We start from the raw sequence: 51,673 nt of genomic DNA, 5'->3' as shown, positions 1-51,673 counted from the left end.
TATATTCTTTTGGAAGAATATTTTTTTCGTCTAAATAAATATAAAAACAATCTTTTTTTGTTTGTAAATCCCCTAATTCTTTGAAATCAACAATGTCAAAATGAGATAATAATCCCTCAGGTAAAAAGGAAGAAAATATTGAAAAATCCATTTGTTTTTTATTCAAATTTAAGACTTCTCCCCATATTTTTTACGTGAGCCGATAAAAGCTAGCTACCGAAGTAGCGCGGATAGCCTGACAGCATAAAAATAAGGGGCTGTATGGGCGGTTTCAAAATTTAGCCCCTTTTTTTTATGGTGGCTCGCCCTAATTATTTTTTTAAATTGGGATGTTAAAAGTAATTCGTGTTCCTTCGTTTGGAATTGAATTAAAGAAAACGCGACCATTGATGTACTGAATTCTTTCTTTCATGAAGAGTAAGCCCATGCCGGATTCGCTGTTTCGTTTTTTCTCCACTGCGTTTACATCAAACCCTTTTCCGTTATCGTCAATTATAATACTTAAAAGTGTAGCACTATGCGAAAGTTGTACAATGATATGTGAAGAATCGGCGTATTTGATGGCGTTGTTGATGGCTTCTTGTGTGAGTCGATAAATGTTTATCTCGATTAAGGAGTCCAATCTACTGTTGAAATCGGTTTTGTTGTAAAAAAGGATATTTTTTCCGGTAAGTTTAGAAAGTTCTGAAGTTAATTTGGCAAGAGCCGAATTGATTCCGTGATCGCTCAATTCCGGTGGCATTAAGTTGAAAGTAGCGGTGCGAACGCCTTTTATAATGTCGAGTGACAGCTTCTTTAAGTAATCAATTTTTATGGCAGCTTTTTCTTTGTCGTCTAGATTGATGCTTTCGAGACTGAATTTCAGACCAGTAAGCATTTGTCCGATTCCATCGTGAATTTCTCGGGCAATTCGGTTTTGTTCGTTTTCTTGGTTTTCGACAATTTTACTAGAAATTACTTTTTGTTGGTTCAGTTTGTCTGAAATATTAGCTGCATTCAAACGCTCCACTTCTTGCACTGCCTTTTTGCGTTCGGTAATGTCAAAACAGATAATTAAAAGTTCGGACTCGTCTTTTTTAATAGTTACAGGTACCATCGATAAATCCAGCCAAAGTGTTTGATCGTTACGTGTAGTAATATTTAGTTCGCCTTGCCAACCTCTACGGTGGTTTTCAAGAACGATTTGATCGATACTAATTTGTTCTTTTTCGATTGGCGTCAATACTTGTCCAAATTTTTTATCCGAAAGGAATGGGTTGTATTGCAATAGTTTGGAAAATTTTTCTCCTATATGTATTATGGTTCCGTCTGTTGCAATTCGGCAATAGAGTAGGGTATTCTCCATTGCATAATTGAGGGATTTCAATTCTTTTACGGAGTTTTCTTTTGCTTCACTAATAATTTCAGTGTCTTGCGCTAACTTTAATGCTTTCCTTTCGGATGACAAAAGGTTGTGAATGAGTAATTCTATCTTTTTATTCGTGGGTTTAAAAATGAATAAAAATTCAAGCAATAAAACCAATAGGGTGAAAGCAAGAATGGCATATTCAGTATTTCGTTGCAGGGTTACCTTTTCAAACGCTTCTTTTTCATATTCGTTTACAATTTGGTTCATTTTCGAAAGGAAAATAGCTTCGTTTTCGAGTATAGTTTGAACTAATTTTTGATTTTCCTGCTCGTTTTGATTTTGTTTTTTGTTCTCCAAAAAAGAATGGGTAGTCTTAATTATAATGTCAAAATTGGGCTTTAAATTTTCAAAATATTTGGTGAGAATCTGGTTTTTTTCTTTTGGGAACCCCAAACTGGCATTTCCGTTTACCAATGAATAATGATTGGATTCCCATTGAGAAATGGTTTTAAAGATGGTATTTATTTGCTTCTTTTTTTGAAGAGAATCAGTAATGAAATTGAGAATTAAGACTTCTTTTGTCAATTTTTGACTGAGCATTCTTTGCTTTCCTGAGGTGTTGATTATTCTGGAATCGCTAAGCTGCTTGTTGAGATTGTATTGAATAAGCAACTGACTCAAAAGTACGGTTACGGCAATAGTAATTAAGGCGAATAGGTACATTCGCCTTAATTTTATAAAAGAAAGTTTATCAAAAGATACTTTGGATTTTTTTTTCATAAGAAGACCGTAACTTTTTTTGCCACAAATTGCACAAATTTTCACAAATTAGTTTTAAGGAATTAATGTTAATTCGTGTAATCTGTGTTTGTTTTTTGCCACAGATTGAAATGATTAAAAGGATTTTTTTAAGAAATCTGTGAAAATCTGTGCAATCTGTGGCTTTTTTAATTTAGCTGAATTACAATCCCAAAGCGTCTTTTATCAACTGAAGATTTTCTGGTGTGAAGTTTATTTTCAATGCTTCCTGATGCCCTTTGTCGGACATTTTATTCCAAGTATTTTGAATAATGTTTTTCATTTTCTCGGTGTCGTGTTTATGAGCAAAAGCGTCAAAATAAAATTCTAAAAATACTAAACAAATAACATCTTCCAAAAGTTGTGTTTCTTCGTCTTTTTTGAGTAATTTTTTTTCAATCAAGAAGGAAACGCGGTCTATGAAGCTGTCTTCATAACCTGCTTTTGTTAGAATTTCAGCAGTAGTTTTGGCGTGGAATTTTTTTAAATCTTCTCGCCATTTTAAATATCCAACTCGATCCATAGAGTAGGTTTCTCTTGGCATTTTCCAACGGCAAATGTGTTGTGCTTTGGCAGCTATTTGAACGGCCTCCGAAGCAGAAGGGTGAAAGATCATTAGTCTTTCGTACATTCTATCCGAATATAATAATTCTTTGGGATAGGTGATTTCTTGGTATATTTCGTTGTTTGGATCGGCTTCGTTTTCGGCATCAATCCACGCGCTGGCGTTTAAGAATGGGATAGTTTTCATTTAAAATAGTATATATTCAAATATACGTAGATTATTCTAAAAAGCCAACGAATACTTCATCTCCTTCAATTTTTACAGGATAAGTTGCAATTTTATAGTCTTCACCGTTTAGATTGGATCCGTCGACCAATGAAAATGTTTTTTTGTGCATTGGACAAGCAATTTTTGGTACTCCATCTGCAGAACCGGTCATTCCTCTTGACAAAACCATTTCCATTTTGTGCGGACAGGCATTCTGACAAGCGTACCATTCGTTTCTTCTCTCGAAGTTGAATATAGCAATTTGCTTGTTTTTGTATTTGATGCAACCGCCTCTATTGCTTGGGAAATCTTTTATGGTTCCGGCTTTGAACCAAATTTTTACTGCGCTTGCGTTTACGGTTTCGTATTGATTTAAGAGTTCTTCCATGGGATTTTATTTTAATAAATTTTTTTAAAATTGCTATTTCACAGAGATTCACAGAGGAGGCGCAAAGAAACACAGAGATAATAATTAGTAGTTGCTGTCTGTTGTATTTTTCTAAAAAAAAATCTTAGCGAATCTCTGTGTGTACTTCGTGAATCTTTGTGAAATTCATTTTTTACCAAGGTCTCGGCATTTTTTGTTCTCTTAACGGAACAAATGCAATGTTATCATCTTTTTCATCAGTGTTGACAAAGTGGCTGAAACGTTTTAATAATCTAGGTTTTTCCAATACCTGTTTCCATTCGCATTCAAAAGTGCCAACAAGCGATTCCATTTCGGTTTCCAGTGTTTCGCAGATTCCCAATCGATCAAAAATGATGACTTCTTTTAGGTAATCCATTCCGCCTTCGAGTTTGTCCAACCAAGTGGCTGTTCGAACCAATGGCCCTGCAGTACGGATGTAGTACATTAAGAAACGGTCTAAATATTTAATAACAGTGGCTTTGTCAATTTGCTCGGCCAATAAAACAGCGTGTTTTGGATTGGCACCACCGTTTCCGCAGATGTAAAGATTCCAGCCGCCTTCTACGGCGATTAAACCAAAATCTTTTCCTCTAGCTTCGGCACATTCACGAATGCAGGCCGAAACTCCGCCTTTAATTTTGTGAGGGGCACGAATCCCTTTGTAACGATCTTCGAGTTCGATGGCAAAACCGGCGCTATCGTCCATTCCGTAACGGCACCAGGCATTACCCACACAGCTTTTAACAGCTCTTAAAGATTTTCCGTAGGCGTGACCGCTTTCAAAACCATTTTCGATTAATATTTTCCAAATTTTTGGTAAGTCATCTAAGTGAGCACCAAATAAATCCACACGTTGCGCTCCGGTAATTTTAGTGTACAAATCAAATTGTTTTGCTACTTCACCAATTGCGATAAGTTTTTCAGCTGTTATTTCGCCACCAGCAACTCTAGGTACTACAGAATACGTTCCGTTTCTTTGAATATTGGCTAAGAATCGGTCATTGGTATCTTGAGTGGTAACGTGTTTGTTGGCTGTGTCGTTGTAGATACTCGAGAAAATAGAAGCTACAATTGGTTTGCACACTTCACAACCATCACCGTTTCCGTGATGATCGATTACTTCGTAATAATTGGTGTATTTATTGATTTTTACAATATCAAATAATTCTTGTCTAGTGTAATGAAAGTGTTCACAAATAGTGTCTTTAATTTCTTTACCAAGTGATTTTTGAGTGGCTTTTACAATGTCTACCACCATTGGTTTACAACCGCCACAACCCGAAGTTGCTTTGGTTAATTTTACTACATCGGCAAAAGTACTTGCTGTTCCGTCAATAAGTGAACAACAAAGAGCGCCTTTGGTTACGTTTTCACAAGAACAGATTACAGCTGTATCAGGCAAGTCGGCTGCGCTTCCGAGTGTAGATGCTTCGCCACCACGAGAACCTAGAATTAAGTCTTCTGGATTTGCTGGTAAAGCCAGCGCGTTGGCATAAATTTGGAATAATCCATTGTAATCGGATGAATCACCTACAAGTATTCCTCCCAAGAGTGTTTTTCCGTCTTTGGTGACATTGATTCTTTTGTAAATACCGCTGAATTTGTTTTCGTAAACAATGGCAGTAACATTTTCATTTTCGATAAAAGGATCACCAAAACTTGCCACTTCAACTCCAATCAATTTCAATTGAGTAGACATATCGATGGTATCTCTCATTGTTTTGTCTCCATTAAGGATTTGTTCGGCGGCTACATCGGCCATTTCGTAGCCAGGAGCCACAAGCCCGTAAATCATTCCCGTGTATAGTGCTACTTCGCCTATGGCATAGATGTAAGGGTCTGATGTTAGCATTTGATTGTTTACAACAACACCACCACGTTCTCCGACAACTAATCCAGAAACTCTTGCGAGTTCGTCACGCGGTTTAATTCCTGCCGATATAACCAACATATCAACTTTTAACAAATCATCGTTGGCAAACATCATTCCCTTTATGCTTTCTTCACCATCAATATATTGTGTCGCTTTGTTCAGATGGATTCCGATATTTAATTCTTCTATTTTGGATTGCAACATATCGCTCGCACTTTGATCCAATTGTCTTGGCATCAAGCGAGGCGCAAATTCTACTACGTGAGCATTAAGACCCAAGTCACGAACAGCTTTTGCCGCTTCAAGCCCTAATAAACCGCCACCAAGTACAGCAGCTTCGGTAGCTCCATTAGCTCTAATTTTTTTTGCATAACCCATAATTGCATCCAAATCCTCTATGGTTCGGTACACAAAAACACCTTCTTTTTCGACTCCCTTGATTGGAGGGACAAAAGCAGATGATCCCGTAGCCAAAACTAAGTAATCATACGCATGCGTTTTGTCTAAATGCGTAGTTATGGTTTTGTTTGCTGTGTCAATTTTTAAAACTAATTCAGCTGTGTTAAGAATGATATTGTTCTCCTCGTACCAAGCTGTTGTTGATAATGATAAGTCATCCGCGGTCTTTCCTGCAAAGTATTCACTCAAGTGAACGCGATCATACGCACGTCTTGGTTCTTCTCCAAATACTGTAATTTGATACTTTTCTTGCCCAGATTTCGAAATGAATTTCTCGCAAAATTTATAACCTACCATGCCGTTTCCGACTACTATTACATTAATCATAATCTATTAATTAAGTATTACTACGCAAACATACGTATAAATACTTAATTTGTATACTTAATTTTTTATTTTTTTATAAAATAGAATGATTTTTAATAAACAGTAATTCGATTCTGAATAAATAGAGTTGGATTTACTTCGTCAGTTCGCTATTGCTTGTGTGGGCGTGCCCTCGTTGCACAGCATCTTTTGTTTAGCAAGATCAGTAATGTTGCAACGAGGTCAGGCTGTCCGCTATATTCCCGATTAACAAAAACTACGGCAAAAAGGCCTTATTTTTCTAAATCGGGAGATGCTGCTTCCATCCTTCACGCGAGTGACTGCATTTTAACCTAAATTCCGCATTAGAAATCTACTACACCTGAATTCTTCTTAAAAACCAAGAAAGTACTCCTATTTTCAAATTCAAAATACAAAAGTATTACATCTTCAAAAATAGTCCGTGAGCTCTTGCTTTTATTGAATAATTCAGCTTCGTAACGAAGTCTAATGCGGAATTTGGGTTTAAGGGATTTTTGTAGTTTGAAATGTAAGTATTTAAAGAGAAGTTTAGTAGTACGTATTAAGTATACACACTGTATAAGTTATGTTTTAAAGAAAATTGAAATTGCTTATCGTTGGGGAAACTTCTAAGGAAGGAAAAACAATTGACCAAATCAGGAATAGCTTTTGTAAATTCGGTTTTTTGTTCCTAATAAATTTTGATTTCTTGTTGCCAATTTATGGCGTTAAAGTAAAAATATTTAAGTCAGGGTTTTCAAAATCCGTTTCATTTGATTTTACAAAATTTAATTTTGTCAAAAATTTGGTTGAATTCTGATTGTCATAATGAGTAACAGCAAGTATTTTTTGAAACTTCAAAGTCTGAAAAGCATAGTCAATAACTATTTGTGCCGCTTCTTTCATTATTCCTTGTTTTTGAAATTTTGTCATAAGTTCAAACCCGATTTCACCACAATTTTTTATTGAAAAGTCAAATAGGCAAATTGTACCAACAAGAGTTTTGCTGTTTGTTAATGTTATTGCCCAATAAATCGATTCGTTTTTTTTAATAGCATCATTAATCATGTTGATGAAGTTTATGGCGTCTTCAATTGTTTTACACGCTTGTCTGTTAAGATATTTGTTTATTTCTGTATCCGAACGCAAAGTAAAAATAGCTTGTCTGTCTTCGCTAGATAATTGTCTAAGAGTTAGCCTTTCGGTTGTCAAAACTGGGAAAGGTTTGAAGCTTATATTTACCATTTTGTCTTAGTTAAATTTTTCAATATTGTGGGGTATAATAGTCTAACTGCAAAAGTTCTATTGTATAGCTGTTGAGCGATAGTGTTTTTATTTAAGTCCACTAATACACGATTCATAAAGACTATTTAATTTCCTAAAGTTATCATTAGTGGCAATTCCATTCAAACATTGAAAGTACTCATAGTCAATTCTAACTTTTTTTAGGTAATCTATTCCTTGTGCAAATTGTTTTTCTTCCACAGCAATTGTTGCTAATAAAATATATGGGTTTTTATCCATGTCATTCCATTCGTTTTTGCTTTCTTCAATGATTTTATTTAAACTTTTTTTGCTTTCATCAAATCTTTGTGCGTTGAATTCAATATTTGCTTTTTGATAGATATAATCAAAATATCTTTTTGAATTTGGATAATTAGAAATTAATAATTGAAAATTTTCGTATGCTTTTATTATAGAATATTCCCTAATTTCATTAGAATTTTTCATTATTTCACGTTCTTGCGAACTTGGTAATTCAAAACGATTATTATTTTCCCAAGCAATTAAATATGCATTTGCTTTTTTATATATTTCGTTTTCAAAATAATTCTCATTTTGTCCAAAAGAAACAATTGAAAACAAAAACAGAATTGAAAAAAATATTCTTTTCATAGCTTTTGATTTTGTAATTCTAACTAACGTTTTTTAGACTTTTTATACCCCCGATCTTTGATTTCGAAAGCTTTGTAATACGACTTCGTGCTTTTTTTTAACATTCTTGTAATATTTAAAACCGAATAAAAATTCCCCTACTTTTTGAGAGAACTTATTTTACAAGTACAAAACCAACTTTAAATTAAGTCAAAAGTCTATATATTGCCAAACGACAGTTAGCCACTGTTTTTTATTTTTCAGTCGATTTTGGTTTCTTTTTAAATGTTAGATAAAGTACTGCCATAAAGGTAATTAGGTAAATAATGCCCAACGCGGTGTTTTTAAATGTAAATGTTTCAAAATCAAATTCCTTTAACAAAGCCAATCCAATCGGAAATGAAAGTATTGCAAAAAAAAAGTTGAAGCCAATTTTATTTTTCATATCAATTAATGTTTATTTATTAAATCTATTATTGTTCCAATAAGAATAGGAATAATCCAAAAAGTAATCATTCCTAAAATGTATGCAGATAATGCTTTTAAGTAACTCTTTATTTTTTTCTTGTCATAAAATTGTCCGATTGCCCAGACACAATATCCAACTCCTATGATACCAGCAATTGTCATCATCTTAAAGTGTGTCAATCCCTCTATGATTACAAATACAGAAAAAATCAACATTCCCATTCCCATAACAAAACAAAGCATTATCAGAATTTCATAAAAATTGTAGTTGTATTTTCTAAAAAATAGTTTCAACCAAAAAGCGATAAAGATTCCCATCATAATATTTGCATAGCCGTAATGGTCTTGCACCCATTTTACTATAGAAGTAACAGAACTTGAGTTTTCTCCATTAGCTTCGTGATATTTTACATAGCCGTCTTCGATATGAAAAAAGTGGTTTAAAATTGAATAAATCAAAGAAGTTATGATAATGAATAGGATAGGTTTTACTAGTCTGGTTCTGTTTTCCGAAAGATATTTTTGTGTGTTTTGTCCTGGATTTGTTGAGAGTTCACGTATTGTGTATAAAATACCACGTTCAAAATGCAGAACATGTTCAACTTCGTGAACAATGTAATGTCTGTCTATTCGTTTTAGTTGTTTTGGTTGCCCGCAGTTTGGGCAGTAATTTAAATTTAATTCGGTATTGCAGTTTTTACAGTTCATATATTTTATTAAATAGTATTCATTTTGATGTTTGCAGTCTGTTTTGTTAAAATAATCAATAACGTTCTGGTATTATAGCGGTTTTTGGATTAAATTAAAGCCTAATATCGGATTTGCTACCCGAGTGATAGCGAACAGGCGAAGCAAATCATCCAAATACAAAACCAATTTTAAATTAAGCCTAAAACCCAAATTGCTTGTAGCGAGTGTTGTCAGATGTATTTATTTTCCATTTTCAATGAATTGTAAAGCGCGATCTAAAACCTCGTCTTTCCCTTGCTGAATACCAAGTATAGTTGGTTTTACTTCAATATCAGGAATGATTCCGATTCTTTGTGTTTGACGTTTGTCAGGATAGTATACTCCAATTCCTGAAAATTGTGTAAAAAAGGCTTTAATAATATCAAAACGACTTACATTTCCATCTGCGCCACCGGTTTGACTACCAATAACAGTTGTATCATCAGCGGTTTGAAAGCTCATTGTCATTTCTTCTGATTGGCTTACAGATTCCCCATCAACCAATACAACGACCTTACCTTTGTAGTTATTTTTATTTTCATAACCGCAAGGTCGTGGCCCTATCCATTTGAATCTTCCGATGTAAGTAGAATCTGGTTTTGTAAACAAAATATCTTTTCTTTCTTTAGAATTCAAAAAATTAGATATATCTTGACCTGTTCCATTTGGATAATTTCTAATATCAAAAACAATTGCTTTAGCAACATTGAGTTTTTCGATCATAACAGGAATATCTTTAATTTCTAGAGTACCCATATTGACATAACCAATATTGTTTTCTAGCATTTTGAATTTTTCCTCTTGCTTTACTTTTTTATCCTCGTTTTTGTTTACAGTTTGATAATCATACCTATTTACAGTTCTTATGATGGTTTTTCCTTCCTTAAGAAATTCTAATTTAACGGTGTCTGAATATCCATAAAGACCAAATCTCATCAAAATACTAAGATATGAAGCTTCATTCGACCCATTAATTAAATTCCTATTTTCTGCAATAAAATCTTTAATTGTTTTATCGTCGAATTTTGTAATGACGTCCCCAACTTTTATATCATCTACTTTTGCAAGTTCATCTGATTTAATTTCAGTAACAATCATTTTTTCATCAATTATTTTACATTTAAAAGGGAAGAAATACTTTTGTTTCCCACCATATTTATAAAATACAGCATGACTATCATTAAGTTTAACCGTTAATTTCTGGAATGCTGTATAGAAAGCGTCTTCATCTTTGGCTTCGATGAAAGCGGGTAATATCTCGTCTAAAGTTTTATCCCATTTTTGATCCATCAGATATTTGTCGGGAAAGAAGTATTCTATCACATTCCAATATGTAAATAAGGCTAGAATTCTTGAATTTTTTTCATTATAATTAAGTTTGTAAAAATTCTCATTTTTCAATATAACATTTCCACCTCTGCCAAATGTCACGTAATGTTGCTCTCCTTGGAATCTGTTATTTTCTATAAATTTTAACTTCTTCGAAAGAACTGTAGAAAACAATTTATCGTTGTTAATCCAAGATAAATCGAAGTTTTTATCGAAATATTCTACGTCTTTTGGCAGAGCGATTGGTGCAATATCCTTTACTTCACCCAGAGAATCAACCCAGTTTTGTAGAACTAATGAAAATTCTTCTTTGGTATTTGCCTGTTCAACTTTAGGCAAAACATCAAAAAGCTGTTCATTCCAGTCAAATTTACCGCTGGCAACTTGGGAATGATAATATTTTAAATACCCCCAGACTTTGCAGGTTGCAGAAAGTTTATGGGTTTCAGAAAGTTTGTTTTGTGCAAAGATGGCTTGCGAAAGAATTAAAAGGAACAGTAATGTAATTTTTTTCATTTATATTTTAATTATGTTAGTTTCTGACTTTTTGTGGCAATATATCTGCCAAGGTCCCCGTGCTAAAAGCTGTTTATTGCTAAATTAAGTCCAATTTTCGTATTAACCAAATTCTCACAAATACAAACTATTTTTCAAATTAAACCAAATGCCCAAATCTTTTTGGAGCATGTGTTAGCGGTACATTGTTCTTTTCGTTCATTAGGAATTAATTTTTTTTAAAATAAATTTAAATTTAGATAATGTCTTTGAACCCCAAAGGAAAATCACAATAATAGCCATAATCGCAATTACAGAATAATGAATATATGGATAGTCAACCAATGGGTTGTGTATTTCATCTTTCGGAAACATAGGTCTTCCTAAATTCATCATAGTATGAAACATTATACAGGCGAATAAGCTATTTTGTGTGTTATTAAAAATCCAAACTATCAAAACTCTAACTGCAACTGTGCCTAGCGTTGCCCAGAATATCCAATAAAAATTATGTCCTTGTTGAATTATAGACGGGTAATGCCATACAGCCCAAGGGATGCCTATCAAAATACTTGCCCCTAATGCACCAAACTTTTTTTGCATGGGTTCAATAGCATAACCCATGTAGCCAGATTCTTCACAAACAGCACCAATAAAAAATAAAACAAAAAGAAAAGGTATGGATTTATAAGGAATTTGTAAATTATTTGCAAGAGGTAGTCCGAACAGGTAAATACTTGAGTAAATTAAAAAATAAATTAATAGTGGGAGAAAAATTATAGGTAGATACCAACTCTTTTTTGTAATTCTTTCAAAATCAAAAATTCGTTTAAACAATTTATAGACACCACTTTTACCTTCCTCTTTCATAATAAGAGTACAGGCTACAATTAATGGTATGAAAGTGGTTATAATATCAACTATAGAAAAATTTAACGATGATGAGCGTTTTGAATCAATCTCTAAATCAATAATCCAAAATGGAATTGAAAGTCCAAAAACGAGTGAGAAAAATACAAGAGGTGATTTTTCTTTCAATAAGAGTTTGGCATTGTAATCTTTTAAGTGTCTCAAGGGTAAAAATTGTTTATTGTTTAATTTTTGTTGAGTATTACTATACAATGAGCGTTAACTAAGTCCTGCTTGTAGTCGATGGTCTGTGGTGAAAACCCTTAATATTTCGGTTTATCACTTTATTTCCAAATACAAAACAAACATGCCATTATACCTAATGCCATATTATTGCTTACTGGCCAATACCAGTAGTATTTTATTTCCATTCAGTTTCTGTTCCTATTTTGGTTAATTTTGAATATAGAGCACTTAATCCATAAGTACCGCTTAATCCGTAATCTTTAATTTTTTTAATTGAACCATCTTCATAAAAAATGTCAAGAGTTGCTGTAGAAGCATCAGTGTAATTAACTTCGTAGTAATCGTTTAATTTCTTAATTTCGATGTAATTTAGCAAGTCAAATATTTCGCCAACACATTTTAGATCCAACTGCTTTATTGATTTTCCGTTAAATTTAGTAAACCCAATTCCATCAAACTCAGCTAGACCATTTTTGTCTATTATAAGTTTAAAGACAGGACAAGTTCCAAAGCAGTAATCTGTTTTAATCTCTATTGATTTAATTTTATTATCAATGATTACTTTGTCGTTAAGTTCAATAAAAGAATCAAACTTGTATGTTAAAGTGTCTATTTTGATATATTTTTCAATATCATCATCAAAATCAAATGGCAAATTCACTTTTCGAATTCGTAATTCATTTTTATCTTGAACTTTTATTGGTTTAATATATTCGCATTCATCAAATTTAATGATGTTTCTAATTATTTTGAATTCATTTTTTCCTTTATCAATTATTACATTTTGTGTGTAACCATAAAAGTGAGAAATGAATATCAAATCTGTTAGTCCGTCATTGTTAATGTCAATTTTTTGCCAATTTGTAATTTCATCTATTTTGAATATTTCTTTACATTTTAATTGACTATGAATAGAGTCTGTAGAATTAATGTCAAATATTCCATATTTAAAGTCTTTATCTCTTATAATTCCATATTCTGGATAAACAGTTTTTACAAACTCAATAACATCTTTTGTTGTTTTAAGATTGTCAATTTTATTTCCAAAAATTATATTTGAAAATATAAAAGTTAATATAATAGTGAGTTTTCTCATAATATTGCTGGTAAAGTCCCGCTATTTCTGTGGGTTGGGCACTAAATAAATCATTCTTCGGATTTGCCAAATCTTCCAAATACAAAACCAATTTTAAATTAAGCCTATTGCCCAAATTACTTGTAGCGTATGTTAGTGTCAGTTTTTAGTTTCTATCAAACGTTTTCGGTATTATATTTTTATCGTTTTCTCCACTAAATGTCCAAGAAATAATATACCAACGATTATTTTCAAAGATTAATTGAATACTATTTATTCCTCTTCTTTCAACTTTTCCATCTTTGACTAATCTTGTTTCATAAGTACTCCAAACGTTTGCAATATTACCAAAAATTCTAACTTCTCGATTAACTTCGCTTTCGTAAAATGCTGTTCCAAATACCATTTCATCAGTTTCTTTATGAAATTCTTCCAATGTCATAGTCGCTTGTTTTTTCTGCTCTCCGTCAAAGTATGAATAAATAGCTTTTGAATGATGTAAATAATTATCTCTCTCCCATTGTCTTTTTGTACCTTTTTCTCCCGATACAACCTCGTAACTAGCTATTATTAAAGCGTCTATTGTTTTTACATCATTTTCAAAAAGATTGTTTTGTGCGTTTAGATTGTTTGTCATCGCTGTTGCTATTAGTGTTAAGCAAAATAATAAATGTTTCATATTGTATTTTTTCACAAAGCAACTCTCTTATTTACTAAGATAAAAATGAATTATATAGTTTGCTTTAATTTTTATGTAATTTATCAAAGTTCTTATTTATAGTAACAATTTGTCTATACTTTTTAATAAACAGTCTTTATAACTTTTTGCTATTGTGATTTTATGTTCACCAATAATTAATTGATTATCTTCTATATATTCCACATTTTTCAAGTTCACAATGTTTGAATTATGTACTCTCATAAATTCATCAGGTAAGTTGTCAATAAGCTCTTTTAAAGTTTTGTAATAGATATATTTTTTATTGTTCTTTGTAAATACCTCAACATAATTTCCTAACCCTTTAAAAAATAAAATGTCATCAAAATTTAATTTTATTAATTTTCTGTCAGATTTAATGAATGTATAATTTCTTTCTGTCATTTTTGAGGGTTCTGAAAATTGCCACTAACGTTTAGTCGCTTGGCTATGTGGCGGACTAAGGAAGCCTAATCTTTCGGTTAACGACTAATTTTTTAAGTACAATACCATCTTTAAATTAAGCCAAATTCCGCCATATTGCCAAACGACGGTTGTGCGTTCTGTTTATACTTCAACTACTTTTGTTTCGGAGTTTATATAATTATTCTTAATCTTAGATAATATTTCTCCAAAATTATTATAATTATCTTCAAGCTCGCCAGGATAAAAATTTGTCCAACGATTATGTTTTCTGTCAAATTCTATACTTTCAGCTAATTGTTTTTCCCTTCTATCTTGACTTGGTATAATTATTTTATTTACTACTTTACTTTTTAAATTAAAGGATATTTTATTTAAATCTTCAACATTATATCCAGCGTTACAAATTAATATTTTTTCGGCTCTTTTATCAATTTCACTAATTAAATGATTTATTCTAACATCATTATTATCTTTTAATAAGTCGTATCCTTTTTCTTTTAATATTTCCCAAGCGTTAATAATAACAAATTCATCAAAATCTGAACTATTTAAATCTTTTTTTTCAATACCAATTGTTAAGTAAACTTCATTCATTTTTTATGATTTTAATTTCGCAAAACTGACGCACAACTAGCATATATCTCTTATCCCTGACCTTAAAAAGACCCAGGATCATTTTATTTTGGTTTGACAAAACACATAGTTTAATCAAAACCAAATATACTTATTAATACTTACAAAATATCTATAGAGTATATTATTTATTGGATGTTTTGGTACGTACGGGAGAGCCTGATTGAATACAACTTTGAAATTAAAGTGGTAAAATTTTGTAGCAACTGTTCTTATGAAGACTGATGCCCTAGCCCTTATGGAAGGGAAAATCCTTTTTTTTAGGCTATTTTTTTAGCCTAAAAAAAGATTGTAACCCAGATAGCTATCGGGCAATGTCATTAAGGGTTTCTCACTACTCTTTTTCAAAATATAACTCTCGCAAAGACGTAAAGACGCCAAGAAATCGACTCTTAACTTTTGCGCCTTTGCGTCTTGGTGAGAAAAAACAAAGCTTAACTTAATGATATTGAGATATCTGGGGTAGGATTCTGCTCCTGATTATTTGGAAAACTCCCCAATGTGCCAGAGGATTCCCGATGGGTCATGAATAAAGCATTCTTTGCCCCAATCCATTTCGCGAACGGGGACTAATTTTACACTTGTGTATTTTTCGGTCAAGTTTAATTTTGTGAGTGCTTCCCAATACCTATTGACATCTTCGACTTCTAGAAAAAGCATCGTATTGTCTATCCAATCTTTGACATTGGCATCTTGTAAATAAAAGCCAATTCCATCGGTTTCGAAATACGAGAAATTGGGTGCTAGAATACTTTCCCTAAAACCCAAATCCTGATAAAAGCTACGGGAAATCTGAAAGTTTGTGGATCCAATAAAGGGACGAATTGATTTGGCTTTGTGTTCCATGGATTTTTTTGAGTTGCTAAGAAGCTAAGTTTCTAATTTGAAAAATATTTATTTTATAAACTCGTTGGGTGAAATTATTTTTTACCACATAGAAACATAGAATTTATAGTTTTTAAAAGAAAGAAATAGACGTTTTACTATTCACATAGCTATTCTATTTATTCTTTACTTATTTGGTATTAATCTATGATTCTATGTGGTTAAATTTTTATTTTATTTGAATTTCATCCAACGGGTTGTTATAATTAAAAGTAAATGTATTAATTCTCTATTCAAAACTTAGAATCTTAGTTTCTTAGGATCTTATTTATTGATTCTCTTTTACTCGAACGGCTACAATTCGTTCGATGAGGTCGTAAGGTAGGGGTTGGTTAATGGGGAATTGTACCGAGCCTTTTCCTTGTTTGTACTTCGAAAGTTCATTGGCAAACTTGGCATGTCCGGTTGGAGTGGCGTAGAATCCGATGTGGTTTTTAAAACTTGCAAAATAGACTAGCGGTTTTCCATTTGTTTTGTAAGCGGGCATTCCGTAGGATATACTTTCAATGGCTTCGAGGGCTTTGTTCTTAATAGCTGCACGAACATTTTTCAAAAGGATTTGAATGTCTTTTGGGAAAGTAGATATGTAATCTTCTACGGTTTTAATATCTGTTTTCATGGGTCAACTTATAATTGGTTTGTTGTAGCTATTTCTACTTTTTTAGTTCTGATTTTTTTTAGTTTTAATTTTTTCTGTAAACGAAAATACAACTAAAAAAAGATATTTCAGTCAAGTAAAGAACTATTCTAAATTACGGTTTTCGACTGTAGTTATAGAATTTATCTATTGAAAAAATAATTTAGATAAGGAATAATTTGATAAATTCGTAAGTAAGTTTTTAAAAATCATCATGTTATGGAAAATAATGAAAATCAAAGCACAACGACTGCTAACGGAGAAGCTAAATGTCCGTTTTCAGGAGGCAGTTCAAAACAAAGTGCCGGATCTGGCCCAAAAAACAGTGACTGGTGGCCCAATCAGTTAAAACTAGGTATTCTTCGTCAACACTCTTCATTGTCCAACCCAATGGGAGAAGAGTTTGACTATGCTGCGGCTTTCAATAGCCTTGATCTCGCTGCGGTGAAGAAAGATCTTTTCGATTTAATGACCGACTCTCAAGATTGGTGGCCGGCAGATTATGGCCATTATGGGCCGTTTTTTATTCGGATGGCATGGCACAGCGCCGGCACGTATCGTATTGCCGATGGACGTGGAGGCGCGGGAGCTGGTACGCAACGATTTGCACCACTCAACAGTTGGCCAGATAATGTGAACCTTGATAAGGCTCGTTTGCTGTTATGGCCTATTAAACAAAAATACGGTAAGAAGATTTCATGGGCCGATTTAATGATTCTTACAGGGAACTGTGCGCTAGAATCAATGGGTTTTAAGACTTTTGGTTTTGCTGGCGGTCGCGCGGATGTTTGGGAACCCAATGAAGATATTTATTGGGGATCCGAGGGGAAATGGTTGGACGACAAACGCTATTCGGGTGATCGTGAATTGGAGAATCCTTTGGCGGCTGTACAAATGGGTCTTATTTACGTGAATCCAGAAGGGCCAAACGGTAATCCAGATCCGCTTTTATCCGCTCGTGACATTCGGGAGACTTTTGCCCGTATGGCTATGAATGACGAAGAAACGGTGGCCCTTATTGCAGGGGGACACACTTTTGGTAAAACCCACGGTGCTGCAGATCCAAATGAATATGTTGGTCCAGAACCCGCTGCTGCTGGAATTGAGGAGCAAGGTTTGGGTTGGAAAAATACTTTTGGTACTGGAAATGGAGAATATACTATTGGTAGTGGGCTTGAAGGTGCTTGGACAACTACACCCAATAAGTGGAGTAATAACTATTTTGAAAACTTATTTAAATTCGAATGGGAATTATCGAAAAGTCCAGCCGGTGCACATCAATGGAAACCCAAAGACGGAGCCGGTGCGGGAACGGTGCCCGATGCTCATAACCCTTCAAAAAGTCACGCACCAACGATGCTTACCGCGGACCTTGCCTTAAGAGCCGATCCTATTTATGAAAAAATTTCAAGACACTTTCTTGAAAATCCAAATGAATTTGCTGATGTTTTTGCTCGGGCTTGGTTCAAGTTAACACATCGTGATATGGGACCTATCGCACGTTATCTAGGTTCAGAAGTACCTAAAGAAGAACTGATTTGGCAAGATCCCATTCCTGCTGTAACACATCCATTAATTGATTATAATGATATTAATGATTTGAAAACTAAAATACTTGCTTCAGGATTATCTGCATCTCAATTGGTATCTACAGCTTGGGCTTCGGCATCAACATTCCGTGGATCTGATAAACGAGGTGGTGCCAATGGTTCGCGTATTCGTCTTGCTCCACAAAAGGACTGGAAGGTTAATAATCCAACTCAACTTTCGACTGTACTATCAACTCTTGAAGGAATTCAAGCCACTTTCAATAGTAACCAATCTGGCGGAAAACAAGTTTCACTAGCCGATTTAATCGTTTTAGCAGGAGGTGTAGGAATTGAGAAAGCAGCTCAACAAGCGGGACAAAATAGCACCGTTCCCTTTACACCGGGAAGAGCCGATACTTCTCAGGAAAAAACAGATGTGGAGTCTTTTGCCGTTCTTGAACCAGAGGCTGATGGATTTCGAAATTATATGAAAACCCAATACACGACTTCGGCAGAGGAAATGCTAATTGATAAAGCACAACTCTTAACACTAACAGTACCTGAGTTGACTGTACTGGTAGGTGGCTTACGTGTTTTGAATGCTAATTTTGATCAATCTAAACATGGAGTATTTACAAATCGTCCTGAGACATTGACAAATGATTTCTTTGTTAATTTGCTTGATTTTGGTACAATTTGGAAAGCTTCTTCCAATTCAAAAGAAGTTTTTGAAGGTCGTGATCGTAAGTCAGGGGCATTGAAATGGACAGGAACTCGCGTCGATCTTATCTTTGGTTCCAATTCAGAGCTTCGCGCTATCGCTGAGGTGTATGGATGTGCCGATTCGCAAGAGAAATTTACAAAAGACTTTGTTGCCGCTTGGAACAAAGTCATGAATTTGGATCGTTTCGATTTAAATTAAAAAGATAATTTTATAAAAGTAAAAAGGTGATCTAGAAACAGATCACCTTTTTTAATGTTTTTTTTTGAAAACCTAACTCGGTATTTTTTCAATCAAAATAGCATCACCAGTTTGATCCAAATACGTACAGGTCATTTCAACAATATTCACGCTCCATTTTGCAATTCCACTTTGTCCGGCATGATTGCAGAAAGTAAGGTAATCGGTTTGACCGCCTTGGTGCATTACCAGAAATTCAATGAAGCGTTCTTTGTTGGCAAATGGAGCAATAGTGATATTGGGGTACGTTTCCGTTGCTACCGCTCGAAAGTTATCGGCACCAAAATATTCTACATGACCGTCGTTGACAAAAGTGTCATAGCCAAGTACGCCTAATGCAATTAATTCTTGAATGTAAGCAGGGAAGTCGGCGCCAGATTGAACTTTGGCATGCGCTTCTTTTATTTGAGCAATGGTAAACATAATGCGATTGAATTTGGATTAATTATAACGAGATGAAATCGGCTGTTTTTGGAAAAGCACTTAAGGCATCTATTACAACCTGAGGAGTAGGAGAGGCCAGTTTTCGGATTTTTACATCCATCCAGGCTCCATCTACTGTGATCACGGCACACAAAACATCTTCTTTGTAAAACTCATGAACAATGGTCCATCGGGAAGCATCTGGTTTCATTTTTGCAATTTTGGTTTGCATTGTAATTTCGTCAGAGAGGTTGATTTCTTTTCTGAAGACACATTCTTCTCTAAATAATATAGGACCAATGAATTCCTTTTGCATCACTCTCAAGGTCAATCCTAATTGTGCCAGAATCTCGACGCGATGTTGCGCTCCAAAATCATAATAGGCACTGTGACGCAAGTGAAAATTGGGGTCTAAATCAGACCAACGAAAGGACAGTTGTTTGCTAAATGTAGCCATAGGATTTTAATTTATATTCGGTTTTTACAAGCAAAGATAGAGAGGATTTTTGCATTGACAAAGCGGTATTGCATATGTAGTTGGTTTTGGGCGTGCCCTCGTTGCACAACATTTGGGTTTGCAACAACAATTCAGGAGCAACGAGGTCAGGCTGTACGCTATATTCCCGATTAACAAAAACTACGGCAGAAAAAGCCTTGTTTTTCTAAATCGGGAGATGCCGCTTCCATCCTTCACGCACAATGTCACTATGTTAACCGAGATACTGCAATAGGAAAAATTTCAAGAAGATGCGCAAAGGATTCGCAAAGATGCACAAAGGAAAATCGAATTCTTTGAATGGAGCTTAAAAAACTTTGTGATTCTTCGCGAATTCTTCGTGTGACTCTGCGTAATAATGTCTAATGCTGAATCTGGGATTAAGGATTTCTAACTATTTTTTTTCAAAATGGAACTCTCGCAAAGACGCGAAGACCCAAAGAAATCGGATCTAAACTTTGCGCCTTTGCGTCTTGGCGAGAAAAAAAGCTTAACCTAATGACATTGACCTCACGCATTTGACAGCATAGAAAAATAGTTGTAGAATTCGAAGACCTATTTGAATTACAGAATGTTGGGTGCTGCAAAAATAAATTGTGGATATCTATTTTCTAAATTGTGATTTTTATTTGCTGTAAAATCTATCTTTGGCTTCCTTAAAAAAAAAGACAGATGAGCACAATTTGGTACGAATGCAAAGTAAAATATAGAAAAACAGATGAAACTGGTGGGCAAAAAGTTACGACAGAGCCGTATTTGGTAGATGCTTTGTCTTATACAGAAGCAGAAAGTAGAATCAATGAAGAGATGTCGGCTTACATTAGCGAAGAATTTAAAATTACGAATATAAAAGTGGCTAATTACGCTGAGATTCACCCTTTTGAAAATGCCGATCGTTGGTTTAAATCTAAGGTTTCGTTGATGGCGTATGACGAAGAAAGTGGCAAAGAACGAAGATCGAATATGTATTTGTTGGTGCAAGCCAATGATGTGAAAGAAGCTTTTGATAACACTACCCATGTTATGAGTACTACAATGGGAGAGTATTCTATACCTGCTATTTCGGAATCTCCAATTATGGATGTTTTTCCTTATTTCAGTGGTGAAGAAGGAGAAACCGAAGCGCTAGAACGTTTTAATGCTAAGAAAGCTTCTAGACCTGTAGCTGTTGAAGTAGAAGATACTATCGAATTTGCTCCAGAATATGTAGCCGAAAACGTTTAGTTACTTGATGGAACATTATAAAATAAGAAAGAGGACTTTATTAGCCCTCTTTTTTTGTTAAATTTTGGAACAGTTTTGCAGATGAGTTTCAAAGCTGGACTAAAGTCTTCTCACTGTTTACTATTTATTTTTATCCAATAATCTGAATCGTTTTTTAGAACGGAACATGGATGTGATTTAATTTTTTGAGATTTATAGCACTTTCTAATTTTTACCCATTTCAATATTGGTCCAAACCAAAATTTCATCACTCACACCAGTAAGCAAAGCCGAATTTCCTACGTTATAATCGCTGCGAAGTAACTTTCCTTTTATTGTAAATCCAGCGGTATTTTTTTTGGTCATTGTAATTGCCCAACCGTTAAAGGTTGCATCAAAGGCTACTTCTTTTGTGATGCCATGCATTGTTAAAAAGCCTTTTAGTTTATATACTTTTCCTTTGATTTTGGTAAACGAAGTGCTTTTAAAATTCAGTGTTGAAAATTTATCCGCATCAAACCATTTGCTGGTTCGTAAATCATTGTCACGGAATTCTACTTCAGTATTAATCGATTTTATATCGGCTGTCATTTCTATTTGTGCATCCGAAAAATCTGCTTTCTCCGATTTCATATTGACTGAAAAAGATTGAAATCGGCCTTCAACGTGTGATATTCCAAAGTGTGTGGCACTGAAGTTAAGTTGAGAATGCAATTTATCTTGTGTCCACATCGTTTCATTCGTACTGAAGGAACACAGCAGACTTATTGCTAAACTAAATAAGATTGATTTTTTCATAATTTATTTTATTTAATAGACGGTACTTTAAAATTGGGATAATCGGTATACCCATTTTCGTCTGCCGAATAGAATAAATCCATTTTGAGGTTTTGCGATAATTCCTGATTGTGTTCTAATCTTTCTACGAGATCAGGATTATTAATAAAGGGACGTCCAAATCCAACAAGATCACACATACCGCTCTCAATATTGGCTTCAGCAGTTTCTTTGGTATAGCCACCACAACTGAAAAGGATGTTATTGAAATTTTTGCGAATCATTTTTTTTATTTCAATAGGCACTACTGGGGCTCCCATTGCAGAATGATCGACTAAATGGATATAAGCAATCTCCAATTTATTGAGTTCTTTTGTGAGATAATCATAAGTAGCATCTATTTCTGGATAATTGGCCATATCACCCGCTACACCATAAGGCGATAAACGAATACCTGTTTTTTCTTTTCCAATAGCGATTGCAACTGCTTTTGTCACTTCAAGAACAAATCGACAGCGATTTTCAATACTGCCTCCATAATGGTCAGTTCGCACATTGCTCACGGGTGACAAAAATTCTTCCAGCAAATAACCGTTTGCGCTGTGTAGTTCAACACCATCAAAATGGGCTGCAATTGCATTTTTTGCAGCAGTTACATATTCGGCTTGGGTCAAAACTATATCTTCGGCAGTCATTGCTTTGGGAGTAGGGTAGTCCTGCATTTCTTTGGCATCTGTCCACATTTGACCGGCTGGTTTTATAGCAGAAGGGGCTATTATTTGCGTTCCCTCAGCCATATTCAGTTTGTGGCTTATTCTTCCCGAGTGCATCAATTGAATTATTATTTTTCCACCGCTATTGTGTACTGCGGTTGTTGTTGTTTTCCACCCGAGTATTTGTTCCTCGCTAAAAATACCTGGCATACGTGCGTAACCCAAACCATTTGGGGAAGGAGAAGTACCTTCGGTGATTATTAAACCAGCCGAAGCGCGTTGCTGATAATAGGTTGCCATGAGTTCATTCGGAATAGCATCAATAGCTCTGCAACGCGTCATTGGTGCCATAACGATGCGATTATTCAATTCTATTGCACCTACTTTAATCGGACTAAATAATTTGTATTTTTTCATTTGTATTTTATTAGAATTTTAAACTTAGTTTTTAATGAAACGCTTTTATAAACAATTATAGTACATTAGATTAACCCGTTGTGTGAAATTGAAATAAAATAAAAATTTAACCACATAGAATCATAGATTAATGCTAAATAGACTAAGAATAAATAGAAATATCACTATTTCTCACATAGAATAGCTATGTGAATAGTAAAACGTCTATTTCTTTCTTTTAAAAACTATAAATTCTATGTTTCTATGTGGTAAAAAATAATTTCACCCAATGGGTTGGATTAACCTTTTTTTAGTTAAATTGATCTGCATTTAAAGCTACAATCACTTCATTTCTTCTGTCGAACAGTTGATAAGGAGGATTGTAACCCAAGTAGCGAAAATCACCATAGTAGGACAATCCTTTAGTCTTTAGGGATTCTTCTAATAAAATCCGATGTTCATTAATACTTTCATTAGAAGCAAAACCTGCAAACTGTATGACAGCAACATATTCAGGTTCTGAAGTTACAATGGATATACTCGAATCATTTGGTGTTGGTAAATTAGTTTCGTTGTATGTCGATGGAAGTACAAATGCCATTGTAGACTTGGCATCACCAATATCCATGTGCACGGGCGATGTCATAGCAATTTGTTTCTTTTCGCTATTTCCTCCAAAAATATATTTTGCCAATTTTCCAAATCCTGATTGTCCCAAATCGCGATATGATTTTGCAGTAGAAGAAATCATTGCCATCGTTGCAGCGGGATAGTATCGAATTTCAAAATTTTCCTCTACCCGAATAACTTTGTATGCTTGAGTTTCTGTTTTATTGCTAGACATGGTAGTGTAGATTTGAAATAGAATGAATATTACGATAAGTAGTAGCAATATAGTGATAAATGCTTTCATTGGTATTGCTTTTTAATCAAAATGGATCACTCAATTCACTTATTCGGATCAATTTTTTGTTTACAAATTCGTCCAATCCAAATTCAGCCATTTCTCTTCCGTAACCTGAGTTTTTTGTGCCACCAAAAGGCAAATCGGCTTGTGTCCAAGTCGGGTGATTGATGAAAACCATACCGGTATCAATTTGATTGGCTATTCTTTTACCTCTTTCAATATCCTTTGTAAACACGGAACCACCTAAACCGAATGGAGAATTATTGGCTAATGCAATGGCTTCCGCTTCATCTTTTACTTGGAAGAAAAGTGCGACTGGACCAAAAAATTCTTCGTAAAAAACAGGATTCTCAGGCAATATATCGGTTAAGATAGTGGCTTCCATGTAAGCTCCTTCTCTGTCCACTCTTTTGCCTCCCAACACTATTTTTGCTCCTCCATTTACAGCTCTTTGCACCTGGTCGGCTATATTTACTGCAGCTGCTTCTGAACAAAGTGGGCCTAAGTTTGTAGTATCATCCATAGGGTCACCAACTACCAGTTCAGCCATTTTTTCTTTAAATTTTTTAAGAAATGAATCGGCAATACTTTCTACGGCTATAAATCGTTTTGAGGCGACACAACACTGACCGTTGTTGTTAATTCGTCCAACCACTGCCCATTCTACGGCTTTGTCTATATCCGCATCTTCCAGAATAATAAAAGCATCACTACCTCCTAATTCGAGAACTGATTTTTTGATATGTTTCCCCGCTTCTGCAGCTACACTGGCGCCTGCGGTTTCACTTCCTGTAAGTGATACCCCTCTAATTCTTTTGTCGGCTACTAATTCAGTAGCCCTTTTACCAGATACTAATAGATTGGTATAAAGACCTATTTGTGCTCCTGCTTCTAAAAATATTTCTTCAATGGCAATAGCACATTGTGGTACATTGGAAGCATGTTTGATTAATACGGTATTTCCAATCATAATATTTGGTGCCGCAAAACGAGCCACCTGATAAAACGGAAAATTCCAAGGTTGTACACCCAGAAGCACACCATCAGGACTATATCTTATGAGTGCTTTTCCATGTACTGGATTTAGTATTTTATCTGCTAAAAAAGATTCAGCATTTTTAGCGTAATAGTCAAATATTTCTGCACTCAATTTTATTTCTCCTTCGGCATGAGAAAGGAGTTTACCCATTTCTAATGTTATCAATTTGGCTAGCTCATTCTTTTTTGCTCGCAACAAGCCCGCCACTGTGTATAATAGCTGAGCTCTTGTTTGATAATCTGTTTGCTTCCATTCTTCAAATGCAATTGCAGCGTTTGCTACTGCTTTATCTACAGCAGCCACAGTCATTTCATCAAATGATTTGACAACTTTATTGGTTGTTGGATTGATTGTTTGAATTGCCATGATTTTATTTTTTATCGGTTATTGTTTTTAAAAGTAATTCGGCAACTGCTCCCGAAGATGCGGGATTTTGTCCAGTAATTAATAACCCATCTTGTTTTACATATGAAGCCCAATCACCCCCTTTTGAATATAAAGCACCGTGTTTTTTAAGTTCATCTTCTAATAAAAACGGAACCACTTTTGTTAGTTTGACTGCTTCTTCTTCGGTGTTTGAAAAACCAGTTAGTTCTTTTCCTTTGACAAGGGATTCTCCATCTTTTGTTTTCACATTTACTAAAGCTGCAGGGGCATGACACACAAATGCAATTGGTTTTTGATGATTGTAAAAGGCTTCAATTAATTGGATGGAGTCTTTATCTGTTGCCAAATCCCATAACGGTCCATGTCCGCCCGGATAAAAAACGGCGTCAAAATTCTCTTGTTTTATAGTACTCAGTTTGAAGGAATACGCCACTTTGTCGATAAGGACATTGTCCTTATAAAATCTTTCTGTTGAGGGAGTTTGCGCATCGGCTAATTCACTTTTTGGATCAACTGGTGGCTGACCTCCTTTTGGAGAAGCGATGGTGATATCGGCTCCTGCATTGGCCAATACATAATAAGGTGTTGTGAATTCTTCTATCCAAAAACCAGTTTTTTCACCAGAATTTCCCATTTCACTATGAGAAGTCAATACAATTAGTATTTTCATTTTTTTTTATTTTTTATAATAATTATTAAATTTTCACAATCATTTTCCCTTCATTTTTTCCATCAAATAGATCAATGAATGCTTGAGGAATATTATCAAAACCTTCAACAATAGTTTCGCTAAAGGTGATTTTATTCTCTTTTAACCAAAGTGTTAATTGTTTGGTAGCTGTTGGAAATTTTTCAAAAAAATCACTTACTATAAATCCACGCATTGTGGCACTTTTGGTTAAAATAATAGGTTGTAATCGAGGGCCAAGATCTATCGTAGTTGTATTGTAAAGGGATATGGCTCCGCAAACAGGTAATCGTGCATATTTATTTATGTTTGCTAATACAGCATCGGAAATTTCACCACCCACATTGTCAAAATAGATATCAATACCATTTGGACTTGCATTTTTAACTGCTTCTTTTAAATCCGGTGTTGTTTTGTAATTAATGGCATGATCAAAGCCAAACTTTGAAGTTATTAGTGCTGCTTTTTCATCAGAGCCAGTAATTCCAACAACTTTGCAACCAAGTAATTTACCGATTTGACCCACTATTGTTCCAACAGCACCAGCAGCTCCAGAAACAAAAAGGGTTTCCTCTTTCTTTGGTAATCCAATTTCTGTAAGTCCTAAGTAAGCGGTAAGTCCTGTCATTCCTAAAACTCCCAAATAAGCCGACAGTTTAAATTCGTTTTCATCCACTTTATAAAGTCCTTGTCCGGTAGCAACTTGGTATTCTTTCCATTCTAAATTGCCTGTTAGAAAATCACCTGTTTTAAATTTTGCATGTTTACTCTCTACAACTTCTGCTATAATACCAGATTGTATGGGTTTATTTAATTCAAATGGAGGTACATATGATTTGCTGTCATTCATTCTGCCTCGCAAATAAGGATCAACCGACACATAGGTTGTTTTTAGTAAAATTTCACCATCTTTTGCAGTTGGAATCTCTTCATTAACGATTTTAAAATCCTCTAGTGTTGGTTTTCCAAAAGGACGCTTATTTAATAGAATTACTTTATTCATGATTATGATTTTTTTTAAAATATTCGATTTTTGTTTGTTTTTAAGGTTCTAAATTCAATCGTGTGGGTTTTAAAAATTAAAAATTTAATTTTTCTTTAAACCATTAAGTCCTAGACAACTTATTTTTTCTTAATCTCTTAATGGTAAAAATTTTTCTTTATTTTTTTCTTATCAACACAATTCATGGTAGAACCATTTTTAATTACGCCATTACACCACCATCCAAAATGAGTTGTGTTCCATTGCAATAACTTGAATCGCTTGAGGCCAAATAAATAAATGCCTTAGCCACTTCTTCGGGTGTGCAAAGACGTTTTGCTGGAGTTCCTTCAATCCAGGCTTTATGTACTTCTTCGGGAGCAGCACTCAAAAGAGGTGTTTCGACATAATAAGGACAAATTGCATTGGCCCTGATATTTTGAGCACCATATTGAACCGCAATATTTTTTGTAATTCCTATTACGCCATGTTTAGCAACAGTGTAGGGCACTAAACCATGTTCCGCTTTCAGGCCACCGAGTGATGACATATTTACAATAACACCACCACCTTGTTTTAAAAACTGTTGCAATTCATATTTCACACAATAAAACTGTCCAGTAAGATTTACAGCAATTAAGCGGTCCCAAACGGATTCTGGCAAATCATGAATTCCAGAATAAACACCACCAATACCGGCATTATTAAAAGCAATATCCAACCCTCCGAATTTTTCAACTGTTGTTGTTATTGCTTGTTTTACACTATTTGCATCCGATACATCAATTGGAACAAAAAGGCATTCAGCACCTAAAGCCTTTATTTCTTTTATTGTTTGATCGTGATTGTTTTTTTCTAAATCTGCCACTACAATTGTTGCTCCTTCTCTCGCTGCTTCAAGAGCTGAAGCTTTTCCGATACCCGAATTACCACCAGTGATAAATACAATTTTGTTTTCTAATCGTTTCATTAGTCCAATTTTTTAGCTTTCAAAGCATTGTTTTATGCTTTTTTTAATTGTTGTTTTGTGATTTTAATTTTTGAAATATCAAATCCTTTTTCTTTAATTCTAGAAATGATTTGTTGATAGATGGCATCGTCCATAGTTGGTGTTCTTGAAAGAATCCACAAGTATTTTCTGTTTGGATGACCTATGACGGCATAACTGTAATCGTCTGCCAAATCAATGATCCAATATTTGGCTTTGAATGGCCAAAAGAATTGTACTTTTAGTTTTGCGTTTCCACTATTTTCTTCAACAAATGCTTTGCCTTTAATGTTTGATTGTTTTCCGTTAATGCTGTTTTTGTTGCAGTTGTTTTCAACAATTACAAAACCTTTATCAGTTAAAGTATATTCAGCTGTTGAGCAATAACAGCCTTTTTGGAACCATTGTGGAAATGCTGCAATTTCATACCATTTTCCTGTATATTTTTTCAAATCGACATAAGGTACTGTTTGAAGGGATTGTGACATAGCGATTGTTGTAGACAAGAAAAATATAAAAATCAAAAAGGAAGATAATTTTTTATTAGCGAGAGAAAGCATTGGCATTTTGCTCTCTTTGCTTAGGTCAGATTTAGTAAGGAGTAGCATAATTGTAAATAATTATCAGTTCATTTTCTAAAGTATACCATCCATTTTGAGCCTTTACGGTAGCTTTGTTTTCGGGGAGTAACCAGCTGGATTTTAAACTAACCATGACTTTGTTTGTGACTTCAGTACAAACAATTGTCATTTGACTTAGAAATGTAACTTCAATTTTTTTGACTAAGGATTTGATTTCAAAGTTTTTTATTGTTGCATTCCATAGCTTTTCTCTTTTGATAGTGTTTTGAATATTAGCCACTAACTTTTGATTATTTTCCATTGCGTATTTTTTCATACTGTGAATGAGTTTTGACAATAGGTTAAAGGTTATTCTTTTTGACTAATAATACCTTATATAATTGTTGTAAAGAGTTATATCATTTACACTTTTTTAAAGTTATAAAAAAAAAGTGTATATTATTTAATATTAATGAGTTGCGAATGTGTGTTTCGTTCTATAACATTGAGTCAAGAGCATTATAAAGATGGTTTTCTAAAGTCAAAAAATGAGATTATGGGAGCTTGAAAAGGATTTGTCTTTTTTTTAATTGTATAAAAAAACTGCAACTCCGAAAAAATATCGGAATTGCAGTTTGTGTGATGTTTGAAAACAAATGTTTTATGAAAATGGATGTCCTAGCCCTGATAGAAGCGGTATCCTTTTCTTGTCCCGTTTTTTCTAACGGGACAAGAAAAGATACAAGCGGATAGCAGGAAATAGCTCCTCATAAGACTACTCTTTGCCTCCGTAGTATTTTTTTCTGAACCAAAAGGCGACATTGACCAAGGCGATTAGAGCGGGAACTTCGACCAAGGGGCCAATGACGCCCGCAAAAGCTTGTCCGCTATTGATACCGAAAACACCAATAGCAACGGCAATGGCCAACTCAAAATTGTTTCCTGTAGCGGTGAAGGCAATGGCGGTTGACTTGGAATAATCGGCACCAAAATACTTGCCTATGAAGAAACTCATGACAAACATAATGACGAAATAAATCACTAACGGTATGGCGATGCGAACGACATCCATTGGAATTTGAACGATTAACTCTCCTTTAAGACTGAACATTAACACTATGGTGAATAATAAGGAAATTAAGGTGATTGGGGAGATAAATGGGACGTATTTGGTCTCGAACCATTCGGTTCCTTTGATGGCAATCAAGGCATAACGGCTGATGATTCCTAAAGCAAAAGGGATGCCTAAATAAATACCCACACTTTCTGCAATTTGCCCAATACTGATGTTGACTTCAAAACCGTCATAGCCAAAATAAGGTGGGAGGATGGTGATGAAAACGTAAGCATAAACGCTAAACATTAAAACTTGGAAGATACTATTTAAGGCAATTAACCCTGCGGCATATTCTCGGTCTCCATCGGCTAGGTCGTTCCAAACAACTACCATGGCAATGCAACGCGCGAGGCCTATGAGGATAACGCCGATCATGTATTCGGGATAACCGTTTAAGAAAAGTAAAGCGAGGACAAACATTAAAATAGGGCCGATAATCCAGTTTAGAAAGAGAGAAGCACCCAGAACTTTGGTGTTTTTGAAAACTTCGCCCATTTGTTCGTATTTGACTTTGGCCAGTGGCGGGTACATCATCAAAATTAATCCTATTGCCAAGGGAATATTGGTGGTGCCACTCGAAAAGGAGTTGATGAACCCACTGCTCGATGGGATGAAATAGCCTATGGCAACTCCAATGGCCATAGCAAGGAATATCCAAAGGGTTAGGTTTCGGTCTAGGAATCCTAGTTTTTTTCGCTCTAAAGCGGGAGCACAGTTATTTGCTGACATAGTTTGATAAATGTATTTTATTCGATTATTCAAGTGTTTTTTCTTTGACTCAGATTACACAAATTCACACAAATTGTTAGATTTATATCTGTGCCAATCTGTGAAATCGGTATCTATAAATTTTTAGGTATGATTGTGGAATTGAGGTGTTAATTCTTTATTAGGGAGAAAACATAAAACAGTTCGGTTGCAATTTGGATGCTTCTTTCCTGATATTTTTCGGCTTGTTGTGGGGTGTTGTCAAAGGCTTTTGGGTCTACGAAGGTGATGGGGATTCGTTTTTCGGCTCCTGCTATGAACGGACAACCATTATCGGCGGAAGAGCAAGTTAGAATCGCAGCAAACTCACTTTGTGGGTTGAAAACATCGTCGTAGGTTTTAGAAAAACAGATTAATGGATGGTCGTTTTCGTTGTACTTTACACTATACACTGGATTCGTTTCATCGGATAACGTTTTGATTTGAAACCCTGTATTGGTTAATGTTTGAGCAACCATTGGGAATAAAGCAGTAGCTTCTGTTCCTCCAGAATAGCTAAAAACATTTTTGATGTTGAAATAAGCCGCCGCAGTTTGCGCCCAAATTTGAGACAAATGGCTTCGGCGGGAATTGTGTGTACAGATGAAATTGAGTCGAATGTCTTGGTGTGCGGTTGCTTTGGATTGGATGAAATCAACAAGTGGTTGCAAAATGACTTTGCGTTCGGTAGAAATAGAGTCGAAATTAAACGTATCGATGGAATTGTTGATAGTTGAAAATAAATGGTTTGTAATTTGTGTCATTTTAGAATAAGTTATTTAGTTATTGTAATATGAATAATGCCTAAAGATTTAACAGGTTAAGAGGATTTTACACGGATTAAAAATCTTTTTTAAATCCGTGCTCATCCGTTCAATCTGTGTCATCTGTGTGCCATTTTTGAAGTTGTGGGTAATGTTAAGTTTATAAACACCTACAAGGTCTGGAAAAAGACTTTGCAGGAGGAATGAGGTCTAGGCTCCCTCTTCTTTGGAGAGGGTTGGGGTGAGGTTAACAACAGCCAGCACCTGGCGTACAACTGTTTGCTTGGTTGCCCACTTCCGATAGTTGTACCTTTTGTTTTTCTTGAGGAGGACAACATTGGTCTAATGCCAAACAAGCGGTTTGTTTATTCAACAGTAAAAAGGTTTCGCCATTGAATCCTAAATCGTATTTTCCGATAGTTGTATCTTGATATTCTACCTCGATTTCAAGATCTTCAAGTCCCAATATTTTTTCGGAAAGAGCTATGATGTTCAATAGTTTTTGAGCTTTCAAACGGTGGTCAAAATCATTAGCATCCCACAATTGAAAATTCACAACCGATTCTTTGCGAACGGTTCCGCCACAATCAATGAAGTTTTTGGTAATCATTCCTACTTCAGTTACGTGGAAATGTTCGGGAACAAATGTGCCGTTTGGCAACTGAAAAGTTACACCTGTAGCAGTGTTTAAGTGTTTTTTAATTTCTGATAGTTTCATGATGAAAAAGTTTAAAAGTTTAAGAGTTTAAAAGTTTAAGAGTTTAAGAGTTTAAGAGTTTAAGAGTTTAAGAGTTTAAAAGTTTAAAAGTTTAATTGGTTTAAGTGTTTAGTCTTTGTACTTAATACTCAATTCTTGATACTTAAATTAACAACAATTATTTTTCTTTTTTTCGATATACGAACTGACCAATTGAAAGAAGCCTTTGATTTTATTGAAACCTATTTCGTTGATGCAATAACAAGCAGTGTTTCCTTCTACATTCCCTTTTATGAGTCCGGCATTTTTTAATTCTTTTAGGTGTTGCGATACGGTAGGTTGTGCAAGAGGTAATTCATTAACAATATCTCCGCAAATGCAACTGTCCATTTTTAATAGGTATTCAATAATAGCAATACGAGCGGGATGTCCTATTGCTTTTGCTAAAATTGCCAATTCGTTTTGCTCGTCTGTAAAGTGTTCTGTTTTTGTAACTCCCATTGTATTATTTTTATATTGCAATATTACGATATACTTTTGAAATACAAAAGAGAAATAGATAAAATTTTGATTTTGAAAGAATCTTGTTCTTTTGAATTCAAGTGTTTATTGTGTTTGGATATACCTGAACAATTTGGTGTATGTGGGTTGGATTTTACTTTTAATGCCTTACTTATTGAAGAGTTTTCCAAAAAGGGAATTACTGGTTCAGGATTTTCATTGCATTCTGACTTTCTAGCGTCTTATTAGTTAATCATAAACGTTATGCCGAAAGTGCCTCAAAGTATTAGCATTCGGTTACAGATATGTACGTAAAAGTGGTTGATGAATGTTTGTAATTGATTGGAAGATATGCTGAAATGTAAGATTACCCAATTGCATGTATGCGGACAATCAAGTGACTCGAATTTATGCAGTTGCAAATGAAATTATGGATATGGTTAATTGTAAAATTGATTAAATATTTTTAGTAATTTTTTTAATTACGGCATGGTGACTATTGAATTCTTGCTTTATATTTCAGAAGATCTAATAATACAACCTGAAATCAAGCAACTTACATAAAGCATAGTTTTTTTGATGCAATTCTTCAACTATTTCAATGATATCATCTTTTTCTTGACATATTTTAAAAAAATCTTTATCGATAAGAATGCTACTTAAATTTTTTTTTCTTTCCCCATAACCTGAAACAGCAAGTGCTCCTGTAACATCAAGAAAATATTGTGCTTCTTCTTCGTTTAGGTCTAATATTTTTGTATTTGCGAAATGAACAATTTTTCCTTTCATTTTTCCTTCAAAAATTTCTGCCAATTCTTCAAAACTATAATAGTAATCATTGAGGCAAATATTATTTCCTTCTCCAGTCATAACTAAATAGATGATTTCATAATTTTTAAAATTATGATCATCATAGAGTAAGGCATTCAAACTGTCTTCCAATCCTTCAATAGTATCGCAGGTTTTATAAATGCTTGCAATTCTCTTATCAATGGCTAATTCTTCTAAGTTTTTGACCACTTCTGTAGTCGAGTTTGTTTCTATGTCTGGAACTGCTTCGAGACAGAAAATAAAGGTGTCATAATCCATGAGATGTAGTGCTAGAGTACAAAGATAAGATTGTTTTTAGGAAGACAAAATTGTGCTTCAGAGATTTTTAACATAAAAAAGCATCCGAATTTAGTATCATTCACAAAATTTATTATTGTAATTAAAAGGGTTGATTTTGTTGTTACAAATCCTCAAACTTAATACAAAAGATAGGCTTAAAACTTTTAATTGAATAAAAGGTAAAATTATAGTTTTTTGGTTTTAAAATTGTTTTTGTAGAAATTGATTTGACATAGAACACATAAATTTATTTTATGTATTTTATTATAAATATATATAAAAATTTATGAATTATAATTTTCAATTTTGCAGTGTTAAATTTAAATAGCGGAAAGACTGCTTATTTTAAACTAATAAAAAAGTATAATTATGATTGAAAGTAAAACAATAACCTTGATAGATGGTCATTTTACATCTGATGATGCATTCGAGTTATTAAGAAATTTGTATTCAAGTAAAATACAGTTTCATCAATTGAAAAATTTTAGTTCTATTGAGCGATTTGGAAAAGAAGACGAAATAGCCGTGAAAAGAATTCCGGAATTAAAAGAAAGTTTGGAAACGATTTTAGCCCTAATGAAGGAAATACCAAATGGTGAAAATAAGATTGAAATAAAATCAGAAGTAAAAATCAACTTTCTAAAATAAACTGTTAAAACTAAAAGATGAAGCAGATTATAATTAATTTTTCAATATCATTTCTACTATTAATTGCTTTTTGTGCTTGTTCTTCAAAAATAAACAAAGCTGATACTTCAAACAAAGCAACGATTGACGAAGGAATTTCTATAGCAACGCATTTAATGACAAAATCCAAGCAGGATTCATTAACACCTGAACAAGTTTTGCAAGAATTTAAGGATGGCAACATACGCTTTAATAGTGGCAATGTAACACAAAGAGACCATTCAGCAGAAATAAGAAAAGCTGCAACTGGAGGTAAATTCCCAAAAGCAATGGTTTTAAGTTGTTTGGATAGCAGAGTGCCGGTGGAAGATGTTTTTGATCAAGGAATTGGTGATGTTCTTGTAGGTAGAGTTGCTGGAAACTTTGTAAATACAGATCTTTTGGGGAGTATGGAATTTGCCTGTAAAGTGGCTGGTGCAAAACTAATCATAATACTGGGTCACCAACATTGTGGAGCAGTAAAAGGTGCAATTGATGATGTACACCTTGGTAATATAACTTCAATGCTAGCAAATATTAAACCTGCCGTTGCAATGAGTCAAAGTTTTGAAGGGGATAAATCTTCAAAAAATGAAGCTTATGTAAAAACAGTAAATAAAAATAATATACAAAATGGTATCTCCAAAATAAGAGCTAATAGCGAAATCTTGAAAGAAATGGAAAGTAAAGGAGAGATAAAAATAGTAGGGGCCTATTATTCTCTTCTAACAGGCAAATTAGAGTTTATTGACTAGTTATTTTAAATCAATTTATAAAACAACAATTACAAAACACTATGAATTTTAATTTATTATTAGAAAATCTAACCAATCCAGCACTAATGTTCTTTGTTCTAGGCATAATCGCTGTTTATGTAAAAAGTGATTTGGAAATACCACCTAGTTCGTCAAAATTTATTTCGCTCTATTTACTATTTGCAATTGGTTTTAAAGGGGGTCAAGAACTATCACATGAAACATTTACCAGCGAAATTGGATGGTCAATGTTATTTGGTATCGGTATTTCGGCACTTATACCCTTATATACCTTTTTTATTCTGAAAAGAAAGTTGAGTGTTTTTGATTCAGGTGCAATTGCAGCAGCTTATGGCTCTGTAAGTGCAGTAACTTTTGTAACTGCAGTTTCATATCTTGAATCACAGCAATTAAGCCTTCATGGACACATGGTAGCAATTATGGCCTTGATGGAATCACCAGCGATAATTATTGGATTGGTTCTAATATCAGTATTTAATAAGGAAGATGCATCTACAAATATCAAGATACCTTCCGTAATCAAGCATTCATTTACCAACGGAAGCGTCCTGCTTATACTCGGAAGTTTAGTAATCGGTTTTTTAGCCAGTGCTAAACAAGCAGAAGGAATCAAGCCATTTACAAACGATTTGTTTAAAGGTTTTCTTGCCATTTTCCTTTTAGACATGGGGATTACAAGTGGAAGAAAACTGAAATCCTTCTTTTCATTTGGACTATTCCCATTTGTGTTTGCTGTAGTAATCCCTTTATTAAACGGTTGTATTTTTGCATACCTAAGTTCATTTGTAACAGCAGACATCACAAATAGATTCATGTTCGCGGTATTGGCAGCAAGTGCTTCTTATATAGCAGTTCCAGCAGCAATGAAAATAACAGTGCCAAAAGCCAATCCTGGACTTTATTTGCCAATGGCACTAGCAGTTACTTTTCCTATAAATATTACCGTGGGGATGCCATTGTATTTTCTGATTGTCCAACATTTTTAACCCTGATATCTTTACTCTGTCTGGATTAAGCTGAGAAAAAGGATTTTAACCCATTATACAATAAAAAAAATAGAAATTCTATAATTGGCACATTTGGGGTTTGCTACAAATACTTTTCACAGTATTAAGTAAATCCCAATAAAGTCAATTTACTAATACTGCTCATACCAACTAAATTTATCCTGAACAATTTGTGTTTTTTCATTTTTTAAATATTCTAAAAATGATAATGAAACAGGAGAATGCTTTTTCCCTTTTAGCCAGATTAGACTCCATGTCGTTTTTATAGGAAGACCTTTTATTGGAATTATTTGTAATTCTTTACTGTTCAGTTCTCTCCCAATTCCAATCAGCGGCATAATAGAACAACCAAAGCCCGCTAATAGAGCATGTTTCACAGCCTCGTTGGACGTTAATTCCATTTTTTTTAGGACTGAAATAGTATTGCGTTCAATAAAACTCTCCATCGTTTGCCTTGTACCCGATCCTTTTTCTCTGAAAATTAATGGCAAATCTTTTAATATATCTGTAATGGTAGTTCCCTTTTCAAATTTTGCATTTTTATCACTCACCAAAAATAATTTGTTTTGGAGTAAATCTATTTTTTCAATATTCAATGAGGTTGGTAAGATTGAAACCAGAGCAAAATCCACTTCATTATTTGCTAAACTCTTAATGACTTTATTTTTATTAGTTACATCCATTAATAATTCGATTCCTGGATGTTGTTTCATAAAATCAGCCAGAAAATAAGGCATAATATATTTGCCTGTTGACACTACCGAAACTTTCAGTCGGCCCGTTAATTGGCCTTTATAAGCTAATGTTTTATAGTTTATGGCATAGACTTGGTTGATGATATTTTCGGCTGCTTCTGCAATTTCCCTCCCAAAATCGGTAATGTATATTTTTCTTCCAAGTACTTCTGTTAAAGGGATATCAAATTGTTCTTGAAAGTTCTTGAGTTGAATAGAAACAGCTGGTTGAGTTAAATGTAATTCTTCTGCAGCTCTTGTTACGCTTTGTGTTTGAACAATTTTTAGAAATATTTGCAATTGATTTAGAGTGTAGTTCATAAAATATTTTAATAGATTACATTACAAATATAAATAAAAACTAATGAATAAGAAGTCTCAACTTTGTAGTTTTAAAATATAGGATAAATTTAAAATGAAAAAATAAGAGTTGCAAAAGGTGATTGTTCTTTTACTAGTGAAAATGAGGCAGGCTTGTCTTTAATGAAATTTTGGCAGCAGAAGAAAAAAAAACAGGAGCAAAAACACCATTTAACCGTACGTTAATTCTTAGGTTCAACAGAATTTTTGACGATAGAGCAAAAGCAACTCCAATTTAAAATATAATATCTATGACTATACAACTAATAAAAGATGAATTTGCTCCAATGTTGCAATAGGGCTAATTACACAAATGATTACTGTAAAAATTAAGTATCACGAAAATATAAATAGTATTTCGGACAATGAAGAAAGTCTTAAGAGAAATGAAATTCAAATAATACATCTTCAAAAGAAGCTTTTTGAAGTAAGAAATAAAAAAAAAACAAAAAGGAAACGATTAATAATTGATTTTGAAATAAACAATGAATAATATAGGCTAATGGTGGAAATTAAAAATTATGTAGGAGTAGTACTAATGATATTTTTTTTGGTAATGTCATTTTTTTTGAAGGATGTTATTACTCGTGAATTATGTGTGATGTTTTCAATAATTATTGGAGCAATTATATTTAGAGAAATAGCTAGCCAAGAGGCCAAATTAAAAAGAAAAACACAAAAGAATTCAAACTAATTGAATGTCATTTTTCTCCTGATGAAGCTAGGCAAATAGTGTTGAATGTTTATTTTATAAATTCAATACTAATATAAACAGTATATAAAACGGATGTTTTGTAAAATTGGACATAACTGCTGTAAAAGAATTCCAGAATTAAAAAGAATAAGGAAAGTGTGTTTAAATTAATAGAAGAGCCAAAACAAAAAACTCCAGATAATTTCTTTAGTAAAGTCAAACCTATCTAATTCTAAAAAAATAATATGTTCAAAGGAAGAGATTTGTTAATAGCAACCAAACACAAAAAGGAAAAAGTTATAGCACCCATTTTAGAAAGAGAATTAGGTGTAAAATGTTTTATTTCAGCAGATTTTGATACGGATGAACTCGGAACCTTTACAGGAGAAGTTGAAAGAAAATATGATCCTATAACAACAGCAAGAAATAAATGTTTGTTGGCAATGAATCTAACGAACTGTGATTTGGCAATTGCAAGCGAAGGTTCATTTGGAGCCCATCCATCCATTTTTTTTGCCCATGCCGATGATGAATTTTTATTGTTTATTGATAAAAAAAACAATTTGGAAATCATTGTAAGAGAGATAAGTATGGAAACAAACTTTAATGGATCGGTGATTACTAACAAAAGTCAGTTAGACGAATTTGCAGTAAAGTCTAAATTTCCTTCTCATGGTCTAATTGTTAGAAAATCAGCTTCTGATTTTATTGAAATTGAAAAGGGAATTACAAATTGGAAAGAACTTTCTGCTGCTTTTAATCATTTCATCAAATTATATGGGAGTGTTTATGTTGAAACCGATATGAGGGCGATGTATAACCCAACTCGAATGACAGTGATAGAAAATGTCGCCATCAAATTAGCCAATAAAATAAATTCTCTTTGTCCCAGTTGCAATACACCCGGATTTGGAATAACCGCTGCAAAACAAGGTTTGCCTTGTGAATTATGCCGTTTTCCAACCCGATCTACTTTGAGTCACATCTATAGCTGTCAAAAATGTTCGTATTCGAAAGAAGAAAAGTATCCGAATAACAAACAATTCGAAGATCCTACCTATTGCGACATTTGTAATCCTTAAAATAACACACATTTTGATAACAACTAATATAAAGAATGCCAAACAAGCTCTAATAAATGACGAGATTATTGCCCTACCTACCGAAACTGTTTATGGTTTGGCCGGAAATGCTTATTCTGAGAATGCCATAAAAAAAATATTTGCACTTAAAAAGAGACCTTATTATAACCCGTTAATTATCCATATTAAGTCGGCATCTTTGTTAAATACAATTGCCTGTGATATTCCGGAAATAGCCTTGCGGCTTGCTGAAAAATTTTGGCCAGGCCCTTTGACATTAGTCTTGAAAAAACAACCCCACATTTCAGATTTAATAACAGCCGGAAAAGAAACCGTTGCTATAAGAGTGCCGAATCATCCTGTGGCTTTAGCTCTTTTTGAAGAACTTGAATTTCCTTTAGCTGCTCCAAGCGCAAATCCGTTTGGTTCTATTAGTCCTACTAGTGCAGCGCATGTTTTAAATTATTTTGAAAATGAACTTGATGTTATTTTAGAGGGTGGTGAATGCGAAAGAGGGGTAGAATCCACTATTATCGGATTTGTAGAGAATCAACCAGTATTATACCGGCATGGATCCATTTCGGTACCTGAGATTGAAAATATAATTGGAAAACTACTAATTACTGTAAACAATGACAGTTCTCCCAATTCACCCGGTATGCTTTCGCGGCATTACGCTCCAAAAACCAATACCTATCTAACCAATAATGTGTCCGAATTACTGAAGTCTTTTGAGGGAGAAAAAATTGGTTTATTACTTTTTAAAAATGAAATAGTTAATAAAGAAAACACTATTCAAGAAGTACTATCCAAGAATGGAGATTTAAAAGAAGCTACTAGAAAATTATATGGCGCATTACATCGTTTGGATGAAAGGAATTTAGATGTCATTATTGCAGAACAATTTCCAAACGAAGGTTTAGGGATGACGCTTAATGATCGGTTGCAAAGAGCTATAAAGAAATAAAAAAAACAATTATTCGTACTTGTTTTTTTTAAATTAGATCAAATCAATACTTAATGTTATTTTATTGGAAAATGAATAAATTGAAAAGCATCGATCAAGTACTATTTTTTTATTACAATTGAAAAATTGGGCTAGAAGTATTACTATTTCAGGGTGAATTAATCACTACTTCAATTTTAAATTGAGTAACCCTTTGTTTCTGGTTTTTTAACTTTATGGAGATAAAAGTTGTAATGCTTAATTTTTGGTCATTCATAGGTTGTAGGCTTGACTCGAGAAAAATTGATTTCTTCTTATTCAGATTGTCCATTTATTTCTTAATCGCCAACTTTTGCACCTGATGCCTAAAAATAGTTCTTAGCTATTTTAAACTATAAGATTTTTAGAATGGGTAAGATATAAAAACAAAAAACCCTCAACTTTTGTTGAGGGTTCAAATACTGGCGGAGAAAGAGGGATTCGAACCCCCGGACCTGTTACAGTCAACAGTTTTCAAGACTGCCGCATTCGACCGCTCTGCCATTTCTCCAGTATGTCGCTTTCATTACCTGATTGCGAGTGCAAATATAAGAACCTTTTTTGGTTGTGCAAGTGTATTTTTAGAAAAAATTCATCTTTTTTTCATGTGACTTTTTAACCATTTCATTTGCTTTACTTTAGATTATAAATATTTTAAAAAAAAAGTTTTGCAACGATTGAGTAATTAGTCAAAAGTGATTAGAATTGGCTTTGATTAAAATTATAAATCTTATTTCCAATCAAAATAAACATAAAAAAAATCCTCCGAAATTATATTCCGAAGGATTTCTCTAAATACTTTTAACTATTTGCGTTTCACTAAAAACTCAATACTTCACATAATCTTTAATTTCCAAGCCGTATCCGATCATCCCAACTCGTTTGGTCTGCTCTGTATTCGATAATAATCGAATTTTTGAGATATCAATGTCATGTAAGATTTGAGCGCCAATACCAAAATCTTTGTTGTCCATTTTGATTTGAGGTGCTTTGAATTCGCCCTTGGTTTGTAAAACTTTTAATTCAGATATGCGATTCAATAAATCAATTGATTGCGCTTCTTGATTAATAAATAATACAGCCCCTTTTCCTTCTTGATTTATTAATTGAAACATATCGTCCAATTTTTTATTAGCATCATTCGTCAAAGTACCCAATATGTCATTGTTCACTGAGGTGGAGTTGATTCTAGTTAATATTGGCTCACCAATATTCCAAGTTCCTTTGGTTAATGCAATATGAATTTGTTTATTGGTAGTTTGTTGATAGGCTCTTAGTCTAAAACTGCCAAAACGAGTTTCTATGTCAAAATCTTCTTTTTTGACAATCAAACTATCGTGTTGCATTCTATAGGCTACCAATGCTTCAATAGAAACTAATTTTAAGTTAAATTTCTTAGCCACTTTTACCAATTGAGGCAAGCGGGCCATGGTTCCGTCTTCATTCATTATTTCTACAATCACTCCAGCCGATTTAAATCCAGCCAACCGTGCAAAATCTATCGCAGCTTCCGTATGGCCTGTTCTTCTTAAAACGCCACCTTGCTTAGCAATTAGTGGAAAAATGTGACCAGGACGTGCTAAATCATGTGGTTTTGTGTCTGAATCTACTAATGAAAGTATGGTTTTGGCTCTATCGGCAGCAGAGATACCAGTAGTCACTCCATTACCCCTTAAATCCACCGAAACCGTAAAAGCAGTTTCCATAGGGTCAGTATTGTTACTTACCATTACGTGCAATCCCAATTCTTTGCAACGACTTTCTGTAAGTGGTGCGCAGATTAAACCGCGGCCATGGGTAGCCATAAAGTTGATCATTTCTGGCGTTACTTTCTCGGCAGCAGCCAGAAAATCCCCTTCATTCTCGCGATCTTCATCGTCAACCACAATGATTACTTTGCCTTGACGAATGTCTTCAATGGCTTCTTCTATAGTGTTGAGTTGTATTTTTGAATTAGGCATCTTATTCTTTATTTTGAGATGGAATTAATTTTTGAAACAGTTTTTGAAATACTTTTTGTATTGGTGCAAATAGTACATCCAAATTAATTAGACCAATATCATTGGTCGCTCGATAGGTTAGTAAAATAGCCAATGGAGTTAGTATTATGGATGACATCCAAGATCCTAAAAAAGGGGATAAGCCATCTTCTTGCGATATTCTTTTTCCAAAAGTATTAATAAAATGGAAGGATATAAAAATTAAAACCGCAAATACAATTGGTAATCCAAGTCCACCCTTACGGATAATAGCCCCCAATGGTGCTCCAATGAAAAACATTAAAAAACAAGCGTAAACAATGACAAATTTGTCGTTTAAAGACAAAATATGACCGTTTATATTTTTCTTTTTATTATCAAGCTCTGTCTTTGTAGCGTCTATTGAGTATATTGTGCTTTGAGTATTACTATTTGCTGCGTTAAGTATTTCAGATTTTTGCTTATTGGTATATAAGGATAAAAGATCTTTTACAAATGGTTTTTTCTTAGTTGATTTTGGTGCCTTATTGTCAGTTAGTGAGCCCAATTTGGACGCACTATTTTCCGAGAAGGAAACAATTTCTGTATCTCTATTTTTACTCAAGGAATCCAATGTGTATTTCAAGTCGCTAACATTAAGCATGTTATTTGTTGTCGAAACGGATTCATCTTTACCGTCCGCTTTGTTCAATTGAGATAAATCTATGTTGATACGATATTTTTTAAATGAACTTTTGGCAAAAGGCAATTTATTTCGATCTTCATACTTTTTTGGAACAATATCTTGGTAATAATTTCCATTATTCAATACCAATTGTAGAATACTCGATTTGTCACTACTAATCAATTCTCCATCTTTGGCTTTGATTACTGTTTTGCTTCCATCACCATTTACAGATTTTTCATGAATAGTAATTCCTGTTAGGTGATTGCCATTTTCTCCCGATTTTTTATTGACTTTTATGGTATAAAGTCCAACATCGCTAAATTGTCCTTCCGCAATTGCAAGAGCTGGCTTTGCTTGGGCAATGTTTTTTCTGAAATTAACAAATTTAAATTCAGCATAGGGTATCACATTATTTGCAAACAAAAACGCAACTACACTCAATATGGCTATGGCAACAGTTAAACTTCTCATTGCTCTTTGTAAAGAAATTCCCGAAGATTTCATTGCAGCAAATTCATAATGTTCAGATAAGTTTCCAAAAGACATTATGGCTGCCAATAATATTGAAAGTGGAAGGACAAGCGGAACAATTCTTGGCATTGCTAGTATTAAAAATTTTAAAACCATCAGAACATCCAAATCTTTTCCGGCCAATTCGGCAATAAATAGCCAAACAGTTTGTAATACGAACACAAAAAAAAGAATCACAAATACCGTAGTAAATGTACTCAAGAATGTTTTTAATAAGTATTTGTCTAGAATCTTCACCTAAATAATTAGTCTAATGTATTGATGTAATAATTGGGATATTTACTCGCGGTAAAGGTAAACTGATTTTTTGGTAATGACTGATTAGTTTTAAAAGAATTAACCGTCAATGTTGTTTTTGTTCCTTTTTTATCCAATTCAATTACGTTATAGATAGTATTTGTTTTTGAATCAATACCTACCAAAATCTCTTTTCTCTTGTCTTTAGCATTTGTTGGAGTTAGTTTTATGTATTGAATTTTTTTACCATTTACGTTTTGAACAATGTCCATTTTGAATAGATATCCCGTATTAAAAAAAGTCAACATTTTTGATGGCGTTATAGCAGATTCGTCTTTGTCGTTCTGTTTTGAAATAGTAATTTCTTCATCTTCTGGGACAATTGTATATGTTTTTTTTTCATCAAAAATTTTGGTAATACCCAAGAAATTCAAAACGTATTTGTTTCCACTCATCACTACAGTTCCTTTGCTACCTTGATTAATGTTCTCTTTTGTGTTATTCAAAGAGTATTTAAAATTAATGGTGATATTTTTATAACTTTTTACTTTAGCCGTTACTTTGTCTAGTAACACTTTGGCATTTTTATCTTGAGCTTGAGTCGAAAATCCAATAAAAAGTGCCAATAAAAGGCCTAAGATTGGTTTCATTCCTATTTTGTTTAAAAGTGTCATTTGTTCTGTGTTTTGTTGTATGCTTATTAATGTATGTGATATAAATTGTAATCATTCACTGTGTCAGTCCGCAAAAGCTCTTTTAGGCGTGCCCCCTATAAGCAAAAGGGCCAACTTTAGAGACCGCTTATTCGGCCCTTTCACTTACAGGGGTCGGGCTATTTGCGCTACTTCGGTAGCCAGCGTCTATCCCTCACGCGTGTGCGTTAATCAAGGAATTTATTTTATAAAGAGAATTAAAAAAGTCTAAAAAAACAAAAGGATTTTAAAACCCGCTATTATTTTGCTTCTCTAAATCTAAAAAGCAACTTTCTGCAATCTGTATTTCGTTTTTCTATTTTCTATTCTCTATTTTCTATTCTCTATTTTCTATTCTCTATTTTCTAACTCTCATTACTAAAAAACTGATCCAATCCCGTCATATCCTGTATGTTCACGCTTCTAGCTTTACTGCCTTCAAACGGGCCTACAATACCAGCTGCTTCCAATTGATCAATCAAACGACCAGCTCTATTGTACCCCAGTTTTAATTTTCGTTGCAATAACGAAGCTGATCCCTGTTGGGCATTAACGATAACTTCGGCGGCCTCTCTAAATAAGGTGTCTCTGTCAGAAATGTCCATTTCCAAATTGATTCCGCCATCTTCACCAATAAATTCAGGAAGCAAATAAGCTGTTGCGTATGCTTTTTGCGAACCAATAAAATCGGTAATTTTCTCAACTTCAGGCGTATCGATGAAGGCGCATTGTACACGTACCACATCATTTCCATTAGTGTACAACATATCACCTCGTCCTATCAATTGATCGGCACCTGCAGTATCCAAAATAGTTCTGGAATCTATTTTTGAGGTAACTCTAAAAGCGATTCTAGCAGGGAAGTTGGCTTTTATCAAACCTGTAATTACATTCACCGATGGTCTTTGTGTTGCAATAATCAAGTGTATACCAATAGCACGTGCCAATTGTGCCAACCTTGCTATTGGTACTTCTACCTCTTTACCAGCGGTCATAATCAAATCGGCAAACTCATCTACTACCAAAACAATATAAGGCAAAAAGCGGTGTCCGTTCTCCGGATTCAATTTTCTTGCTTTGAATTTATCATTGTATTCTTTGATGTTTCGTACCATCGCATCTTTCAATAACGAATAGCGATTGTCCATTTCCACGCAAAGTGAATTCAATGTGGCTACGACTTTTGCATTATCGGTAATAATGGCATCTTCTGTATCAGGTAATTTTGCCAAGTAGTGTCTTTCTATTTTGTTAAAAAGGGTAAGCTCTACTTTTTTTGGATCGACCAAAACAAATTTTACTTCGGCTGGATGTTTTTTATACAAAAGCGAAGTTAATACGGCATTCAATCCTACCGATTTTCCTTGTCCTGTAGCACCTGCCATCAATAGGTGGGGCATTTTGGCCAAATCGACCACAAAGGTTTCATTCGAAATGGTTTTTCCAAGAGCAATTGGCAATTCCATTTCGGCTTCTTGAAATTTGGCAGAGCCAATCACACTTTTCATAGAAACCATAGTTGGATTCTTGTTTGGCACTTCAATACCAATTGTTCCTTTTCCGGGAATAGGAGCAATAATACGAATTCCTAATGCCGAAAGTGATAACGCAATATCATCTTCTAAACTCTTTATTTTTGAAATACGAATTCCTGCTTCTGGTACAATTTCATACAAAGTTACCGAAGGACCAACAGTCGCTTTAATTTGCGCTATTTCTATTTTGTAATTGCGAAGCGTATCTACAATTCGGTTTTTGTTTTCTTCAAGCTCTTCTTGATTGATGGTAATACCTCCAGTAGAATATTCTTTTAATAAATCTATGGTTGGATATTTGTAATTGGATAAATCCAAAGTAGGGTCAAACAATCCAAAATCTGAAACAAGGCGCGAAGCCAAGTTGTCTTCTATGATGTCTTCCTCAATAGCTTTTTCTATTACAAAGGCTTCTTCTTTGATTGAAGAAACCTCGGGTTCAGCCATTGGAGTAACCTCCATAGAAATAGGTTTTAGGGTAGGCTCTAAATTGATTTGAGATGAATTTGAAATAGTTGGTTTTAAGGCTTCCTTATTGATTTCAAACTGAGAACCTGTTGTTTTCAAATGTATTTCATCCAACTCTTCATCCTGATCTTCTACAGCAAATTCTTCTAAATTGTAAGAACTGTCATTCGATGGAAGCACAGTACTCTTTGTCAAATCTTTTTTGATTTCATTTTTAGTTTTTTCAAAAAAGGATTGTACTTTTTCTGGAGAAACTTGAAGTTTGAAGATAAGATAAAGAATTAATCCAAAAAATAAAATCAATAAAGTTCCGGTTTTTCCAATATAATCTTGGAATAGCAAATTCAATTCGTATCCAATTGTTCCTCCCAATTCTGGCAAAGAAGTGGCGAAAAATCCAAATAATACAGATACAATTACAATAACAAACAAATCCCAAAACCAAACACTTTTGAGTTTCATTATGGATAAATCCAAAATCAAGTACATACCGGTTAAGAAAAATAAACGTACAAAAAGAAAGGAAGCGATTCCAAACCCTTTGTATACGATTAAATCGGCTAAATACGCTCCAAATTTGCCTAGCCAGTTTTGTACTTCTTCTTTACGATCTGATAATTGGGAAACAGCACTTTGATCGATTTGTCCATATATAAAAAATGAAACAAATGCCACTAGTAAAGCTATTGAAAATAATACCAAAAGAAAACCCAATACAATTTTATGTTGTTTGGTTACTTTCCAAGATTTTATTCCTTTAGAAATTGTTTCGTTTTTTTTGTCTAAAGTTTCCTTTTTTGTAGATTTTGCCATTCTTGAATTTAACCTATATAAATTTGGGGATATAAATAATTAGACCAATAGCAATTGCTGTTAAAGCAGCAAAAAATACTGCTCCAGCTGCAATGTCTTTTATGAAACCAATTCGTTCATGGTAGTTTGGGTGGATGAAATCAGCTATTTTTTCAACAGCTGTATTTAGGCCTTCAATACTCATAATTAATCCGATAGCCATGGTTTGAAAAAGCCATTCTGTTGTTGTAATCTGAAAATAAAAACCAGCAATTGTCATTATGATTCCAATTGAAAATTGGACCATAATGCTGTGTTCTGTAGTTATTAATTTTACAGCTCCAAGAAAAGCGAATTTCACGCTTTTCAATCGGCCAGTAAGTAAAGTATTGTCTTTTTGAAATTCCATATAAGTTTGATTGTAGATTTTAGAATGTAAATTAACGATTTAGGTACAATAGCAATCTAAAACGTTTCGCTTTTGCGATTAACTCGGGTCGTTAATCTACATTCTGAAATGTATTTAAAGTGCAGCTAAAGCACTTTCATAATTGGGTTCGTTTGCAATTTCGCTAACTTGTTCAGTGTGCGTAACTGTGCCGTTTTCATCAACTACAATAATAGCTCTTGAATGTAATCCTGCTAATGGTCCGTCAACTATTTCTAATCCATTATTTTTTCCAAAAGTACCCTCTTGAAAATCGGATAAGTTTACAACATTTTCAAGACCTTCGGCTCCACAAAAGCGTTTTTGAGCAAAAGGTAAATCTCTTGAAATACATAAAACTGTAGTGTTGGCTAAGTTGCTGGCACTTTCATTGAATTTTCTAACTGATGTAGCACAAGTTCCAGTATCGATACTAGGGAAAATATTTAAAACTAATTTTTTACCTGCAAAAGTGCTTAAGTCAGCAATAGATAAATCATTTTTAATTAATTTAAAATCAGCAAGTTTCGAACCTACTTTTGGTAATTCACCTGATGTGTGTATTGGATTTCCTCCTAATGTTATTGCAGCCATGATTTTTGTTTTTTTAATGAGGTTCAAAAGTAAGGATTAATATTTGAAACTGAAAGAATTTGTTTTCTGTTGTGGGTTGTCTGTTCTCCGTTCTCCGTTCTACGTTCTCCGTTCTCTGTTCTCTGTTCTTTGTTTTCCCGCGAGAAGGATGGACGCTGGCTACCGAAGTAGCGCAAACAGCCTGACAGCATAAAGGGAAGTGGCCGAATAGGCAGTGTCTAAGTTGGACCACTTTTCTTTATGGTGTCTCGCCCACACGATCTTTTGCGAACTGACGAGGTAAATTATTTTATATAAAAAAAACGCACTCTATTGCAGAATGCGTTTTGGTATGTATATGTATTGTTATTATTTATCAATAGAACCAAGAACTCTTTTCATAAAAGTGTTTAAGGCTTCTTTTTTTTCGGTTCCATCTTTGACCAATTTATGTACTTCGAGTGCACCGTACATATTCGAAATCAATTCTCCTATTACATCCAATTCTTCATCTTTCAATGAGGCAATTTCAGTCATAGCTTCTAGAACTTCAATAGTTTCTATGATGTAATCTTGATCGTTTTCTTCAATAAACTGGGTCAAGTGTTTTATTACGGGTAACTTCATAATTAGACTTTTTTGATTTTTAGACTGGCTTAGATTGTTAGATTGTTGGACTAAATAGATTTAATTAGCGATTTTTAGATTTTTTGATAATTTCATATCGTTAGACAAGAGATTCGAAAAACCTGAAATCTAAAAATCTATATGTCTAAGAAGTCTAAGAAGTCAAAAAGTCTAATAATCTAAGCCAGTCTAATAATCTAATTAAACAATTTCGTTTACCAATTCGATTAAAACTTCTTGTTTGTTGGTTTGGGTTTCGTTGACCAATTTTCCGTTTACAAAAGTAGCAAAAGTTGGCAAGTTGCTTACATTGGCTAGTTTTCTTGATTCTGGAGCATTTTCGGCATCCACCAAAACAAATGAAATTCCGTCGTTTTCTGAAGCCAATTTTTTGAATTTTGGTTTCATGATTCTGCAATTTCCACACCATGAGGCTGAAAATTGAACCACCACTTTTTCGTTTTGAGCAATTAATGCCCCTAACGTATCTTCGTTTAATTCGATTAACATAGATTTTTCAATTTCAATGTCAATTTCAATAACAATGGCAATTCTTAACTATTGAAATTGCCATTGTCATTGCCATTGATATTATTAATTAAGACTTAGGTATTCTGCAGTACTTTTTCTGTCAGCACTCATTGCTTCTTTACCGGCTTCCCAGTTTGCAGGACAAACTTCCCCTTTTTCTTGTATGTGAGTGTAAGCGTCAATCATACGTATGTATTCGTTTACGTTACGACCTAGTGGCATATCGTTTACACTTTCGTGGAAAATTTTTCCAGTTTCGTCAATTAAGTAAGTAGCTCTGAAAGTTACGTTTGAACCTTCAACCATTACTGAATCTGTTTCTTCACTGTATTCAGTTGAATCGATATCAAGAATTCCTAAAATGTTTGATAAGTTTCTGTTGGTATCTGCAAGAATTGGGTAAGTTACTCCTTCGATTCCACCGTTGTTTTTTGGAGTGTTCAACCAAGCAAAGTGTACTTCGTTTGTGTCACAAGAAGCTCCTATAACGATAGTGTTTCTTTTGTTGAATTCTGGTAATGCAGCTTGAAAAGCGTGTAATTCTGTTGGACATACAAAAGTAAAATCTTTTGGGTACCAAAACAAAAGCACTTTTTTGTTGTTTTTTGTAGCTTCCTCAAAAATATTGATTTTCAAATTGTCTCCCATTTCTGAGATAGCGTCGACTGCAATACTTGGGAATTTTTTACCTACTAATGACATATTTATTAATTTTAGTTGTTTAATTTTTTACTGGTGCAAAGATAAGGGATATAAAAAGAGTGATTAAATAAATATTAATGATTAATATTTATTTAACAATAGAATGTATTTATAGTGAGCTGTTAAATGTCTGTAATTGATACAGGTAAACTTCCTTTTCCTTTTTTGTCTTCCAGTAATTGTTCGGCTGCACTTTCCTGAAATTCGGTAAAGTCTTGGTACATTTCAACAATTCCAATTGTTTTCTTCAAATTTGGAATAACCTGCAAAGCATAAGGATTCCCAAAAACATACAAAATACATTTTTTGGTTTGAAACAATTGTCCTAAAAATTCCAAAACCGAATCTTCCAAATCGAAATTATTAAGAGGTTTTGCTTTGGGAACAAATAAGGAAATGAGTATGGTGTCAAATGGCGCTAAGTCTTCAATCAATGTTGTTTCAATTAAGTCATTGGCGTTTTCAATAGCATATTCAGGAGAAGGTAGAATGGTTGCCAGGTTTTTGAAAAACGGATTGTCAATGGTTTTATAAACACTCAACTTGGCCAGTCGTTCCCTGTTTTTAGCATCAAAAACAATTATTGAACAGTTGTTGTCCTTAATGTCTGTAATGCAATAATCGGCTATTTTTCGATTCAGCTCGGAAGTAATTTTAAAGTCAAAATCACGAGTAATGGTTGGATTTTTATCAAAAAGGCCTGCTTTTTGTTTGCATTTCATGATGCGATTCAAACTCGCTTCAATTCGTTCTGGTGTAGCATTTTTTAGAATTTCCTGAATCCCTTCGGCTACGTTTTCTGCAAAACAAAGGACATCATTTCCAGCATTGAACGCTTCCCATTCCAATTGTCCTTTTACATCGTACAATTTGGAAACACTGTGCATATTCAAAGCATCCGAAATAATTAAACCATCATAACCCAATTGCTCGCGCAGTAATTTTTCTATTATATTTTTGGATAATGTGGCAGAGGTTTCTTTTCCGTCGTTCAAAGCGGGAACAGCCAAATGACCAATCATAATGGAGTCAACTTGATTCTCAATTCCTTTTATAAATGGAACCAATTCGTTTTCGAGTAATTGCTCCAGATTTTCTTGTAAAACCGGTAATCCCAAATGCGAATCGACACTGGTATTGCCATGTCCTGGAAAGTGTTTGAGACAGCCCAAAATTCCAACATCGGACATTCCACGAAGGTATTCCAAAGCATATTGAGCCACTTTGTCTTTATTGGAGCCAAAAGAACGGTATCCAATCACTGGATTGTTGGGATTGTTGTTAATATCGGCCAATGGTGCCAAATTATAATGAATCCCAGCCGATTTTAAGTCCAATGCAATTTGTTTTCCCACTTCGTAAATCAAATCGATTTTTCTTTCGGGCAAAGCGCCCAATGTAATAGCATACGGATATTGCGGTGTTTTTTCGACGCGCATCGCCAATCCCCATTCGGCATCAATGCTCATTAATAGGGGAGTGGTGGCACATTTTTGATAGCGCACAATCAAGTCTTTCAACCGCTGAAAACTATCGTCGTTGAATTCTACCTTCTTTTTGGATTCATAGTTGGTAGCCGCACTGGCACTGCTATGAAAAAACGTCAATCCACCAATATTGTGTTCCTTGATTAAACGCTCCGTTTCCTGAATATTCTCTTCTGTATCGTTAATGAAAACGGCCGGGAAAAAGAATTGTCCTATTTTTTGTTCTAGTGTCATTTTGAAATGAATATTAGATTAAAGTTGAGACACAGATTTCACAAATTTACACAGATTAAATCCTCGAAATAATCTGTAAAACTTTTCAATTTAGGATATCGATGTTCAATTTAATTTTGGTAAAAGTTAATAAATCTTAATTCGACAGAAGGCTTCTGTCGTTTTGAGTTGTATTGATTATCATCACTTTGCAATTGCGCAGAAGCCTTCTGCGTAATTGAATCTATTTGACTCATTAATTTCAATTTAGTCAACTGTGTTGACGAAATTGAAGTTGCGTAAACTTTATTGGAAGAACTCATTCTGTTTTTAAGCCCTTCCTTACAAACATATACATATAGACTTTATAGTTTATAAAAAAAAATCTGTGCAAATTTGTGAAATCTGTGTTCTATTTACTTTTTTTGGGATAAGGAATCATTCTCCTCCTCTTTTTTTCCAAATTCCGCTGGATAAATCAAAAATTGTGATAAAATCAATCCAGGAATCGTGGCACAAAATACCCAAATAAAGAAATTGCCATAGCCTAAATATTGTTGTATAAAACCGCTCGCCATTCCAGGAAGCATCAT

The 51,673-nt window shown here is 33.9% G+C and carries 52 protein-coding genes and 1 tRNA gene (1 of these 53 running past the window's edge); 8 read left to right on the top strand and 45 right to left on the bottom strand.

The window, feature by feature from the left end; genetic code table 11:
- Positions 1-319 precede the first annotated feature (319 nt).
- From AC8GF4_RS04450 to AC8GF4_RS04375, 16 genes are all read right to left on the bottom strand, one after another.
- Complete coding sequence (locus AC8GF4_RS04450; RefSeq protein ID WP_506592993.1) at positions 320-2,128, bottom strand: sensor histidine kinase; 1,809 nt, start codon at positions 2,126-2,128, stop codon at positions 320-322.
- A gap of 181 nt (positions 2,129-2,309) precedes the next feature.
- A complete protein-coding gene (locus AC8GF4_RS04445) occupies positions 2,310-2,897 on the bottom strand; it encodes a DUF4202 domain-containing protein (RefSeq protein ID WP_506592991.1) in 588 nt (195 codons plus the stop codon).
- A gap of 31 nt (positions 2,898-2,928) precedes the next feature.
- Positions 2,929-3,306, bottom strand: coding sequence for a nitrite reductase small subunit NirD (gene nirD / locus AC8GF4_RS04440; RefSeq protein ID WP_506592990.1), 378 nt, complete (start codon positions 3,304-3,306; stop codon positions 2,929-2,931).
- 172 nt (positions 3,307-3,478) lie between these two features.
- On the bottom strand, positions 3,479-5,986 hold the full coding sequence (nirB, locus tag AC8GF4_RS04435; RefSeq protein ID WP_506592989.1) for a nitrite reductase large subunit NirB: 2,508 nt from the start codon (positions 5,984-5,986) through the stop codon (positions 3,479-3,481).
- 720 nt (positions 5,987-6,706) lie between these two features.
- Entirely contained in the window at positions 6,707-7,231 is a 525-nt protein-coding gene (locus AC8GF4_RS04430) for a GNAT family N-acetyltransferase (RefSeq protein ID WP_506592988.1), read from the bottom strand.
- Between the two features lie 87 nt (positions 7,232-7,318).
- On the bottom strand, positions 7,319-7,882 hold the full coding sequence (locus AC8GF4_RS04425) for a tetratricopeptide repeat protein (RefSeq protein WP_506592987.1): 564 nt from the start codon (positions 7,880-7,882) through the stop codon (positions 7,319-7,321).
- 232 nt (positions 7,883-8,114) lie between these two features.
- Positions 8,115-8,306, bottom strand: a complete 192-nt coding sequence (locus AC8GF4_RS04420) for a hypothetical protein (protein ID WP_506592986.1) — start codon at positions 8,304-8,306, stop codon at positions 8,115-8,117.
- 5 nt (positions 8,307-8,311) lie between these two features.
- Positions 8,312-9,037, bottom strand: a complete 726-nt coding sequence (locus AC8GF4_RS04415) for a DUF3667 domain-containing protein (protein ID WP_506592985.1) — start codon at positions 9,035-9,037, stop codon at positions 8,312-8,314.
- A gap of 222 nt (positions 9,038-9,259) precedes the next feature.
- Positions 9,260-10,903 (bottom strand): S41 family peptidase, encoded by a 1,644-nt coding sequence (locus AC8GF4_RS04410; protein WP_506592984.1) that lies wholly within the window; start codon positions 10,901-10,903, stop codon positions 9,260-9,262.
- A 201-nt stretch (positions 10,904-11,104) separates the two neighbouring features.
- Complete coding sequence (locus AC8GF4_RS04405; RefSeq protein WP_506592983.1) at positions 11,105-11,956, bottom strand: CPBP family intramembrane glutamic endopeptidase; 852 nt, start codon at positions 11,954-11,956, stop codon at positions 11,105-11,107.
- 196 nt (positions 11,957-12,152) lie between these two features.
- On the bottom strand, positions 12,153-13,073 hold the full coding sequence (locus AC8GF4_RS04400; RefSeq protein ID WP_506592982.1) for a DUF6438 domain-containing protein: 921 nt from the start codon (positions 13,071-13,073) through the stop codon (positions 12,153-12,155).
- A gap of 145 nt (positions 13,074-13,218) precedes the next feature.
- Positions 13,219-13,731, bottom strand: a complete 513-nt coding sequence (locus tag AC8GF4_RS04395; protein ID WP_506592981.1) for a hypothetical protein — start codon at positions 13,729-13,731, stop codon at positions 13,219-13,221.
- Positions 13,732-13,827: 96 nt separating this feature from the next.
- Positions 13,828-14,154 (bottom strand): LytR/AlgR family response regulator transcription factor, encoded by a 327-nt coding sequence (locus AC8GF4_RS04390; protein WP_506592979.1) that lies wholly within the window; start codon positions 14,152-14,154, stop codon positions 13,828-13,830.
- 162 nt (positions 14,155-14,316) lie between these two features.
- Complete coding sequence (locus AC8GF4_RS04385; RefSeq protein ID WP_506592977.1) at positions 14,317-14,769, bottom strand: hypothetical protein; 453 nt, start codon at positions 14,767-14,769, stop codon at positions 14,317-14,319.
- A gap of 519 nt (positions 14,770-15,288) precedes the next feature.
- Positions 15,289-15,654 (bottom strand): VOC family protein, encoded by a 366-nt coding sequence (locus AC8GF4_RS04380; RefSeq protein WP_506592975.1) that lies wholly within the window; start codon positions 15,652-15,654, stop codon positions 15,289-15,291.
- A 307-nt stretch (positions 15,655-15,961) separates the two neighbouring features.
- On the bottom strand, positions 15,962-16,312 hold the full coding sequence (locus AC8GF4_RS04375; RefSeq protein ID WP_506592973.1) for an iron chaperone: 351 nt from the start codon (positions 16,310-16,312) through the stop codon (positions 15,962-15,964).
- A 237-nt stretch (positions 16,313-16,549) separates the two neighbouring features.
- On the opposite strand from AC8GF4_RS04375, the gene katG reads away from it, so the two are divergent.
- Positions 16,550-18,781 carry a catalase/peroxidase HPI gene (gene katG / locus AC8GF4_RS04370; RefSeq protein WP_506592972.1) on the top strand — a complete coding sequence of 744 codons (2,232 nt, stop codon included), beginning with the start codon at positions 16,550-16,552 and terminating at the stop codon, positions 18,779-18,781.
- Positions 18,782-18,853: 72 nt separating this feature from the next.
- Here katG and AC8GF4_RS04365 read toward each other — a convergent pair whose 3' ends face one another.
- On the bottom strand, positions 18,854-19,243 hold the full coding sequence (locus AC8GF4_RS04365) for a DUF1398 domain-containing protein (protein ID WP_506592971.1): 390 nt from the start codon (positions 19,241-19,243) through the stop codon (positions 18,854-18,856).
- Between the two features lie 22 nt (positions 19,244-19,265).
- Entirely contained in the window at positions 19,266-19,700 is a 435-nt protein-coding gene (locus AC8GF4_RS04360) for an acyl-CoA thioesterase (RefSeq protein WP_506592970.1), read from the bottom strand.
- A 711-nt stretch (positions 19,701-20,411) separates the two neighbouring features.
- Here AC8GF4_RS04360 and AC8GF4_RS04355 point away from each other — a divergent pair.
- On the top strand, positions 20,412-20,963 hold the full coding sequence (locus AC8GF4_RS04355) for a DUF4494 domain-containing protein (protein WP_506592968.1): 552 nt from the start codon (positions 20,412-20,414) through the stop codon (positions 20,961-20,963).
- A gap of 204 nt (positions 20,964-21,167) precedes the next feature.
- Here the strand turns inward: AC8GF4_RS04355 and AC8GF4_RS04350 are convergent, their stop codons facing one another.
- The 13 genes from AC8GF4_RS04350 to AC8GF4_RS04290 all read right to left on the bottom strand — a co-directional run bounded on the left by AC8GF4_RS04350 (position 21,168) and on the right by AC8GF4_RS04290 (position 32,205).
- The gene (locus tag AC8GF4_RS04350) at positions 21,168-21,740 is read right to left on the bottom strand and encodes a YceI family protein (RefSeq protein WP_506592967.1); all 573 of its coding nucleotides are present in this window, start codon (positions 21,738-21,740) and stop codon (positions 21,168-21,170) included.
- An 8-nt stretch (positions 21,741-21,748) separates the two neighbouring features.
- A complete protein-coding gene (locus AC8GF4_RS04345) occupies positions 21,749-22,849 on the bottom strand; it encodes an alkene reductase (protein WP_506592966.1) in 1,101 nt (366 codons plus the stop codon).
- A gap of 289 nt (positions 22,850-23,138) precedes the next feature.
- Positions 23,139-23,741, bottom strand: a complete 603-nt coding sequence (locus tag AC8GF4_RS04340) for an SOUL family heme-binding protein (protein ID WP_506592964.1) — start codon at positions 23,739-23,741, stop codon at positions 23,139-23,141.
- A 16-nt stretch (positions 23,742-23,757) separates the two neighbouring features.
- Positions 23,758-25,140, bottom strand: coding sequence for an NAD-dependent succinate-semialdehyde dehydrogenase (locus AC8GF4_RS04335; RefSeq protein WP_506592963.1), 1,383 nt, complete (start codon positions 25,138-25,140; stop codon positions 23,758-23,760).
- Between the two features lie 4 nt (positions 25,141-25,144).
- On the bottom strand, positions 25,145-25,831 hold the full coding sequence (locus AC8GF4_RS04330; RefSeq protein ID WP_506592962.1) for a type 1 glutamine amidotransferase domain-containing protein: 687 nt from the start codon (positions 25,829-25,831) through the stop codon (positions 25,145-25,147).
- Between the two features lie 25 nt (positions 25,832-25,856).
- The gene (locus AC8GF4_RS04325; RefSeq protein WP_506592961.1) at positions 25,857-26,852 is read right to left on the bottom strand and encodes an NADP-dependent oxidoreductase; all 996 of its coding nucleotides are present in this window, start codon (positions 26,850-26,852) and stop codon (positions 25,857-25,859) included.
- A gap of 202 nt (positions 26,853-27,054) precedes the next feature.
- Positions 27,055-27,801, bottom strand: a complete 747-nt coding sequence (locus AC8GF4_RS04320; protein ID WP_506592960.1) for an SDR family NAD(P)-dependent oxidoreductase — start codon at positions 27,799-27,801, stop codon at positions 27,055-27,057.
- Between the two features lie 32 nt (positions 27,802-27,833).
- Positions 27,834-28,307 carry a lipocalin family protein gene (locus AC8GF4_RS04315; protein WP_506592959.1) on the bottom strand — a complete coding sequence of 158 codons (474 nt, stop codon included), beginning with the start codon at positions 28,305-28,307 and terminating at the stop codon, positions 27,834-27,836.
- A 103-nt stretch (positions 28,308-28,410) separates the two neighbouring features.
- Positions 28,411-28,716 (bottom strand): hypothetical protein, encoded by a 306-nt coding sequence (locus AC8GF4_RS04310; protein ID WP_506592958.1) that lies wholly within the window; start codon positions 28,714-28,716, stop codon positions 28,411-28,413.
- 438 nt (positions 28,717-29,154) lie between these two features.
- A complete protein-coding gene (gene arsB, locus AC8GF4_RS04305; RefSeq protein WP_506592957.1) occupies positions 29,155-30,225 on the bottom strand; it encodes an ACR3 family arsenite efflux transporter in 1,071 nt (356 codons plus the stop codon).
- Between the two features lie 149 nt (positions 30,226-30,374).
- The gene (locus AC8GF4_RS04300) at positions 30,375-31,007 is read right to left on the bottom strand and encodes an arsenate-mycothiol transferase ArsC (RefSeq protein ID WP_506592956.1); all 633 of its coding nucleotides are present in this window, start codon (positions 31,005-31,007) and stop codon (positions 30,375-30,377) included.
- Positions 31,008-31,254: 247 nt separating this feature from the next.
- Positions 31,255-31,725, bottom strand: a complete 471-nt coding sequence (locus tag AC8GF4_RS04295; protein ID WP_506592955.1) for a DUF6428 family protein — start codon at positions 31,723-31,725, stop codon at positions 31,255-31,257.
- Positions 31,726-31,872: 147 nt separating this feature from the next.
- The gene (locus tag AC8GF4_RS04290; protein WP_506592954.1) at positions 31,873-32,205 is read right to left on the bottom strand and encodes an ArsR/SmtB family transcription factor; all 333 of its coding nucleotides are present in this window, start codon (positions 32,203-32,205) and stop codon (positions 31,873-31,875) included.
- Between the two features lie 72 nt (positions 32,206-32,277).
- Between AC8GF4_RS04290 and AC8GF4_RS04285 the strand changes: the two genes are divergently transcribed.
- Entirely contained in the window at positions 32,278-32,454 is a 177-nt protein-coding gene (locus AC8GF4_RS04285; RefSeq protein ID WP_506592952.1) for an acyl-CoA dehydrogenase family protein, read from the top strand.
- Positions 32,455-32,733: 279 nt separating this feature from the next.
- On the opposite strand, the gene AC8GF4_RS04280 is transcribed toward AC8GF4_RS04285, so the two are convergent.
- Positions 32,734-33,294, bottom strand: a complete 561-nt coding sequence (locus AC8GF4_RS04280) for a DUF6642 family protein (RefSeq protein WP_506592950.1) — start codon at positions 33,292-33,294, stop codon at positions 32,734-32,736.
- A 390-nt stretch (positions 33,295-33,684) separates the two neighbouring features.
- Here AC8GF4_RS04280 and AC8GF4_RS04275 point away from each other — a divergent pair, with 390 nt between their 5' ends.
- Genes AC8GF4_RS04275 through AC8GF4_RS04265 form a run of 3 tightly spaced genes read left to right on the top strand, consistent with a single transcriptional unit; the run spans position 33,685 to position 35,743 of the window.
- Entirely contained in the window at positions 33,685-33,963 is a 279-nt protein-coding gene (locus tag AC8GF4_RS04275) for a hypothetical protein (protein WP_506592949.1), read from the top strand.
- Between the two features lie 17 nt (positions 33,964-33,980).
- Positions 33,981-34,736: a carbonic anhydrase family protein gene (locus AC8GF4_RS04270; protein ID WP_506592947.1), complete on the top strand. Its 756-nt coding sequence runs from the start codon at positions 33,981-33,983 to the stop codon at positions 34,734-34,736.
- 41 nt (positions 34,737-34,777) lie between these two features.
- Positions 34,778-35,743, top strand: a complete 966-nt coding sequence (locus AC8GF4_RS04265) for a sodium-dependent bicarbonate transport family permease (RefSeq protein ID WP_506592946.1) — start codon at positions 34,778-34,780, stop codon at positions 35,741-35,743.
- Positions 35,744-35,895: 152 nt separating this feature from the next.
- Here the strand turns inward: AC8GF4_RS04265 and AC8GF4_RS04260 are convergent, their stop codons facing one another.
- Positions 35,896-36,819: a LysR family transcriptional regulator gene (locus AC8GF4_RS04260; protein ID WP_506592944.1), complete on the bottom strand. Its 924-nt coding sequence runs from the start codon at positions 36,817-36,819 to the stop codon at positions 35,896-35,898.
- A gap of 978 nt (positions 36,820-37,797) precedes the next feature.
- Here AC8GF4_RS04260 and AC8GF4_RS04255 point away from each other — a divergent pair.
- The gene (locus tag AC8GF4_RS04255) at positions 37,798-38,634 is read left to right on the top strand and encodes a DUF6671 family protein (protein ID WP_506592943.1); all 837 of its coding nucleotides are present in this window, start codon (positions 37,798-37,800) and stop codon (positions 38,632-38,634) included.
- Positions 38,635-38,647: 13 nt separating this feature from the next.
- Positions 38,648-39,601: an L-threonylcarbamoyladenylate synthase gene (locus tag AC8GF4_RS04250; protein WP_506592942.1), complete on the top strand. Its 954-nt coding sequence runs from the start codon at positions 38,648-38,650 to the stop codon at positions 39,599-39,601.
- A 441-nt stretch (positions 39,602-40,042) separates the two neighbouring features.
- Here AC8GF4_RS04250 and AC8GF4_RS04245 read toward each other — a convergent pair.
- From AC8GF4_RS04245 to AC8GF4_RS04190, 12 genes are all read right to left on the bottom strand, one after another.
- A tRNA-Ser gene (locus AC8GF4_RS04245) sits at positions 40,043-40,130 on the bottom strand.
- A 316-nt stretch (positions 40,131-40,446) separates the two neighbouring features.
- Positions 40,447-41,580, bottom strand: coding sequence for a 3,4-dihydroxy-2-butanone-4-phosphate synthase (ribB, locus tag AC8GF4_RS04240; RefSeq protein WP_506592941.1), 1,134 nt, complete (start codon positions 41,578-41,580; stop codon positions 40,447-40,449).
- A gap of 1 nt (position 41,581) precedes the next feature.
- Entirely contained in the window at positions 41,582-43,033 is a 1,452-nt protein-coding gene (locus tag AC8GF4_RS04235; protein WP_506592940.1) for an LptF/LptG family permease, read from the bottom strand.
- An 8-nt stretch (positions 43,034-43,041) separates the two neighbouring features.
- Positions 43,042-43,683, bottom strand: a complete 642-nt coding sequence (lolA1, locus tag AC8GF4_RS04230; RefSeq protein WP_506592939.1) for an outer membrane lipoprotein periplasmic chaperone LolA1 — start codon at positions 43,681-43,683, stop codon at positions 43,042-43,044.
- A gap of 407 nt (positions 43,684-44,090) precedes the next feature.
- Entirely contained in the window at positions 44,091-46,541 is a 2,451-nt protein-coding gene (locus tag AC8GF4_RS04225; RefSeq protein WP_506592938.1) for a DNA translocase FtsK, read from the bottom strand.
- 13 nt (positions 46,542-46,554) lie between these two features.
- A complete protein-coding gene (locus tag AC8GF4_RS04220; protein WP_506592937.1) occupies positions 46,555-46,929 on the bottom strand; it encodes a diacylglycerol kinase family protein in 375 nt (124 codons plus the stop codon).
- Between the two features lie 114 nt (positions 46,930-47,043).
- Positions 47,044-47,541, bottom strand: a complete 498-nt coding sequence (gene tpx / locus AC8GF4_RS04215) for a thiol peroxidase (protein WP_506592936.1) — start codon at positions 47,539-47,541, stop codon at positions 47,044-47,046.
- Positions 47,542-47,889: 348 nt separating this feature from the next.
- Positions 47,890-48,147 (bottom strand): DUF6952 family protein, encoded by a 258-nt coding sequence (locus AC8GF4_RS04210; protein WP_506592935.1) that lies wholly within the window; start codon positions 48,145-48,147, stop codon positions 47,890-47,892.
- 201 nt (positions 48,148-48,348) lie between these two features.
- Positions 48,349-48,657, bottom strand: a complete 309-nt coding sequence (locus tag AC8GF4_RS04205) for a thioredoxin family protein (protein WP_506592934.1) — start codon at positions 48,655-48,657, stop codon at positions 48,349-48,351.
- A gap of 84 nt (positions 48,658-48,741) precedes the next feature.
- Positions 48,742-49,380 carry a peroxiredoxin gene (locus AC8GF4_RS04200; protein ID WP_506592933.1) on the bottom strand — a complete coding sequence of 213 codons (639 nt, stop codon included), beginning with the start codon at positions 49,378-49,380 and terminating at the stop codon, positions 48,742-48,744.
- Between the two features lie 122 nt (positions 49,381-49,502).
- The gene (locus AC8GF4_RS04195) at positions 49,503-51,101 is read right to left on the bottom strand and encodes a glycoside hydrolase family 3 protein (protein WP_506592932.1); all 1,599 of its coding nucleotides are present in this window, start codon (positions 51,099-51,101) and stop codon (positions 49,503-49,505) included.
- Between the two features lie 395 nt (positions 51,102-51,496).
- Positions 51,497-51,673, bottom strand: the 3' portion of a protein-coding gene (locus AC8GF4_RS04190) for an MFS transporter (protein ID WP_506592931.1). Its footprint extends 1,107 nt past the window's final position; the window shows 177 of its 1,284 coding nt (coding positions 1,108-1,284); its start codon lies beyond the right edge, outside the window; the stop codon is at positions 51,497-51,499.

Source organism: Flavobacterium rarum (SeqCode) (genome assembly GCF_965234445.1).
Classification (GTDB): Bacteria; Bacteroidota; Bacteroidia; order Flavobacteriales; family Flavobacteriaceae; genus Flavobacterium; species Flavobacterium rarum.
This window is presented reverse-complemented; position numbering and strand designations above follow the sequence as displayed.

What these genes read in the sequence shown, in the direction of transcription:
- AC8GF4_RS04280 (WP_506592950.1), bottom strand. Translation starts at nt 33,294, where the DNA reads ATGGATTATGACACCTTTATTTTCTGTCTCGAAGCAGTTCCAGACATA.
- AC8GF4_RS04270 (WP_506592947.1), top strand. Translation starts at nt 33,981, where the DNA reads ATGAAGCAGATTATAATTAATTTTTCAATATCATTTCTACTATTAATT.
- katG (WP_506592972.1), top strand. Translation starts at nt 16,550, where the DNA reads ATGGAAAATAATGAAAATCAAAGCACAACGACTGCTAACGGAGAAGCT.
- AC8GF4_RS04335 (WP_506592963.1), bottom strand. Translation starts at nt 25,140, where the DNA reads ATGGCAATTCAAACAATCAATCCAACAACCAATAAAGTTGTCAAATCA.
- tpx (WP_506592936.1), bottom strand. Translation starts at nt 47,541, where the DNA reads ATGGCTGCAATAACATTAGGAGGAAATCCAATACACACATCAGGTGAA.
- AC8GF4_RS04375 (WP_506592973.1), bottom strand. Translation starts at nt 16,312, where the DNA reads ATGAAAACAGATATTAAAACCGTAGAAGATTACATATCTACTTTCCCA.
- AC8GF4_RS04400 (WP_506592982.1), bottom strand. Translation starts at nt 13,073, where the DNA reads ATGAGAAAACTCACTATTATATTAACTTTTATATTTTCAAATATAATT.
- AC8GF4_RS04340 (WP_506592964.1), bottom strand. Translation starts at nt 23,741, where the DNA reads ATGAAAGCATTTATCACTATATTGCTACTACTTATCGTAATATTCATT.
- AC8GF4_RS04225 (WP_506592938.1), bottom strand. Translation starts at nt 46,541, where the DNA reads ATGGCAAAATCTACAAAAAAGGAAACTTTAGACAAAAAAAACGAAACA.
- AC8GF4_RS04385 (WP_506592977.1), bottom strand. Translation starts at nt 14,769, where the DNA reads ATGAATGAAGTTTACTTAACAATTGGTATTGAAAAAAAAGATTTAAAT.
- AC8GF4_RS04255 (WP_506592943.1), top strand. Translation starts at nt 37,798, where the DNA reads ATGTTCAAAGGAAGAGATTTGTTAATAGCAACCAAACACAAAAAGGAA.
- AC8GF4_RS04350 (WP_506592967.1), bottom strand. Translation starts at nt 21,740, where the DNA reads ATGAAAAAATCAATCTTATTTAGTTTAGCAATAAGTCTGCTGTGTTCC.
- AC8GF4_RS04450 (WP_506592993.1), bottom strand. Translation starts at nt 2,128, where the DNA reads ATGAAAAAAAAATCCAAAGTATCTTTTGATAAACTTTCTTTTATAAAA.
- AC8GF4_RS04410 (WP_506592984.1), bottom strand. Translation starts at nt 10,903, where the DNA reads ATGAAAAAAATTACATTACTGTTCCTTTTAATTCTTTCGCAAGCCATC.
- AC8GF4_RS04275 (WP_506592949.1), top strand. Translation starts at nt 33,685, where the DNA reads ATGATTGAAAGTAAAACAATAACCTTGATAGATGGTCATTTTACATCT.
- AC8GF4_RS04395 (WP_506592981.1), bottom strand. Translation starts at nt 13,731, where the DNA reads ATGAAACATTTATTATTTTGCTTAACACTAATAGCAACAGCGATGACA.
- arsB (WP_506592957.1), bottom strand. Translation starts at nt 30,225, where the DNA reads ATGTCAGCAAATAACTGTGCTCCCGCTTTAGAGCGAAAAAAACTAGGA.
- nirB (WP_506592989.1), bottom strand. Translation starts at nt 5,986, where the DNA reads ATGATTAATGTAATAGTAGTCGGAAACGGCATGGTAGGTTATAAATTT.
- ribB (WP_506592941.1), bottom strand. Translation starts at nt 41,580, where the DNA reads ATGCCTAATTCAAAAATACAACTCAACACTATAGAAGAAGCCATTGAA.
- AC8GF4_RS04425 (WP_506592987.1), bottom strand. Translation starts at nt 7,882, where the DNA reads ATGAAAAGAATATTTTTTTCAATTCTGTTTTTGTTTTCAATTGTTTCT.
- AC8GF4_RS04345 (WP_506592966.1), bottom strand. Translation starts at nt 22,849, where the DNA reads ATGAAAAAATACAAATTATTTAGTCCGATTAAAGTAGGTGCAATAGAA.
- AC8GF4_RS04380 (WP_506592975.1), bottom strand. Translation starts at nt 15,654, where the DNA reads ATGGAACACAAAGCCAAATCAATTCGTCCCTTTATTGGATCCACAAAC.
- AC8GF4_RS04220 (WP_506592937.1), bottom strand. Translation starts at nt 46,929, where the DNA reads ATGGAATTTCAAAAAGACAATACTTTACTTACTGGCCGATTGAAAAGC.
- AC8GF4_RS04315 (WP_506592959.1), bottom strand. Translation starts at nt 28,307, where the DNA reads ATGTCACAATCCCTTCAAACAGTACCTTATGTCGATTTGAAAAAATAT.
- AC8GF4_RS04290 (WP_506592954.1), bottom strand. Translation starts at nt 32,205, where the DNA reads ATGGGAGTTACAAAAACAGAACACTTTACAGACGAGCAAAACGAATTG.
- AC8GF4_RS04330 (WP_506592962.1), bottom strand. Translation starts at nt 25,831, where the DNA reads ATGAAAATACTAATTGTATTGACTTCTCATAGTGAAATGGGAAATTCT.
- lolA1 (WP_506592939.1), bottom strand. Translation starts at nt 43,683, where the DNA reads ATGAAACCAATCTTAGGCCTTTTATTGGCACTTTTTATTGGATTTTCG.
- nirD (WP_506592990.1), bottom strand. Translation starts at nt 3,306, where the DNA reads ATGGAAGAACTCTTAAATCAATACGAAACCGTAAACGCAAGCGCAGTA.
- AC8GF4_RS04265 (WP_506592946.1), top strand. Translation starts at nt 34,778, where the DNA reads ATGAATTTTAATTTATTATTAGAAAATCTAACCAATCCAGCACTAATG.
- AC8GF4_RS04390 (WP_506592979.1), bottom strand. Translation starts at nt 14,154, where the DNA reads ATGACAGAAAGAAATTATACATTCATTAAATCTGACAGAAAATTAATA.
- AC8GF4_RS04365 (WP_506592971.1), bottom strand. Translation starts at nt 19,243, where the DNA reads ATGTTTACCATTGCTCAAATAAAAGAAGCGCATGCCAAAGTTCAATCT.
- AC8GF4_RS04310 (WP_506592958.1), bottom strand. Translation starts at nt 28,716, where the DNA reads ATGAAAAAATACGCAATGGAAAATAATCAAAAGTTAGTGGCTAATATT.
- AC8GF4_RS04260 (WP_506592944.1), bottom strand. Translation starts at nt 36,819, where the DNA reads ATGAACTACACTCTAAATCAATTGCAAATATTTCTAAAAATTGTTCAA.
- AC8GF4_RS04200 (WP_506592933.1), bottom strand. Translation starts at nt 49,380, where the DNA reads ATGTCATTAGTAGGTAAAAAATTCCCAAGTATTGCAGTCGACGCTATC.
- AC8GF4_RS04445 (WP_506592991.1), bottom strand. Translation starts at nt 2,897, where the DNA reads ATGAAAACTATCCCATTCTTAAACGCCAGCGCGTGGATTGATGCCGAA.
- AC8GF4_RS04210 (WP_506592935.1), bottom strand. Translation starts at nt 48,147, where the DNA reads ATGAAGTTACCCGTAATAAAACACTTGACCCAGTTTATTGAAGAAAAC.
- AC8GF4_RS04320 (WP_506592960.1), bottom strand. Translation starts at nt 27,801, where the DNA reads ATGAAACGATTAGAAAACAAAATTGTATTTATCACTGGTGGTAATTCG.
- AC8GF4_RS04430 (WP_506592988.1), bottom strand. Translation starts at nt 7,231, where the DNA reads ATGGTAAATATAAGCTTCAAACCTTTCCCAGTTTTGACAACCGAAAGG.
- AC8GF4_RS04205 (WP_506592934.1), bottom strand. Translation starts at nt 48,657, where the DNA reads ATGTTAATCGAATTAAACGAAGATACGTTAGGGGCATTAATTGCTCAA.
- AC8GF4_RS04300 (WP_506592956.1), bottom strand. Translation starts at nt 31,007, where the DNA reads ATGACACAAATTACAAACCATTTATTTTCAACTATCAACAATTCCATC.
- AC8GF4_RS04295 (WP_506592955.1), bottom strand. Translation starts at nt 31,725, where the DNA reads ATGAAACTATCAGAAATTAAAAAACACTTAAACACTGCTACAGGTGTA.
- AC8GF4_RS04355 (WP_506592968.1), top strand. Translation starts at nt 20,412, where the DNA reads ATGAGCACAATTTGGTACGAATGCAAAGTAAAATATAGAAAAACAGAT.
- AC8GF4_RS04195 (WP_506592932.1), bottom strand. Translation starts at nt 51,101, where the DNA reads ATGACACTAGAACAAAAAATAGGACAATTCTTTTTCCCGGCCGTTTTC.
- AC8GF4_RS04420 (WP_506592986.1), bottom strand. Translation starts at nt 8,306, where the DNA reads ATGAAAAATAAAATTGGCTTCAACTTTTTTTTTGCAATACTTTCATTT.
- AC8GF4_RS04325 (WP_506592961.1), bottom strand. Translation starts at nt 26,852, where the DNA reads ATGAATAAAGTAATTCTATTAAATAAGCGTCCTTTTGGAAAACCAACA.
- AC8GF4_RS04415 (WP_506592985.1), bottom strand. Translation starts at nt 9,037, where the DNA reads ATGAACTGTAAAAACTGCAATACCGAATTAAATTTAAATTACTGCCCA.
- AC8GF4_RS04360 (WP_506592970.1), bottom strand. Translation starts at nt 19,700, where the DNA reads ATGGCTACATTTAGCAAACAACTGTCCTTTCGTTGGTCTGATTTAGAC.